The sequence below is a fragment of the Parapedobacter composti genome (assembly GCF_900112315.1).
GTDB classification, from domain to species: domain Bacteria; phylum Bacteroidota; class Bacteroidia; order Sphingobacteriales; family Sphingobacteriaceae; genus Parapedobacter; species Parapedobacter composti.
In genome coordinates this window covers 1-57,671 of the sequence record NZ_FOLL01000002.1, presented here as the reverse complement: position 1 = coordinate 57,671, position 57,671 = coordinate 1, and the positions used below count along the sequence as shown (strand labels likewise).

Genomic DNA, 57,671 nt, shown 5'->3' with positions numbered 1-57,671 from the left:
GCGACCTGTTTCGCCATTTCACGCCATGCCGATTCCCGTTCGGAACGCATGATGGTGTTGGCACTTTGTTCCAACGCGGCAATCATGAGGTTGTATTCCCTGATCAGGCTGCCGATTTCATCGTGCCGTTTCCAGAAAATCGGCTCGTTTTGCTGGCCTATGGTTGTTTTGGCAAGACTGCGTTGTACCAGTGCTAAAGGAGCGGTAATTTTGTTGGCGACAAAGACGGCGAATAACCCGAGAACCAGAATGACCAAGGCATATATATTAACCAAGGTGTTGAGCAATAATCCGACATTTTGATCGAACTCCTTTTGATAGCCGTAATAGGGCAGACTGAGAAAGGCAACGGGTTCATAGGTGTCGTTCCGGATAGGGGCGTATGCGACAATGTAATTGAGATCTCCTATCTGCTCATGCTGGATAAACTCTGACCGCTGGTAGTGAGCCATGTGCAACCAAGCTTCTGGGTGCATATAACGGGATACCAGCTTGAGGTCGTAGATGCGGGGCTGCGTGGAGAACGTCAGTTGTCCATTCGTGCGGTATAGGTTAAGATCGGAGGCAATGGATTCGGCCAGTGTATTAAGCGGGCCGTCCATGGCAATTCCGCCACTTGTACTGGCTTCTTTCAGTATCCTTGATTCCAACCGGCCGGCAATATCGATGGCATCTTTCAGAACCCCGTTTTCTTGCTGCTTTTTGAACTGGCTGCTGATGCTGAAGAAGGTGATGATGCCGGTAATAATCAAGGTGAATACAACCGCGGCAACCATAAACGTTTGGATACGCGTGCTGTATAATACTTTGTTGGTGAGAATCAGAAAACTCCAGCGAAGGTTCCTAAAACTAAAGCCATTGCTGTTCAATGTCAATACGAGCCACCGGCAAACGAATGCCAGAATGGCAAAAAGCAGAAATACCAGGAACAGGAACGATAATGCCGCCAGTTGCATCCAGTTGCTTTGCTGTGGTCGGCTGACTACAATCAGCGTTCTGCTGTTCGGCCGGTAAATCATGTGTTCAAAACCGCCTTCATTGCCCAGTGATATATGTTTGCGCTGTTGGGAAGGGTAGGACTCCGCGGAAAGCGGATATACATAGTCGCCGTATTGGCTTACCAGCTTATTATCCTGGTAAAACGCGTAAGCATGCTGGGTGATGAGCTCGGTCTGCTGCTGGCCGATACGGCTGTCAGCCAAAATATCCGGATAAAGGGATAACTGGCTGAACGATCGGTTTTTCAGTTCAATGAGCAGGATGCCGAGCGGATCGCCCTCATCGTCGGTGACCGGAAGCTGGGCAAAGTATTCAAAACTGCCGAAGCGGCTGCTGCCACGGTAGAAATTTTCGGATACTTTTATGGCGCCGGCAATAACCTTGTCGCGGTAAGCCAGGCGTTTGCCTGCTGGGCTGCCCCCCAGCGGCATCCAGTTGGTGTCGTATGCATCGGCAGTGAACTCATATTTTGACAAATGCCCGCTGAGGTAAGTCCGCTTGAGGTGCTCATGGAGCAATTCCCGGCTCTTTTTACCGCCTCTGCTAAAATATTCAATAAGCAGCGGATCATTGGGGATCTCCTTTTCCAAGTCGTAGAATAATGCGATGGCATTGGCATCATCAATGGCTTCTAATCTTGAAATTGCCAGTTTTTGTTCTTCTTCTTTTTTATGGCGCTGATATTGACTATGTTTAATCGCCGTGATTGCGGCCAGCAGCAACAGGGTAGAGATGAAAATGGGAAGCTCAATCCGGCCTTCGCGTTTGCTGTACCACGTGCGTAGGCCGATGAGTATGACGATTAGGATAAAGGAGAATGAAAAATCGGGTAAATTGAATCCGCCGAAATAGGCGTGCACCGCGGCAGCAATTCCCGCAACGATAATCTGGACGAAAAGTAGCTGGCGGATGTCCGGTATGAGCTTGTGGGCCAGCGCAACCAGCAGATCGATGAGCAGAAGCAATGCCATGATGCTGAGGCATAATGCGAATATCCCCATCCAGCTATAGGCATTCAGGTTAAGGATATTGGTTACATCGAAATTGATGTCGGAATTGGTGATAAGCCCTTTAAAAATGTCAGCAATGCCATAGCTTACGAGGTAAATCAGCAGGGCGAACAAGGCGATTAACGCCACACGGCCGGCTTTGGTGTAACCCCATGAGGGGAGCGTTAATCGGTCTTTAAATATGTGGATGTACCCGATAGACCAGGTAAACGCACAGATATTGAACAGAAAGCCGCCCAAATGAGGAAACAGGAAACTGGAAGCAAAGTTCCGGGGGTCGAAAATTCCATAGTAAAAATGGGAAGAAAGCAATCCATAATGCAGATCCAGTATCCGTATAGCCATTAACGAGCACGTGAACAGCAAGATGGACAACCAAACTCGCCCGCGTTTGGCCAGCCATACGCACATGATATGGAGCAGCAATACCGTTGAAATGCCGGCGAGCACCCACATGGCCAGTCCCAATTTCGAAAAAAAGAAGTCAGGTTCGCCGTTCCGTAACTTGATGGAGAACAAGTATTCTCCGGTTATACTTCGGATGGGGTATACCAGGGGGTCGTCATAATTGGCGATTTCCAGGTTGTTCGTGGTGGTCAGCCGCTTGGAAAACCTGTTCTGCAGGTGTGTGTTATTCTTCTCGAATTCGGTTTTTATCGGAATTAAGAACAAGACCGAAAAATTGCCAGCCGACTTTTTGATCGATTCATACCAACCGTTTCCGGTTTTGATGATATCCACCCCGTCACTGATGCCGGCATCGGTTTCCGGCACGAACCTATCGGTACCCCAGAAGATCAATTCGTTGTTGGCATAAACGAACGGATAGATATCATGCTTTTTTACAAAGTAGTCGATGACGTCCTCGGCAAGCCCGGGGTTGCCGGCAATTGACCTGAAGGCGTTGAAGTGACTGGTGTCTTGGATAAAGTTATTGACGACCTGTTCTTGCGCATGGAGGTTACGCTGTATATTCCGACCGTCAAGAAGCAGGATTTCTTCGTCGTTGAACGTGAGGCTGATGGTAATTGCCGTCCCTATAAAACATAGGGTCAATACCAATAGTAAAAGCCTTATCTTAACAACGGTACTCACATCTGCCTGTTAAACCCATGTAAATATAAAAAAATATCCATGATACGGCTACGCGTCGGCGTAGATGAATATCATGGATAAGGCACTCCGCGGGATAGCGGACTATCAATGGGGTTCTTCCTGCTTGAAGATCTTAGCGGTGAAGTACTCACGGTTCATCCGGGCGATGTTGGTCAGCTTAATGCCTACGGGGCATTCTGCTTCGCAGGCCCCGGTGTTGGTGCAACTGCCAAAGCCCTCGGCATCCATTTGCGCGACCATCGCTTGGGCACGGCTGTAGCGCTCGGTCTGGCCCTGGGGTAATAACGCGTATTGCGAAATCTTGGCCGATACGAACAGCATGGCGGATGCATTCTTACAGGCGGCCACGCAAGCCCCGCAGGCAATACAGGTCGCTGATTCAAATGCTTCGTCGGCTACCTTTTTGGGGATTGGAATAGCATTTGCATCGGGTACGCCACCGGTATTGACATTGATGTATCCGCCGGCCTGTTGTATACGATCAAAAGCGGAACGGTCTACGGCCAAATCCTTGATAACCGGGAAAGCAGCGGATCGCCAAGGTTCAATGACAATGGTTTGCCCATCGTGGAAGCTGCGCATGTGCAGTTGACAGGTTGTGGTACCTTGTTTGGGACCATGCGGCCTACCGTTGATGTGAAGCGAGCACATTCCGCAAATGCCTTCCCGGCAATCGTGATCAAAGTGGATGGGATCTTCTCCCTTACGTACCAATTCTTCATTCACGACGTCCAGCATCTCCAGGAAAGACATGTCGGGCGAAATATTAGTGGCTTGATAGGTTACAAATTTTCCCCGTGTTTTATCATTTTTTTGACGCCATACTTTCAGCGTCAGGTTCATGTTTCCACTCATATTACAATGCGTTATGCTTAGGTCCCCGGCGTTTAAGCACTATGCGATGGGCATAAGGCTCAACCTGAGGCCTAAAGCCAATTACTTATAGCTTCGTTGCGTTAATTTCACGTTCTCAAATTCCAAAGGCTCTTTATGCAGCACTTCAGGTTGGCTTTCGCCCCGGTATTCCCAAGCCGCTACATACTTGAAATTCTCGTCGTCCCGTTTGGCTTCACCTTCTTCGGTTTGGCTTTCTTCCCGGAAGTGTCCTCCGCAGGATTCGCGGCGGTTAAGGGCATCGTCTACCATGAGTTCGCCCAGCTCCAGAAAATCAGCCACGCGGCCGGCTTTTTCGAGCGATTGGTTCATTTCTTCATTTTCGCCCAACACGGTTACATCACTCCAAAATTCACGGCGGAGTTCCTGTATCTGCCCCTTGGCCTTTATCAATCCGGCCTCGTTGCGCGCCATCCCGCAGTATTCCCACATGATGTGGCCAAGTTTTTTATGGATGTCATCCACCGTTTTGGACCCTTTGAGCGAGAGCAGCCGCTGTACGTTGTCTTCCACCGTTTTACGCGTCTTCTCAAATTCAGGATGGTTCCTGTCGACCGGATCAAACCCAAGTCCAGCAAGATAGTCGCCAATAGTATAGGGAATCACGAAATAGCCGTCGGCAAGTCCTTGCATTAAAGCTGACGCACCCAGACGATTGGCACCGTGGTCGGAAAAGTTGCATTCACCCAGTGCATATAACCCGGGGACGGTGGTCATTAAATTATAATCTACCCAAAGGCCGCCCATGGTGTAATGGACAGCAGGATAAATCCGCATGGGCTGCTTGTATGGGTTTTCATCCGTAATTTGGTAATACATGTCAAACAGGTTGCCGTATTTGGCCCTTACCGTATCTTCGCCCAGGCGTTTGATGGCATCTTCAAAATCAAGATATACCGCTATGCCCGAGGCACCCACGCCCCGGCCTTCGTCCACCACTTCTTTGGCATTCCGCGAAGCTACGTCGCGTGGCACCAAATTGCCGAATGATGGATATTTGCGCTCCAGGTAATAATCACGGTCTTCTTCTTTGAGGTCTGATATTTTGATTTCGCCTTTACGCAGCTTCTGTGCCAATTCTACCGTCTTGGGTACCCACACCCGTCCGTCGTTACGCAGCGATTCGGACATCAGCGTGAGTTTTGACTGGTGGTCGCCCGTTACCGGAATGCACGTTGGGTGAATCTGCGTATAGCAGGGGTTGGCAAAGAAGGCGCCGCGTTTATGTGCGCGCCATGCCGCCGTAACGTTGCAGCCCATAGCATTGGTGGAAAGGTAAAACACGTTGCCATATCCACCGGTGCAAAGCAGCACTGCATGGCCTTCGTGGGCTTCAATGGCGCCGGTTACCATGTTGCGGGTGATAATGCCGCGTGCATGACCGTCGATAGTTACCAGATCAAGCATTTCATGGCGGTTGTACATCTTAACCGTACCCTTATTGATTTGGCGGTTCAATGCCGAATAGGCGCCAAGCAGCAGTTGCTGGCCCGTTTGGCCCCGTGCATAGAACGTCCGCGACACTTGGGCACCACCGAAAGAACGGTTGTCCAGCAAACCCCCGTATTCGCGCGCAAAGGGAACGCCCTGGGCCACGCATTGGTCAATGATGTTTACGGATACTTCGGCCAACCGGTATACGTTGGCTTCACGAGCACGGTAGTCACCGCCTTTAATGGTATCGTAAAACAAGCGGAATACACTGTCACCGTCGTTCTGGTAATTTTTTGCGGCGTTAATCCCGCCCTGGGCGGCAATGGAGTGGGCGCGTCTTGGGCTGTCTTGATAGCAGAACGCTTTCACGTTATAGCCCAGTTCGGCCAGCGAAGCGGCAGCAGACGATCCCGCCAAACCGGTGCCCACTACAATAATGGTATATTTACGTTTATTGGCCGGATTGACCAATTTGAGGTTAAACTTATGTTTCGACCATTTTTCGGCCAACGGCCCAGCTGGTACTTTTGAATCTAACATCATCTGATATTTTTATATCAATATGCCGCTCGGTAAGCGGCAAGGTAAATTAGCTTAGTTGGAGAAATAAAAATACAACGGCATAATGGCAAACCCTATTGGAATGGCCACCCCGAATACCCAGATGCCGAGAAACCGGATTATCGGAGCATACTTTCTGTGATCGAAACCCAGCGTTTGGAAAGCACTTTTAAAGCCGTGGATAAGGTGAAACGACAACGCGGCCATGGCAATCACATAGAATAATACAAGGTACCAGCTTTTGAAGGTGAACTGTACCTGTTTGTATAAATCCTTGGTCTTCAGTATTTCGATGTCATTGTCGACGTACTTTACATAATCCGAATATTCCGCAGCCAGTAATTCCGTTACCGTCGTTTGCTGTGTGGCCAAATCGGTCCGATACTCCACATACGGCACGCCGTCGTTATGGTATTTCCACCAGAAATTGCTCATGTGGGTTACGATAAAGACAAGCAATACCGTTCCCAGGATACCCATGTTGCGCGAACTCCATGCGCTGTTGGCGGAACCCCGGAAAACCGCATACCCCACAGGACGCGCTTTCCGGTTTTGGATGGCCAGCACCAGTGCGTAAACGGCATGTACAACAATTGACGTATAGAGCAGATAAGAAACAATCCTGATAGGCGTGAAATGCGTCATGAAGTGGGCATAGTCGTTGAAGGCTTTGCCCTGATCATTGTAAAACAACTGGAGGTTGCCAATCAGGTGAACCACCAAAAAGGTACATAAAAACAACCCGGTTAAACTCATAATCAGCTTCTTCCCTAATGAAGAAGAAAGCAGATGTTGCGATTTACTCATTCTCCTCGATTAATTTAAATTTCGGTAAGCAAATCTACCAATAGATTTAATATCGGGGAAAACAAACAAGGAAAATCGGTAATTTAGAACAGTTCTAAAACGAAACGCCATGCCGTATGGCATGGCGCTCTTAAGACCTTAGGGGTGGATGATTAAAACAACCGGTATCCTATTCCGATAGTCCACAGATTCACCTTTTGTGGAGCGCTGTCATTTTTGCTCAGTTCGCTCAACCCATGTTCGTAACGCAGGTCTGCACGGAAATTACTGATGTCAACGCCGAGGCCGCCGGTTACCGCCCAAGCCTGATTTTTATATTCGCTGAACTGGGTTACTTGTTGCAGCGATTGGCCGATGTTTTTATCGACCACAAATGAAACTACGGGGCCTGCATGGATACGAAGGCCGGCCAGGCCTAAGCCAACCCGGGTGCCCAACAGCAAAGGCAGATCCAATGAAGTAAAAGTTACTTTGCCTTCCTCATCTCTATCTACCAGCTTGGCTTCCGAGCTTTTTCCGGTAATGTAAAGCTCGGGCTGAAAATGAACGCCTGCGCCACCGATACGTGCCCAGATACCGGCTTGGTAACCGGTGCGGGTGCTCGCATCAAGCCAGCCGCCATCCTCGGAACGCAGGGTGGAGAAGTTGAGGCCGCCTTTAACACCGAGCTGGATGCTTGGCAGTAATTGTGCGCTCGCCCCGAAAACGGTAGACGCGATAAGGAAAGTAAGGATAAAATACTTTTTCATAACGTTTAATTTTACTTTTTTCTTTTAATATAAGGTATGCCGAAACCTTCCGCAAAATTCAAGCCGAAATTGAAATACAACATTACGTTTGCCGTCGCTTCGGAAATTCCTACTTTTGTCTAAACGATTAAACGATGTCAGCGATAAAATTAACCCCAAGTGAATGGGAAATATTGAAAGAGAAGTTCCGGCGGAAATACAATCACCTTTCGGACGATGACTTGGCTTTTGAAGCTGGAAAAGAAGACGAACTGGTTAGCCGGCTCGCCAAACGCGTAAAGCGTAACCGCGATTATATCCTGTTTACCCTGAAAAAAGGGCTGGCAGATTTGGAAAGCAACAGACTTTAATACCGTATGGATTCCATCTCGTGGGCCGATTTCGAAAGGGTGGAGTTACGCGTGGGTACCGTTATTGCGGTCGAGGATTTCCCCAAGGCACGGAAACCCGCTTACAAGCTGCAGATTGATTTTGGCGATGCTATCGGTGTACGCCGCAGCAGTGCTCAACTCACCAAGCATTACGATAAGGCCAGCTTAGTTGGGAAACAGGTTATTGCAGTGGTTAACTTTCCAAAGAAACAGATCGCCGATTTCATGTCGGAATGCTTGGTTACAGGATTTGCTGACGAAAACGGCGATATCGTACTCAGCACCGTGGAGCGTAAAGTACCGAACGGGGCCCGGTTGGTTTAATGGCAGACCGGTTGGTTTAATGGCAGATAGGCATGAAATACGTCAACTTTGAGGATACGGGAGACACCATTTCGGATGAATTTTTCATGAAGGAAGCGCTCAAAGAAGCCCATAAGGCATTAGCGGGGGATGAAGTACCCATCGGTGCTGTTATCGTGCATGGCGGACGGATTATAGGGCGGGGGCATAACCTGACGGAGCGGCTTAATGATGTAACGGCACATGCAGAAATGCAGGCGTTTACGGCAGCAGCAAATTATATCGGCGGCAAATATTTGGTCGGATGCACATTATACGTAACCGTTGAGCCGTGCGTCATGTGCGCAGGTGCAGCTTATTGGACGCAGATCTCGCGCATCGTTTTCGGTGCAAAGGATCCGAAAAGGGGGTTCTCCTTATTCGGCAGCGGACTGTTGCATCCGAAGACAACGGTTATCAACGGTATTCTGGGAGAAGAATGCGCAGCGCTTGTCACGTCATTTTTCCGTAATAAACGTACCGAATGATCAGGGGGCGCCAAACAAATTCCTGATATAACCGTTATGTTACGGCAGTACCACTGCTTCAGGGGTGGCTGAGTAACCAAAGTGATATTGCAGGTGTGGGCAACTTTAGTTAAGTTTGTCCAATACAACGCTAATTGTTAATTATTAATTTAAATAATACATATTATGGCTTTTGAACTACCGGCGTTACCTTACGCCACAGACGCATTGGAACCGCATATCGACAAAGAGACGATGGAAATCCACCATGGTAAACACCATCAGGCTTATGTAGATAACCTGAACAAAGCCATTGCAGGCACAGACGCGGAAAATCTGAGCATCGAGGAGATTTGCCGGAACATTTCCAAATATCCGGCGGCTGTGCGGAATAATGGCGGAGGGCATTACAATCACTCATTGTTTTGGACCATCCTATCTGCAAACGGTGGTGGAGCACCTTCAGGCGATTTGGCTGCTGCCATCGACGAGACTTTCGGGTCATTTGATGAATTGAAGAAGAAGCTGCAGGAAGCCGGGGCTACCCGCTTTGGATCAGGCTGGGCTTGGCTGGTAGTGGACGAATCCGGTAAATTGCAAGTAACCTCAACACCCAATCAAGACAATCCGTTGTTCGATATTGCTGAAGTACAAGGTACACCGATATTGGGTATCGACGTGTGGGAGCATGCCTACTACCTGAACTACCAGAATAAACGTCCGGCTTATCTTGAAGCTATTTTCAATGTCATTGACTGGAATGCGGTAGCGAAGCGGTATGCTGACGCTAAGTAAAAATTGATAATCAGACAAAAAACGGCGGTCGTACATCAGTATGGCCGCCGTTTTTGTCAAAAAAAGTACGGTACCGATGAAAGCAGTCGTTTTAGCAGGGGTTAAACAACCGTTAGCCGTAAAGGAAGTGCCGCTTCCGGAGTTGGGCGCGGGCGATGCCTTGGTTCGTGTCCATGCTGCGGCGTTTAACCGCCGTGATTGGTGGATACAACAGGGGCTATACGCGGGTTTGAAGTTTCCCATCATACTGGGGTCCGATGGTGCGGGGATTGTCGAGCAGGTGGGCGACCAAGCTGATCGGCATTGGTTAGGCAAGGAGGTGATCATCAATCCATCTATCGCCTGGGGTGACAACGAGGCGTTCCAGCAACGGACGTTCAACATTTTGGGGCTGCCACAGGACGGCACCTTTGCCCAGTATGTGCGGATCCCGGCGGTAAACCTCCATGAAAAGCCGGCGTATCTTTCGTTTGAAGAGGCTGCGGCACTGCCTCTGGGCGGTGTAACGGCTTACCGCGCACTTTTCGGTAGGGCCGCTTTACAAGCCGGCGAAAAAGTGCTGATTACCGGTGCCGGAGGCGGGGTAGCCACTTTTGCCCTGCAATGGGCCGTCCATGCCGGTGCTTCGGTATATGTCACTTCCAGTACGCAGGCGAAGGTAGAACGGGCTATGAACCTGGGCGCAACGGGAGGGGTGCTGTATACCGGCCCCCAATGGAGGGAAGAACTGCAGGAGCAGGCTGGCGGCTTTGATGTTATCTTGGACAGTGCCCTCGGAGCGGCGTTTGAAGAATATCTGGAACTGGCCAACCCGGGGGGAAGGATCGTGTTTTTCGGCGGCACGGCCGGCGATATCCCCCCGCTGAACGGCCGCAAGATTTTCTGGAAGCAGCTTTCCGTGTTGGGCACCACGATGGGATCACCAAAGGATTTTGCGAACATGCTGATGTTTGCCGATCAGCATCGTATCCGTCCGGTGATAGACAGTGTTTCGCCACTGGCAGCGGCAGACCGGGTCTTAGGTAAGATGGAAACGTCTTCCCAATTCGGAAAAATGGTGCTGAGCATAATCCCTTAATTGATGATGAATGGTGTTTGCATATGCATAAAAACCTGATGGTCATAAGTGCATTATTGAGTGCCGTGCTGTTGAACGGGGCCTGCTGGCACGATATGGATGCACGCGTTGGAACGCAGGCGCTTCCCGGCGGTGAGCCGAGGGACGGGATAGACACGGCGACATTCGCCGGCGGATGCTTCTGGTGTACGGAAGCACAGTTCCAACAGCTTGAAGGTGTGGATACCGTCATTTCCGGTTACATTGGGGGTACGGTAGCCAACCCCACCTATAAACAGGTAACCAAGGGGAATACCGGACATGCCGAGGCGGTAAATGTGATTTACCGGCCCAGCGTGATTACGTACGATGAACTGTTGGAAGCCTTCTTCATGGCTCATGATCCCACGCAGCTCAACCGGCAAGGCAATGACATAGGCACTCAGTACCGTTCGGCTATTTTCTACCGAGACGAGGAAGAACAGAAAAAGGCCGCATACTATATTAAACGGTTAACGGAAGAACGGGTTTATGAGCGCCCGGTCGTAACCACACTGGAACCGTATACCACATTCTATGTTGCCGAAGATTACCATCAGAATTATTTTAACCTGAATCCCGAACAGGCCTATTGCCAATATGTGATTGTTCCAAAACTGGAAAAATTCAAAAAGGTGTTCAAAGAACGGCTAAAGCGATAATCTCAGGGCTTAGCGTTTGAAAAAGATAAAGTCGGTAACCAAGGGCTCCAGCCCATGTTGTCTGAAAAGGAGTGCGATCTGCCCGCGGTGATAAGTAGAATGATTGACGATATGGAACAGGATGTCGCCCACCGTATTCGAGAAAGCCGAGCCCGTGCTGGTGGTGTACGCGATATTCGCGGTTAGGTCGTGCGTGTCAAGGACGGCCAGTGTCTGTTCATGGTTAAGCCGGTCGGTGGCAGCCAGCTCGTGAAACGGCCTGTTTGCCCATACCTGTTGTTTGTTGGGCTGCTGCCGGCTGATTCTGCCATTCCAGATCTGGTGAGCATTAAGGATGTGGCTGAACAGCGATAACGATTTTGGGTCGATGGCCGGTTGCTGGCGTTCAAACGCTTCAGCCAGCTGCTGGTTGCAACGGAAATTATAGGCAAATAATTCTTTCAGTAGATTTTGTTGTGTTGTCATCATACTTCACGCGTTATTCTGTTTTTTGATGAAGGACGCAATAAAAATAACAAATCATGGCTAATAACATATAAGGGATTTTTGCAGTTGCGGGGCCGTGCAGGTTTTGGTAGCTTTGTAACATCACACAAAATGAATGAATCATGTTAAAAGGTTTTTTTAATGTGCCCGAGCCGGTAAACGAACCGGTATTGTCATACGCCGTAGGCAGCAATGAGCGCGGGCTGTTGCGTCAGGCGCTTGAATCAGCGCTTTCGGAGGAGGTCGACATACCGATGTATATCGGCGGAAAGGCCGTTCGGACGGATCATCGGGTAGCAATACGCCCGCCGCATCGGCATAAGCATATTCTGGGGTACTATCACTACGGGGATAAGAGCCACGTGGAAGCAGCTATCGCTGCCGCGCTTTCCGCCAAGGCGGCTTGGGAAAGCCTGCCGTGGGAACACCGCGCGGCCATATTTCTGAAAGCAGCTGACTTGATTGCCGGCCCTTATCGGTACAAATTAAATGCAGCCACCATGCTCGGGCAATCCAAGAATGTTTTCCAAGCGGAGATCGACTCGGCTTGTGAGATTGTCGATTTCCTCCGGTTTAACGTCAAATACATGACAGAGATATATGCGCAGCAACCGCCTATATCGCCGCGCGGCAGTTGGAACCGGGTAGAGCAACGGCCGTTAGAAGGATTTGTATTTGCGCTTACACCGTTTAACTTCACGGCTATCGCCGGGAACCTTCCCACTTCGGCAGCGATGATGGGAAACGTGGTGGTCTGGAAACCGGCGAACACGCAGGTTTATTCCGCTCATGTATTGATGGAGGTTTTCCGCGAAGCCGGGGTGCCTGACGGCGTGATTAATTTAATTTACGTAGACGGCCCCGAGGCAGGTGATGTGATATTCAAGCATCCTGATTTCGCAGGGATCCACTTCACCGGGTCGACAGGCGTGTTCCAGCAGATTTGGAAAACCATCGGCGAAAACATCCACCGTTATCGATCATATCCCCGTATCGTGGGCGAAACCGGCGGAAAGGATTTTATCCTGGTGCACCCCTCGGCGGATGTCAAGGCGGCGGCTACGGCAATCGTGCGGGGGGCATTTGAATACCAGGGGCAGAAATGCTCCGCCGCGTCGCGCGTGTATGTCCCCGCGTCGCTTTGGCCCGAACTGAAGGAGTTGATCGTAGAAGACGTGCGTTCGTTCAAGATCGGTCCGGTTGATGATTTCAGCAACTTCATCAACGCCGTAATCGACGAAAAATCATTTGATAAACTGGCCCGTTACATCGATGCCGCGAAACAGGATCCGGATGTCGAAATCCTTGTCGGCGGTACGTATGACAAAACCGAGGGATACTATATCCACCCTACGGTTATCCTGACCGGTCGGCCAGACTATGTGACCATGTGCGAGGAATTGTTCGGTCCGGTACTGACGATTTACGTATACGAGGACGAGCAATGGGAAGAAACACTGGGAGTAATCGATAAGACGTCGGTCTATGCGCTCACTGGAGCCATCATCGCACAGGACCGCTATGCCATCAGCCAGGCAACCCATGCGTTGCGCAATGCTGCCGGTAATTTTTACATCAATGATAAATGCACCGGAGCGGTCGTGGGTCAGCAACCTTTCGGTGGGGCCCGGGGTTCGGGTACGAACGATAAAGCGGGTTCCATGATAAACCTGCTGCGTTGGGTGTCGCCGCGGACCATAAAGGAAACGTTTGATCCGCCGAAGGATTACCGCTATCCATTTTTAGAACAGGATTAACGGCTATAACAGCCTCGTTAACATAAAAAAAGGAAAGGGCATCCCACCAGCGGATGCCCTTTCTTTATGGAGATAGACAGGCAAAAATTACGCGTATGCAAATACTTCTTTGCCCAGGTCTTCGCTTTTGGTAACGTTGATGTCCAAATTGACGATCTGGCCTGTCGCGATATCAATCACAACCCCATGCACAGCGAGATCATCGCGTTCTTTCCATGCATTCTGTATGATGGAGGTGGTGCAGAGGTTGAATACCTGCTCGGCCACATTCAGTTCCACCAAGCGATTCACTTTTTTCTCTTCATCCTCAATGGCATCGATTTCCTCACTGTGGAACCGGTATACGTCTTTAATGTGGCACAGCCAGTTGTCGATGATCCCGAATTGCTTGCGGCTGAGGGAAGCTGCGACACCGCCGCATCCATAGTGGCCGGCTACGATGACGTGCTTTACTTTCAAGACGTTAACGGCATAGTCCAGCACGCTGAGCATGTTCATGTCCGAATGTACGCACATGTTAGCGATATTGCGGTGTACAAACACCTCGCCCGGCAATGTGTTGGTGATTTGGTTGGCCGGTACGCGGCTGTCGGCGCAGCCGATCCATAAAATCTCCGGGCTTTGTCCTTTGGCAAGTTGCTGGTACCTGCCGGAGGTATCTTCGGCAACCAATTTCATCCATTGTTTGTTTCCTTCGAGTATTTTCTCAAATCCTGCTTTCAGCACCGGATTTTCTAATTGTTTCGTGTACATAAGCTATCAGTTTATTTTTTAGTTTATTTTTCTATGGTTTCAGATGTTGTTTGTTTAATCGTTTTTTTTTTCAATGCATCGTTCTTTAATATGCTTTGTGTAAAGCGTTTGATGTTTGGTACGTTTTTTTTGTTAACGATGCCTACCAATTCAATACTTTTACCTTTGGTCACCGCATTTTGTTCAAAATCCTTGATCACCTCAATGACATCTTTATCAATAAAGCGGCTATGCGAGCCGTCAATAACGATTTCGTTGATACGCTTCGGCAAGCCGTAGAGTGCTTTCTGTATTGCTGCTTTATTAAGGAACGTTACTTCTTCCGCTAAGGTAAACGTTATTTTGGCTCCATCCTCATTTTCATCGATGTCATATTCAAAGGCATTGGTAAGATTGTTCTTGAGGATGTAAAACATCGCAACCAATAGCCCGACTCCAACACCGGTGAGTAAGTCAGTGAAGACCACCGCAAGAATCGTCACGATGAAGGGAATGAATTGATCGAGTCCCTTATGCCACATCCCTTTGAACGATGCCGGATTGGCCAATTTATAACCGGTGTGCAGCAAGATGGCTGCCAAACAGGCGAGGGGGATGAGGTTGATGATTTGCGGAATGGTTACCACCGCCAGCAGCAGCCAGATGCCATGTAGGATGGCGCTCTGCCGTGTACGGCCTCCGGCATTGACATTGGCTGATGACCGCACGATGACCGAGGTCATCGGGATACCGCCCAATAAGCCGCTTGTGGTATTACCGATGCCCTGCGCAAAAAGCTCGCGGTTTGTTGGGGACACCCGCTTGAATGGGTCGATCTTGTCGACGGCCTCAAGACTCAGCAGTGTTTCCAGACTGGCGATAATCGCAATGGTAAAAGCCGCGATCCAGACATCCTGGTTTAAAATCTGGGTGAAGTCCGGAAAGGTAAACAGCCCCAAAAACTCGCCGAAAGATTGTACGACGGGGATCACCACCAGGTGGTCAGCGTTCAAGGCCAGCGAAGTGCCTTCAAAGGCACGGCTCAAGCCAACGGCTAAAATGACCACTACCAGCGGTGCGGGAATTAGTTTCAGTTTCTTGAACTTTGGCCAAAGGATCAGTATCGCCAAGGAAATGAGACAGATAATTGTAGCTCCGTAATTGATTGCACCCAGTGCATTCTGCAGTGCAGAAAATGTATTCTCCTGGTTTTGTTGCAAAAAGCTTTCCTCGCCGAAATAGGCCGCATCGTAACCGACCGCGTGCGGAAGCTGCTTGAGTATGATAATAATACCAATGGCCGCCAACATTCCGATAATCACCGATGAAGGGAAGTAGTTACCGATCATGCCGGCCTTGATGATGCCCAAGACCACCTGAACGACACCGGCCAGTACAACAGCCATCAAAAACGTTTCGTAGGCTCCAAGGTCTTGTATGGCGCCCAACACAATAACGGTTAACCCCGCAGCCGGGCCGCTGACACTCAACTGAGAGCCACTAAACGAAGCTACGACGATTCCTCCTATAATTCCTGTTAACAGGCCGGCGAATAGCGGAGCCCCAGAAGCCATCGCAATCCCTAAACATAACGGCAAGGCTACCAGGAAAACCACGATACTTGCCGGTAAATCATATTTCAAATCCCGCTTTGATAACTTCAAAAACGCAGATGCACGTGTACCAAACATACTTAATTAAATGTTATAAACTGTTTGTCTTGATAAGTTGATCTATACCGCAGACACGCCCACCGTGGCCGCGATATCCAACCCGATTGGGTATTTGCATTAAACCAACCAAATAAAAATGTAAAATCAATAATCATCGAAAACGGCAGCCATTGGCAGCACATTAACGTGTATGATTAACCGTTCGGAGGGGGGGTAGGGACGGCCGGATAAAAAGCTTGGGGATGCCGCGCTTCGTCCGGGATAAAGGTAGGTTCAACAGCGAAATCCGTTGGCGGCTGGAAGTTAAAATAAGCAAGAGACTTTGAATAGTCTTTCGCGAAAACATCCTTCATTTGGTCTGTTGAACCGGACTTTCCATTGTTGTTTTCAATCTCGAGTTGCAAAACCACTTGTAACAATGCCTCGCGGTCAAAACCCGGGGTAAAAATAGGCGCAGTGGAAATCAGCATCTTCGCAAAGAAGATGGCAAAGAATAGCTTTGCATATATTTCCCTTTTTATCTTAGTAGACATCCTGCACCGTATTTGGTCTATCGCAAATTTATGGAAAAAATAGATAAAATGGTAAAGTGTGCGATAAAAAGTTACAATTCGGCTCAATAATATAATATATTATTAACAAATTGACAATTAAATGATTTGTCAGACGAATGTCGGCGCTGATAAGACGATATGCAGAAATATTGATACAAAATGAAGAGGTAAATTAGATTTTTTATCACTTGTTTTGTGCAATTTTAGCTATTAACTGCAGAATAAACCAACATATAAATAATGGAAAAATCACGAAAAATCAGAAGTACGCTTTTTGTATTGTGCGCAATCTGCTTGTTGAGCCGGCCCGTTTCGGCGCAGCACACCCAAGAGTGGCAGCCTGTAGGGGATAAAATTAAATCACCGTGGGTAGCCCAGTTGAACCCGGATAGCCCGCTTCCGGAATATCCGCGTCCGCACCTGGTGCGTGGGGGATGGCAAAACCTGAACGGCCTATGGGATTATGCGATCGTGCCGGGCAAACTCGGAAACGCACCGGCACAGTATGAAGGGCAACTGCTGGTGCCGTTTGCGGTGGAATCCGCGCTTTCCGGCGTTGGGCGCACCGTAGGCAAGGATAGCACGCTGTGGTACCGCAGAACTATCCATATCGATAAAGCGTTACGCAAGCAGCGCGTGCTGCTGCATTTCGGGGCAGTCGACTGGCAGTGCGAAGTTTATGTAAACGGCAAGCGTGTAGGTGCTCACGAAGGAGGATTCGATCCCTTTTCCTTCGACATCACGCCCTACCTTACTAAAGGCGCCAAGCAGGAAATTACCGTCGGGGTGTGGGATCCAACCAACGAAGGCCCTCAACCCAACGGCAAACAGGTAGTTAACCCGCATGGAATCTGGTATACGCCCGTAACCGGTATCTGGCAGACCGTATGGCTGGAAGGGGTGCCCGAAACGCACATCGTGTCTACCAAACATACGCCCAACATTGATGAAGGTACGTTGTCGGTAACTGCCGCCGTAGCGGGAACGAAAGATGGCGATCAGATTCGCATTTCTGCCTGGAAGGGAACGGAAAAAGTAGCCGAAGAAACTGTGGCGGCAGGAGCGGACGCTTCCCTGAAAATCAGCAACCCGGAGTTATGGTCGCCGTCGAACCCATTTCGTTATGGCTTGAAAATAGCCGTACTGCGAAAAGGCAAAACCATTGACGAAGTATCGTCTTATTTCGCTATGCGCAAGATAACCATGGCAAAAGACAGCAAGGGAATCCAGCGGATGTTGCTAAATAATGAATTTGTTTTCCAATACGGGCCGCTCGACCAAGGTTGGTGGCCTGACGGGTTATACACCGCTCCTACGGATGAAGCGTTGCGTTTTGATGTCGAAAAAACCAAGGAGATGGGTTTCAATATGATCCGTAAACACATCAAGGTGGAGCCAGCAAGGTGGTATTACTACTGCGATAGCATTGGCGTTTTGGTATGGCAGGATATGCCCAGCGGCGATCTGGGAGGTAACCACTGGGACATGCGGCCGGGCATCACCTCGGGCAGGAAGCATGACAAGGACCGTTCGGCAGCATCAGAGGCGATATTCCGCAAGGAGTGGAAAGCCATCATGGATGCCTTGCACAACTTTCCCAGCATTGTGGTGTGGGTGCCTTTTAACGAAGCATGGGGACAATTCAAAACCGAGGAAATCACCGAGTGGACCATGGCTTATGACCCATCGCGGCTGGTGAATAGTGCCAGTGGCGGTAATTTCTTCAACACTGGGCATATTCTCGATATACACAACTATCCAGATGCGGTGATGCCCAGGCCAGAGTTGTTCGGTGACAAACAAGTGTTGGCACTCGGCGAATTCGGTGGGTTAGGTCTACCCGTCGAAGGGCACACCTGGCAGAATAAAGATAACTGGGGATACCAAAGCTTCAAGAATGTTGACGAGTTAAAACGGCGCTATCAGGGCATGGTAGACGATTTGGCCCGGCTGATACCGCTCGGCCTTTCGGCCGCGGTATACACCCAAACCACCGACGTGGAGGTAGAAACCAATGGCTTGATGACGTACGACCGCGCCGTGATTAAAATACCCGAAACCGAACTCAGCCGCTGGCATCAAAAACTCTACGATATCCGAGTAGATTGAAATAGATTGATATAACGCTGTCTCCTATGTTCGCGCCAACAGACATAGGAGACAGCTTCTGAAGGCAAAGCGCTGCTTCGGAAGTCACCGCTGCTGGGCAATGTATTCGCTCGGCGACATACCGAATTGCTTTTGGAAGTTCCGTCCAAAATGCGTCTGCGAGCTGTAGCCGACCATGTCAGACACTTCATAAATTTTGTAGTGCCCTTCACTAAGCAGTTGGGCGGCTTTTTTCAACCGTGCTATGTGGATGATGTCATTAGGCGTGAGATTCGATATCGCTTTGATTTTGCGATAGAGCGTTGGCCGGCTCATGTGCATTTTTTCCGCAAGATGTTCCACGTCAAAGCTGGCATCGGACAAATGCTCCAGGATAATTTCATTTAGGGCGCCCAGGAAATGTTCGTCTGCCTTGGTATAGGCCATGGTCTTGATATGGGCCAGCGGTGAGTTGGCGAAGTATTGACGGACCTTAATCCGATTGGAAAGCAGGCTGTTTATCTGCGCATACAGGTGCTCCGGTGAAAACGGCTTTTCGATATACGCATCGGCCCCCTGTTCAAGACCTTTAATTTTGGATTGAAGCGTGTTTTTGGCGGTCAACAAGATGATGGGGATATGACTATATTCCACATCCGATTTGATGAGCTGGCACAGTTTATATCCATCGATACCGGGCATCATCACATCGCTTACCACCAGTTGCACCGGGTTGGCAGCAAGCACGTCCATGGCCTGTAGACCGTCCCCCGCCTTTAGCACGTGGTAATCATCGGCAAGGTCTTCAGCAATAAACTCAAGGATTTCCTCATGGTCATCCACGACCAGTATGACCGGTTTTTCAGATTTTGACAATTCCTGTTCCATATTGGGTTTTATTTCGGTGTTGTTTTAGCGGCAACTTTAATACGAACACATTCATCCCGTCTTCAGGGGTTGCCAGATAGAGTTCCCCGTTGTGCAGTTGTGCAAGCGAACGAGCCAAAGCCAGCCCCAAGCCGGCTCCCTGCTGATGGTTGGTGGCTTTGAGCCGGACAAAGGTTTCGAAAACCTTGTCGCGCATATCCCAGGGAATCAGGTAGCCGTCGTTCCTGATCGAAATGGTGAACTGGGAGTCTGACGACGATAATTCGTGCAGCGTAATATGGATAATCCGTTCAGCATACTTTAATCCATTGGTCAATAAATTACCAATAATTTGTGTTACGGCTTCTTTATCTACATATGCGATGCAGGGCGTATCGGGCAACGTGAGTTTAAGCCGGATGTTTTTCTGTGCAGCCGCCAATTTGAAACCCATGTGGTTTTCCCGGAGGAGCTCATGGATGTCGATGGCTGAGAAATTCAGTTGGTATCCGGTAACTTCCGTTTTCCGGAAATCCAATAGCCTATCGATCAGCTCAATCAGCCGTTCGGTATTGCGCTCCATGGTTTGCAGGTGCCGTTTTACGGTAGGCAGTTCTTCGGCTTTTTTCATCACTTTTTCCAGCGGAGCTTTGATGAGCGTAAGTGGCGTCCGGATCTCGTGGGTTACATTGGTGAAGAAATCGATTTTGGCCCGGTACAACTCTTCTTCTTTGCGGTGGCGCATCAGTTCCAGTTTTCGCCGGTTTCGTTCCCTGATCCGGCGGTGGTAGCTTCTGATGATATACCAGATAAGGGCGGTTATTAACACGATATATAAGACGTAAGCCGGGAAGCTCGCCCAAAACGGCGGCATGATGGTGATGCGCAGTTGTCTTTCTTTGCCCTTGAAACCGCCTTGGCTGTCTGCTACATTTACCCTAAACAGGTAGTCGCCGGGAGGAAGCTCAGTAAAATAGGCTTTCCGGTTGGTACGGATATGCGTCCACTCTTTGTCCAACCCTTCCATCTTATACGAGTATTCTGTCATACCCGGTGAAACGAAGCTGAGCGCAGCAAAGTCGATACTGAACGAAGACTGGTTGTACTGGAGTTCTATATGATCAGTAAATGTAATGGATTGGGTAAGGGGAGAGCCCGGACTGTTGATTTCCAGTTCCCGATTATACACCTGCAGCCCCGTTATGTAAACGGGCGGCTGATAGGTCTGCTCCCGGTAGTTGGCGGGGTTAAACCGGATCATCCCTTTTACACTGCCGAAGTACAGCGTACCGTCCGGTGCTTTATAAGCAGAATTGTAATTGAACTGATCGCTCAACAAGCCATTCGCTTTGGTAAATACCCGAATCGCTTCTGTTGTCCTATTAAGTTGCACAAGGCCTTTGGAAGTCGTTACCCAAAGGTTGCCGACATCGTCTTCGAGCATGGCCAGTATCAGGTTGCCTGGAAATCCCTGAGCGATCCCATATCGCCGGAATGTGCTATCGCGAGGGTTCAGCCTGCATAAGCCGCCTTCCGTGGCTACCCAGACAGTGGCATGGCTGTCTTCATATATCCGGTTCACACGATTGCTGGCGAGGCTCGCGGGAACCGCTGGATCGTGGATGAATTTACCGTGTTTTCCGGTCTTTGGATTCGAATAATACAGTCCGTCGCGCCAAGTACCCGCCCATATCGTGCCATCGCTGTCTTCAAAAAGTGCCGTGTAAAAGATATAGTTTGGGAATTCCGGAACACGGGTAAAACGTTTATCGGCAGCGGCGTACTGGTACAATCCCCGCCCCGTTGCCAAAAGTATCCGCCCCTCTCTCGTGCGATACATGGTAAAAATAAAATTATTGCGCAATGCCCCTTCTTTGTTTTCCGCCCGGTAGTGTTTGATGACCTTTCCGGTTGGGATGTCCAACAGGTCAAGGCCATGATCGAATGTGCCGACCCACAGCGTATCACCGGTAGCCAATAACCCATGGATGTTGGCGTAGGCCAGACTACCGTGTTTACCGTCCGGTTGGAAATTGGTTATCCGGCCGGTGGCAGTTTCCAGCTTGGTTAATCCCTCATCCTCCGTGCCGATCCAGATATTCCCCATGTTATCCCCGCAAATTTCCCTAACGGCATTCCCGGCAATGGCCTGACCTTCTGTTAAAGGGAAGAATTTTTCAAAGAATGTGTTGTCTTCGGCGTAGTAATTGATGCCCCCGAAATAAGTGCCTGCCCAGATGGCCCCTTCCCGATCTTTGCAAAGCGTATATACCGCATTGTCAGACAGTGCCCAGGGGTCAGCACGCTGTTTCCTTATCGCGGTGTGCTGTCCGGTACCTTGGTCATAGATAAAAATTCCCTGTTCGGTGGCAAACCAGTATTCATTTTCACCGTTTTGGAGAATGTCCCTTACAAAAATATCTGTTCCTGTCTCATCGTGAGGTAGCAGATCCGTATATGTCCGTCCAGCAATATCAACTAACTTTACGCCTTGTTTGGTCGTTCCGACAAGAATGAATTGCTTATTAACACAATATACACGTTCGATCCACCGTGACGTCACGGGTGGAGAGTGGTCGTACAACGAATAAGTGTTCAGGATGCCTTGGGCAGGGCGGTAATGAATCAAATCGCCCTGGGAAGTGCCTATCCAGATATCTCCCGTTTCAGCGATGCCAAATGAACTGACTGCTGATCTAGGGAGGTCAGACACTTGTGCGAGGCTGTCAATACCGGGGATGTAGCCGTATAAAGTAAGGTTGTCAATAATCCAGATATTACCTGAAAAGTCGCCTTGTATGCCTAGAATTTCGTTAGTAACGGTAGGGTGAAATAAGGAGAATGTTTCGGTCACCGGATTAAATAGATAAACCCCTTGATCGGTACCCACCCAAATAATCCCAGTCTGGTCTACGAACAATGCACGGATAAAGTTACTGCCCAATCCGTTGGGATTGTTGGGATCGTGCTGGAAAACTTTGAAAGAATACCCATCAAATCGGTTAAGTCCATCTTTAGTGCCGAACCACATAAACCCCATCCGGTCTTGTGCACTGCATAACACACCATTGTTTGACAAGCCATCTTCCACCTGATAATGCGAGAAATAATAAGGCTGACCGTGCACATAGCCACATGACACGAATAGGCACAACAGGTATATCAACACGTTCAGTCTCATAAGGCCCCTTTGGTCACGTCAAAGATAAACGTAAAATTCGAATTGCGTAGCAGACGATATAAGTGGCCAGCGTTGTCCCCACATGCCATTGGCTATCAGGCTTCCTGTGTCATAATCTTAAGACAAAATAACGAAAAATTGAGACAAAGTGTATCGCTGTGTTTATCGGCGATTATGTTTCTTTGTGCCATGGGGACTTTACACTATCCCCATGCCAGTTAGTAAACCTCTTCAGCATGAGTATGGAATCAGGAAGTGATTAAAAATCAATGCATTTTTGAAACACTGGAATCGATTGCATAAGGTTTTTGTGAATAAATTAATATTTGGCAAGGCACAAGATGAATAGCAAGACTGAGATCACGATGAAAGATATTGCCGAAGCGTTAGGGCTTTCGCGTTCAACGGTCAGCCGGGCATTGCAGGGGCATCCGCATATCAGCGCCGACACGAAGGCGCAGGTCATGGATGAAGCAAAGCGGCTGGGCTATCAGTATAATGCTATGGCTGCCAGTCTTCGGAAGAAAAAATCGAATACCATCGGTTTAATTGTGCCCCGGATTTCGAGGTATTACCAGTCGGCCGTGATTACAGCCATCCAAAACAGGTTGCATGAAAACCGGTATAACCTGATGATTTGCCAATCTAATGAATCACCGGAAATCGAAAAGGAATTGGTTGACGCCTTATTTGCTTCGCGGGTTGAAGGGCTTATCGTTTCCACCACACTTTATACGACCGACTTTTCTGTATTCGACATCTTCGCTCGCAGCGGACGGCCTTTGGTGTTTTTTGACCGCACGCCCAAAAGCTATCCGGCCCATAAAATCCAGGGCGACGACTACAAAGGCGGATATCTTGCTGCAGACCATCTGCTGCGGCAGGGGTGCCGCAACATCGCCTATATCGGCGGTGCCACTACCTGCTCCATATATAGGGAACGTTATGACGGATACCGCGATGCCTTGGCAAACTATGGGATAGTACCTGATGAGGAAATGGTCTTCTTTCACGACCTCACGCCGGAAAATGCAGTAAAAACCTTCGACGGAATATTGCGGATGAAAAAAGAGCTGGATGCCATCTTTGCCGGGAATGATACCATTGCATTGGCCTTGGTCACACACGCAAAGAAACTGGGGATGAGATTGCCCGACGAACTGAAGATAGTGGGCTATTCAAATGATCCACTCACGGACGTAGTGAATCCTTCAATTACGTCTGTTGAACAGCATCCGTATGAGGTGGGAGAGCAGTCTGCATCGCTCATGCTGGGGTTGATCGGAGGGACGATTAAGCCCGGTAAGAATTACATTTCAGTGACGATTCCGGTAGAACTGGTTGAACGGGAATCAAGCCAGAAAATGGCGGATACCGTCATAATATAATAGTTGGGAAAATGAACACTCCAATAAACCATACGTTGCAATCGATTCCAAGTAGTTCGGAGAACTTGCTTAGTAAAAAGATAGCTAAGCAGCTTTTAAATCACTTGTTGACCACTCTCGGCATTGCTTGGTGTTTGATTATAAGTCCTTCGGTTTCAACTGCCGATGAAGGCTATCGGTTATGGCTGAAGTACGATAGGATAACCGATGCAGCCCGTATGGACGCTTACCAGCGACGGATAGAAGCATTTCGCATATGGGGAAGCTCGCCAACTCTTGCCGTGGCCGAAACAGAGCTAAAACGTGGGTTGGAAGGCTTATTGGGCCGGGCGGTATCTGCTGGGAACAGCACTGGAATCGATTCCAATATGGTTATCGTAGGTACGTTGGCTGATCTTCCCCAAAGGTATACACATCAAATTCCCCGGTACGCATTTTCGCACCTGGGACCCGAGGGATATACGATACGTGAAGTAACCGTGGGCGGACGTTCATCAATAGCAATCATCGCCAATGAAGACATCGGCATATTATACGGTGTTTTCCATTTTTTACGCCTGTTGCAAATGCACGTTGAGCTTGATGGGATAGACGTGAGCGATGCGCCAAAAGTGCAATGGCGGATGCTGAACCATTGGGATAACCTTAACGGTACTGTGGAGCGGGGATATGCCGGACTATCCATTTGGGACTGGGAAACGCTGCCGCAGACGATACAACAGCGGTATGTCGATTATGCGCGTGCGAACGCATCGGTAGGTATAAATGGCGTGGCGCTTAATAACGTGAACGCATCTCCTGAAATACTACGTGAAGAATACCTTTCCAAAGTAGCCGCATTGGCTGCGGTCTTCCGGCCGTACGGCATACGGGTCTTTTTGTCGGTAAACTTTGCTTCCCCGAAAGTACTGGGTGGTCTGGACACAGCGGATCCTTCGGATGAACGGGTCAGGGCATGGTGGCAGGCCAAGACCGAAGCGATTTATCGGCTTATTCCTGATTTCGGCGGGTTTCTGGTAAAAGCCAATTCGGAGGGACAGCCGGGTCCACAGGATTATGGACGGACGCATGCAGAAGGTGCAAATATGCTAGCACGGGCCTTGGATGCCCACGGCGGTACATTAATCTGGCGTGCTTTTGTTTACGAAGCTAAGGGGAGTGACCGGGTCATGGATGCCTATGATGAGTTTGCACGGTTTGATGGCCAGTTTTTACCCAATGTTTTTGTGCAAACGAAAAACGGTCCCTTAGATTTCCAGCCTCGTGAACCGTTTGCTCCCTTGTTTGGCGCGATGCCCAACACGCCCCAAATGCTGGAATTTCAGATAACACAGGAGTATCTTGGATTTAGCACCCATTTGGTATACCTGGCCACGCTTTATAAAGAAGTGCTGGAATCCGACACCTATGTGGGGGGTAAAGGGGCTACCGTAGCAAAGATAATTGATGGCAGCCAGCAAGGACAAAGGATGACCGGGGTGGCAGGTGTTGCCAACATCGGGAATGTTGGCAATTGGACCTACCATCCTTTTGGACAAGCCAACTGGTACGCTTACGGGCGACTGGCCTGGGATCACGCACTTACCGCCACGGAGATTGCGCAAGAGTGGATCCGAATGACATTGACAACGGATGAAGTCGCCGTTAACACCATTACGGAAATGATGGTATCGTCATACGAGCATCTGGTGAATTACCAAACCCCGTTAGGATTAAACGTATTGAGCAGTGTAGGGCATCACTACGGTCCGCAACCTTGGCGGAGGGCCGGCTTCCACCGTGCGGATACCGCCGGGATCGGGTTCGATCGCACGGGCACGGGCAGCAATGCCGTCGTTCAGTATTCATCGGTTTTGCAGGACTCGTTCGGTAATGTAGCCAATTGTCCGGATAAATTCCTCCTTTGGTTTCACCGGTTGCCGTGGGATTACGAGATGGCTTCGGGGCGGACACTTTGGGAAGAGCTCTGCTTCCGTTACCACGATGGGGTGGCGGGTGTGCGGCAGCTACAGGAAGCTTGGAAAACAGTACGGCATGCGGTCTGCCCTGAAACGTTTCAACGGGTTAATAGATTGCTGGCTGTCCAGGAAGATGAGGCGGTATGGTGGAGAGACGCCTGTCTGTGGTATTTTGCCACGGTCGCTCAAAAAGACGTGCCTCCGCAGTATGAAAAGCCGCGATACACAGCGCAGGAAATTAAAAAGCGAGAAATGGAATCAAAGGATATGAAACATTTCAGTACATCGCTACAGCTGCCTTAGTGATTGCAATTGACGCGATACCGATTTTTAAACACCCAATTAATAAACAATTATGATAAAAATTATGAACAAACTGCTTTTGTTACGGCTCTGCCTGTTTCTGGGTACCATGGGGATGGCTACCTGCTGCGGTGTGGTCATAGCTTCTGACGCTACGGCGGGAAACCGGGTGCAGGGCGCCTCGCATGGCGAAAGGCTAACTTCCGTGCAAGACACAGAAGTTCGGGGTACTGTAACAGACACCACCGGCAATCCGTTGCCGGGAGTGTCCGTGGTTATCAAGGGCCGCACTGTCGGTACGGCCACGGACGTAAATGGAAAGTATATTTTGGACGTGCCGGATGATGCCATCTTGGTATTTACTATGGTCGGATTCCAGACACAGGAAATCGCAGTCAATGGCAAGTCCGTCATTGATGTGGTATTGGAAGGAGCCGAAGGGCATTTGGACGAAGCTGTCGTTGTGGCGTTCGGTACGCAAAAAAAACAATCCGTCATCGGCTCAATCACCACCATTAATCCAAGCGAACTGAAAGTGCCTTCCAGCAACCTTACCACGGCGCTCGCGGGTCGGCTTGCCGGCGTAATTGCATTCCAAAGAAGTGGCGAACCTGGGCAAGACAATGCCAACTTCTTTGTGAGGGGAATCACCACGTTTGGGGCAAATCAGAATCCGCTGATATTGATTGACGGCATCGAGTTGACTACCACTGACTTGGCCCGGCTCCCGCCGGACGATATTGCAAGTTTTTCGGTCATGAAGGATGCCACCGCCACGGCCCTTTACGGATCCCGGGCAGCCAATGGTGTGATACTGGTGACGACCAAGGAAGGCAGGGAAGGCAAGGCACGTGTACAATTCCGGGTGGAGCAATCGCTGTCTGCACCGACGCGCAATGTAGAGCTTGCTGACCCGGTCACCTACATGAAATTGCACAATGAAGCGATACTGACACGTGACCCCGTTGGAGAGCTCCTGTATTCGGATGAGAAAATAGACAATACCGTGCCGGGTTCGGGGTCGCTGATTTTCCCGGCGACGGATTGGCGTAGCGAGCTCTTCAAGGATTACACCTCCAACCAACGCGCAAACCTCAGTGTGTCTGGCGGCGGCTCGGTGGCAAAATATTACGTGTCCGGAAACTTGACGCAAGACAACGGTATACTGAAAGTGGATGGAAGAAATAATTTCAATAACAATATTAGCCTGACCACCTATAACCTCCGCTCCAATGTAAACATCAATCTCACGAAGTCGACGGAATTGATCGTGCGGTTGAGTGGTAGTTTTGACGATTACACTGGCCCATTGGATGGAGGCACGGCTATATATAGGAAGGCCATGCGATCAAACCCTGTATTGTTTCCGGCCACCTATCCGGTAGATGAAGATCACCGGTTTGTGAATCACATCATGTTCGGGAACTTTGGCGAGGGTAACTACCTGAATCCGTATGCCGATCTGGTAAGGGGATACCGGAATTATGCACGATCCAATGTGGTGGCACAGTTTGAAATCAAGCAGGATCTATCATTCTTGTTGGAAGGGCTTGCCATACGGTCGATGACCAATACCACGCGCTATTCGTTCTTTGACGTGAGGCGCCAGTATGCACCATTTTATTACCAATTGGGTTCACATGACAGACGAAATAATACCTATCAGGTAAACATCATTAATCCGGATGGAGGTACGGATTACCTGACTTATGAGCCGGGTGAAAAAACCATTCAGTCACAATTCTACATCGAGACGGCAGCCAGTTACAACAGGCAGTTTGGGAAACATGGCGTGAGTGGTATGTTAGTGAATATTCTGCGAAATCATCTTACGGCGAATGCAGCGACATTACAAGGGTCGCTGCCATTCCGCAACTTTGGTCTCTCCGGACGGGCTACTTATGCCTATGACAGCCGCTATTTCCTCGAACTTAATTTCGGTTACAATGGTACCGAGCGATTTTACAAAGATCACCGCTATGGTTTCTTCCCCGCCGGAGGTGTGGCTTGGAGCATATCCAATGAGAAATTTTTCGAGCCTTATCGTGATGTAATCTCCAACCTGAGGTTGAGGGCAACATATGGGATTGTGGGCAATGACAACATCGGTTCTGGTCGCTTCCTCTACCTGTCGGAGGTCAATATGAACGACCCGAACTACGGCGCTGTATTTGGGATGGACAACACATATTCAAGAAACGGTATCTCAGTGTCGCGCTATTCTGATGAAAATATCACGTGGGAAATGGCTAAAAAGACCAATTTTGCCTTGGAACTGGGGCTCTTCAACCGAATGCAGCTGACAGCCGAGTATTATACCGAGCTCAGAGAAAATATCTTACAGACGCGTGTGGCCACACCTGCGTCCATGGGCCTTGCTGCGCAACCTGCGGCCAACATCGGTAAGGCCAAGGGCCGTGGCATAGACCTTGCCTTGGAATACAACCATGCCATGAGCAATGGCGCTTGGCTGCAAGGCAGAGGCAATTTCACCTATTCCACGGGTAAGTACCTCGTGTATGAGGAGTATGATTACGTCAATGAGCCCTGGATGTCCCGGGTGGGCCACTCCATTAACCAACAATGGGGGTATATTGCCGAAAGCTTGTTTATCGATGATTACGAGGTGGCTAATTCTCCGAGACAGAATTTCGGACAGTATATGGCCGGAGACATTAAATACCGTGATATCAACGGAGATGGACAGATCACCACGCTGGACCAAGTACCCCTCGGATACCCCACCGTGCCCGAAATTATCTATGGCATGGGCTTTTCAGCAGGCTTCAAGAATTTTGATATCTCTGCGTTTTTTCAAGGGTTGGCCAGGGAGTCATTCTGGATAGATCCGCGAGCCACCGCACCGTTTATCAACGTCCGGTACCAATCGGAAATTGACAATGGACAATTGGCAGGCGTCAACCTGCAAAATCAATTGCTTAAAGCCTACGCTGAGAGCCATTGGTCTGAAGACAACCGCGACATCTATGCGATGTGGCCCCGCCTGAGTCCCGTATATTATACCAATAATGGGCAAAACAGCACTTGGTTCATGCGAGATGGCACCTTCTTGCGGCTCAAACAGGTGGAGTTGGGGTATTCGTTGCCCAAGCGACTGATTGATCGGGTTAATATGACGAGCTTACGGATATATCTCACAGGCACAAACTTGCTTACTTGGAGCCGGTTTAAGCTGTGGGACGTGGAAATGGCCGGCAATGGCTTGGGTTACCCCGTGCAGCGTGTGTTTAATTTGGGTATCAATGCATCATTCTAAAGAGAGAAAACATGAAAAATATCAGTATACGTTTTTGGGCTTTTTTCACGGCATGTTCGGTATCCTGCCAGTCGTATCTGGACATTGTGCCAGATGATATACCAACCATTGAGAACGCGTTTACTATGCGTGTCAGTGCAGAGCGATTCCTGTTTACCTGCTACTCATACATGCCCTTGCATAGCAGCCTAACGGGTAATCCAGGCTTCACTGCAGGTGATGAGTTTTGGCTGCATAACAACTACACAACCCCAGGGTGGGAGATCGCCCGTGGTGGACAGAACGTCGTGAACCCCTACCTTAATTTTTGGCAGGGCACCGAAGGAGCCAAAGATCTTTATCAGGGTATCCGGGACTGCAATATTTTCCTGGAAAACGTGGGCAATGTGCCTGACCTTCCAGAATTTGAACGCAACAGATGGATAGCCGAGGTGAAATTTTTGAAAGCCTATTATCACTTCTGGCTGGTGCAAATGTACGGCCCGATCCCCATCAAACGGGAAAATCTTCCTGTTTTCGCTGGTATCGATGAAGTAAAAGTAAAAAGGGATCCGGTGGATGAATGTTTCGCCTACATTGTCCAGTTGTTAGACGAAGCGTCACTGCCCAATCACCTGCCTGATCGCATACAGGACGAGGCGTCTGAGCTCGGGCGCATCACCCGGCTCATTGCACTTTCTTTCAAAGCGCAGGTGCTCGCCACGGCTGCCAGTCCGTTTTTCAATGGCAATGCAGACTACAATAATTTTGTAGACCATGATGGCGTGCAGTTGTTCAATCCCACCTTTGATCCACAGAAATGGGTGCTGGCCGAGACAGCATGCCGTGATGCCATAGCGCTTGCCGAAACTACGGGTAGGCGCCTGTATTACTATAACCAAAGTGCGTTGCAGTATGACATCCCCGACTCTTTGCGTATACAGATGAACATTCGCAATGCCGTGACCCAAAGATGGAACGACGAAATCATTTGGGGCAACACCAATAGCCGTGCCGTAGCGATTCAATCACAAGCCCATGCCCGCGGCCTTGACCCGGCGATGGTGGCCAGTGCCCGCGCTGCCGGCAACCTAGCAGTGCCCCTCAAAATCGTTGAAACATTTTACACCCACAATGGCGTTCCCATTAATGAAGACCATACATGGAACTACGCAAACCGATATACGCTACGTTCCGGTGGTTCAGCCGATCGGTACTATATCCGGGAAGGCTACACTACAGCCGCGCTCAACTTTGATAGGGAGCCACGATTTTACGCGAGCTTGGGGTTTGACGGCGGAATATGGTATGGGCAGGGTCGATACACGCGCGACCAAGCTTTCTTCTATGTCCAGGCGAAGCAGGGACAACCGTCATCCACAAAATCCAATGCGACACATAACGTGACAGGTTATTGGCCGAAAAAGTTGGTGTACTATACCAATGAGGTTACTACCATTACTAATTATAGCCAGACAAACTATGCATGGCCCGTAATCCGCTTAGCGGATTTGTATCTGCTATATGCGGAGGTGCTCAACGAAGTGCACGGGGCCATCCCTGAGTGCTATTACTGGCTGGACTTGGTGAGAGAGCGTGCCGGGTTGGATGGTGTGGTGGAATCATGGGCCAACTTCTCGACCCATCCAGATAAGCCGTTATCACAAGAAGGGCTCCGCGATATCATACGGAGGGAGCGTCTAATCGAACTGGCCTTTGAGGGCATACGTTACTGGGATTTGCGTAGGTGGAAAATGGCCGTTACTGAATTTAACCAGCCCATCACTGGCTGGGACATTAGCCAGCGTACCACCGAGGGATATTATCGGGTAAACCATATTTTCAATCGGCAGTTCTCGCATCGCGATTATTTGTGGCCCATCCGCGAAAACGAATTGCTGGCCAATAAAAACACCGTGCAGAATCCGGGCTGGTAACGGACCAGCTTTTTCTTGACCTAAAAAAAGAAATGAAGATGAAGAAAATAACCTACATGACCCTTATCTGTGGCCTGCTTTTGGCCGCCATGGGTTGTACAGAGGATCAGGGATATATCCGGTTGGATGATGACAGTGCGCCATCACCAATCACCGATATACGGGTAGAGCCCACACCCGGAGGGGCAAGGATTTTTTATGCAATACCTCCCGAGCCGAGCTTTCGCTACGTACGGGCTGATTATGCTATCCGTGAAGGTGTATGGCGCGAGACCCGGTCGTCGAGTTATGTGAATTTCGTGGAAGTGGTGGGGTTCCCCTCCACTGATGAATACGAAGTGACACTATATGCGGTAAGTAGTGGCGAGAAAGCGTCCGAGCCGGTCAAGGTTAAAATCAATCCACTGACTCCACCACTGCTGGAAGTTTATGGGACAATGACGTTTCAGGAAACGTTCGGAGGGGTAACCGTTGCCTTTGAGAATTCCGGTGAAGCGAGCATGGCTGTAGCCATATTGACCACTGATGAAAATGGCGAATGGTATGAAATAGATACTTACTACAACCAATCGCGGAATGGCCGCTTTACCGTTCGCGGCTTTGCGGCCGAAGAGCGCGTTTTTGGTGCTGTAGCACGTGATCGCTTCGGTAGTCTTTCCGACACGGCCAAGGCAACGGTGACACCGATTTTCGAAGAGGAAATCCCTAAGGGTAATTTTAGGGTGTACCCCCTGGCGTCCGATACAGAGGGGGGACATGGCGGTGCCCAAAATACGATTGACAAGGCCATAGATGGGCGAATAGCCCCCAATGGAGGAGTAGCCGTGCATCACACGGCTCCGGGTACCGGCATGCCGCAGCACTTCACCTTCGACATGGGTACCAGAGCCACGCTGAGTAGGTACAAGCTTTGGCACAGGGGGCCAGGCGCTAGCTGGGCATACCAGTTGGGTGCTCCAAGGGTATGGGAAATCTATGGAAGCAACAACCCCACCGATGATTGGAGTAGCTGGATACTGCTGGGCACGTTCGAGGCGCAAAAGCCGTCGGGCGAACCCGTGGGTACCAACACGGCCGAAGATAATCGTTATGCCACCGAAATCGGAGAAGACTACGACTTCCCCGACGGTAATCCGCCTGTACGGTATATCCGCTTTAGGACCATCGAAACTTGGGGATTCGTCGACTATATGTATCTCGGTGAGATTAGCCTTTGGGGTAGGGTAGAACAATAAACGCATTCAATAGAAATATCATGAAAATCATCAATATTCGATTTAATGCCCTAAATGTGGCCGCGACAGCATTGCTTGTAATGATAGTGTCTGCCTGCGGTAAAATGGACGAAACCTTCCGTGAGTTTGTCAAAGGCGGGCGTATCATCTATGCCCCCACACCGGGCGACTCGCTCAAAGTGCATCCTGGGAAAAACCGACTCCAGCTTTCCTGGCCCGCAGCGCCAGATCCCAAGGTCTCAGAAGCCCACATCTATTGGAATGGCAGACAAGATTCGTTGGTAGCTAACATCAAAAACCCGCCAAACGACACGGTGAAAATCGTGATCGACAACCTTCAAGAGGGCACTTACTTGTTTGAAATCTATATATACGACGAATTGGGCAACCGATCCGTTAAGACCGATTTTATTGCCAACACCTATGGTGACCAATACCAGCAAACCCTGCTGGTGAGGCCGGTGGATGAAGCGCTATACGAAGGAGACAGCGTAATGGCGGTTTGGGGAGGCAACCCCAGTGCACAAGCCTATTATTCGGAAATCAGTTATCAGGATGTCAATGGTAATGACCGTTTGGTAAGGGCCTACGCCGATGCGGATAGGAGTGTCCTCAAGGAGTTTGAATTTACGGAATTTATCCAATATCGTACGGTATACCTACCCAGTCCATTGGCCATTGATACGTTTTATACCGACTGGTATACACAACGGGTAAAAGGCCCGCCAATTGAACTAGAAAAAACCGGTTGGATTGCTACAGCCTCAAGTCAGGATGCCGCCGGCAACCGATTAGCGTCCAACGCTATTGATGGTAACCCCAGCACAATATGGGTGAATCAGTTGGGCGCTACTCCACCGTTCACCTATCCACATACCATCACTGTGGATATGGGTGTGCTGCATGAAAATATAGAAGGGTTTGTCATCATCACCCGTGTGGGCAATTCTGCGGCGCGGCCAAAGACCGTGGAGTTGTTGACCAGCGAAGATGGTGAAGATTGGCAGCCCCACGGTGAATTTGATTTGGAAAATAACGGGGAAAAGCAATTCATCACGATTCCTACAGCTGTGAAGGCCCGATATTTTAGGATTATCGGGAAAAGCGCCCAAAGTAGCAGCGAAAATAATATCGCTTTGGCAGAAGTAGGGTTATACACTCGGTAGAAAAAATCAAGAATCATGAAATTAGAAAAAGCGCACTTCCGTATTTTAATGGGGATATGTATCGTATTGATACTCGCTTGTAAAACTGAAGGGCCATCCGAGGCCATGCCACCCCCCTCCGAGGAAGAGACTCCCATTGATGATAATACGTTTACCAACCCGCTCCTCCCGCGTGGCGCGGATCCCTGGATAACACAAAAGGACGGAACGTATTACTATACGTATACCCACGGGAGTCGTTTGGTGCTTTATGTGATCAAAAAAGTAAGTGAGTTGGCCAACGCAACTCCCATCAATATATTTGTCCCGCCACCGGGAGAAACCTATTCCCAAAATATCTGGGCTCCCGAATTACATGAGATAGATGGCAAATGGTATATGTATTTTGCGGCTGATGGAAATGGAACCAGCCATAGGATGTATGTGATTGAAAACAAATCAGGAAGCCCGTTAAGAGGGGCTTGGGAACTTAAAGGGCGGGTGGCTGACCCGACGGACGAATGGGCGATTGACGGAACGGTAATGAAATATAACGATCAGCTTTACATGTTATGGTCTGGGGGAACAGGCGGGAACCAGAAGATTTTTATAGCTAAAATGAGTAATCCTTGGACAATTGAGGGCGAGCGTGTGCAAATAAGCACACCGATATATAGCTGGGAGAAGCAGCGGGCTCCGAGCGGCATTAATGAAGGGCCTCAACCTCTTTTTAATCCGCAAGGAGAGTTGTTTGTCATTTTTTCTGCAAGTCTCTTTTCGTCCGACCATTATTGTTTGGGCTGGCTTAGACTTAAAAATGGAGGCGATCCGATGGATCCTTCGCATTGGACCAAACATCCCCAGCCGGTGTTTTCCATGCGTGCGGAAAACGGAGCCTATGGCCCAGGTCACAATGGATTCTTTAAATCACCGGATGGCACGGAAGATTGGATCATATACCATGCACGTAACCTGCCCGATGGTGGAAGCACCAACTATCGTAATCCGCGTATCCAGAAGTTTACGTGGAATCCAGACGGTACGCCGAATTTTGGTGTGCCGGTGAAAATCGGTGAACGAATAAAAAAGCCTTCTGGGGAATGAGATTCTTGCCGCGGATCGTGACATTTTTTTTGCTTCTGCCGTCTTACGCGTGGACGCAAACAATGCATAACAAGCGCTATAACGTGTTGTTGATATGCGTTGACGACTTAATGCCTGAATTGGGCTGTTACGGTAACAGCATCGTGAAGTCGCCTTATATCGATAGCTTGGCCGCCCGGTCTGCTGTATTTACGAAACATTATGTGACGGTACCCACCTGCGGGGCTTCCCGTTACAGCCTGCTACGTAGCACGCTGCCGCGTACGAAGGCAGCGTTGGGCAATGAAGCTGCGAAAATATTGTCGGATCCGGAAACGGCGATAGGAAATGAGCCGGAAACGTTTATTGAGCAGTACCGTAGAAACGGTTACCATACCGTTGGTATCGGGAAAATCAGCCACTCGCCTGATGGATATCGGTATCCATATGCCGGTCCTAAGAGCGACCAGCGGGAACTGCCCCGGAGTTGGGATGAAGTGTCGTTTAATCCGGGTAAGTGGGGGCACGGTTGGAATGCGTTTTTTGCATACGCAGATGGCGAAAGCCGGATTACTATGCAGGGAGAAGTGCCGCCTTATGAGGCTGCCGATGTGCCTGATGAAGGGTATCCCGATGGCCTGACGGCTGCATTGGCCGTTGATAAACTGAAGATGCTTGCCCGACAAGAAAAGCCTTTCTTTATGGGAGTAGGCTTTTTCAAACCTCATTTACCCTTTAATGCACCTCAGCAATATTGGGATTTATATGACGCTGGCCATTTGCCTCTTACTGCTGTTCCCAATATTCCAGCGAATATAAACTTGGCTAGCTTGCACAACAGTGCCGAATTTAATCAGTACCGGCTGGGCGAGGAAAGCGCGGCGCTTGACCAACCTCTTTCAGACGGGTACGCGCGAAAGTTGATACACGGCTACTATGCTTGCATCAGTTATGTAGATGCTCAGGTGGGCAAGGTTCTGCAGGCGCTGGAGGAAACGGGTTTAGCTGACCGGACCGTCGTGGTCTTGTGGAGCGATCATGGTTGGCATTTAGGAGATTACCGGGTTTGGGGAAAGCATACGTTGTTTGACCGGGCACTCCGAAGCGTGCTGATGATTAAGACACCGGCTATGAGCCGGTGCAAGGTTGTTAATCGGATAACGAGTACCATCGACATTGGGCCCACGCTGCTCGAACTGTGTGATCTGCCCCCGTTATCGCAGGCCGACGGCAGGAGCTTGATCCCCTTACTGAACGATGTACAAGACAAAGCCTGGGCTGACGTGGCCTATAGTTATTATAATCACGGAATTAGCATGGTGACCCCTCAGTTCCGGCTTACCCGGTATTTCCGTAAGGAACAACCAGTTATAGAGTTATATGATCATGCGACTGATCCGCTGGAAACCCGGAACATAGCGGAGCGCTCTCCGGATATTATCCGCCAACTAACGCCGCTTTGGGAACGGGGAAATACCGGTGTATATGCTAAGTAAGCTATTAAACCATAGACAAAATGTTAAACTTTACAAATCACATCAGCAAATCAATAGTTACGGCAGGCTTTTTACTTGCATTAGTAGCCATGGCAAACGCACAGGTTTTCCTTTCGGATGCCGGGACCAATCATCGCAACAGGTTTCCGTTGGTTGATGTGCGGGAGGCTACGGCCATTTACTACGATACGGCAGATTTTACTGCGGTCAAAACCAGTGCCCGCCTTTTTGCTGAGGATGTGGAACGTGTGTCGGGAATGTCAGTCGCTGTTGGTCCGGTAACAGGGAAAATGGCTAAAAATATGGTGTTGGTGGGTAGTTTGGGGCAAAACGGCTTGATTGACCGGTTGGTTGAAGAAAAGAAAATGACGGTTGACTCCATCGTGGGAGCGTGGGAACGGTATACCATTCAATTGGTAATCAATCCATTCCCAGGTGTGTCCAAGGCGTTAGTGGTGGCCGGGAGCGACCGCAGGGGGACGGCTTACGGACTATTTTCCATATCGGAGGCGATAGGTGTTTCGCCCTGGTATTGGTGGGCAGATGTTCCGGTAAAGAAAAGGGATCGCCTCTATCTCGATGTCAAACCTTTTACAGCTCCTGCGCCAACAGTTAAATACCGTGGTATTTTTATCAATGATGAGGATTGGGGCCTGCTGCCATGGGCCAAGCATACGTTTGACCCCGAACGGAAAGACATCGGCCCGAAAACGTACGCTAAAGTGTTCGAACTGCTGCTCAGGCTGAAGGCCAATTATTTATGTCCGGCAATGCACGAAGCAAGCGGGGCTTTTAACAAATATCCTGAGAATAAGCTCGTCGCCGATTCGTTCGGGATTGTTATGGGATCCGTGCACCCGGAACCCCTATTGTTCAACAACGCCAGCGAATGGGATAAAAAGACGATGGGCGAATGGAATTACATGACTAATAAGGAAGGTATTTTACGGGTGCTGGACAAACGGGTAAAGGAAAATGCGCCGTATGAGAACGTATATACGCTGGCGCTGCGTGGGTTGCATGACCGGGCCATGACGGGCAACTACACGCTGGAACAACGCGTTAAACTGGTGGGCCAAGCGTTGAAAGACCAACGGACTATCCTCCAAAAGTATATTGATAAACCAATTGAAGAAATTCCGCAGGCGTTTACTCCATATAAAGAGGTGCTGGATCTGTACCTTGCCGGACTGGAATTGCCGGACGACGTGATTTTGGTATGGCCGGATGATAATTACGGCTACATGAAACAATTGAGCAACGAGAAAGAACGGAAACGCTCCGGCGGTTCGGGGGTATACTACCATGCCTCATACCTGGGGATACCGCACGATTACCTCTGGCTTTCTTCCACACCACCGGCATTGATGTACGAGGAGCTGCATAAAGCATACCGTACAGGAGCCGACCGGCTTTGGCTGCTGAATGCCGGCGACATCAAGTCGTGCGAATTCCCGGTTACCCTGTTTCTGGCCATGGCCTATGACCTCACGCAGTTCAATTTTGATAATGTTCCTGACTTCCAGGCCCACTGGTGGAGTGCGATGTATGGCCAGCACTATTTTGACGAGTTCAGGGAGATAAGCCGTGAATATCACCGTCTTGCTTTTGCCCGCAAGCCGGAGTTCATGGGGTGGGGCTATCAGTGGAATACATTCAAACAAGGCAGGGAAAGGCCCACAGATACGGATTTTTCGTTTGTCAACTACGGCGAAGCCGAAAAAAGAATTGCTGATTATCACCGTATCGGGAAAAAAGCTGAGCGCTTATTGAACGAGGTCTCGCCGGAAGAAAGGCCGTCGTTTTTCCAGTTGGTCTATTATCCGGTCAAAGGGGCTGAACTGATGAACAAAAAGTGGCTTACCGCGCAGCAACAACGGTTATTTTTAGCCCAAGGCCGGTCGGAAGCCAATTTGCTGAAGGATAAAGTAAAGCACTACTATGATACGTTGTATACTATTTCTTACGAATACAACGATTTGTTGGAAAGCAAGTGGAAGCGGATAATGTCGCTGAAACAAGGCGTGGTAGCCTCTTATTTTGAGTTGCCCAAGCTGGATTCTCTGAAGGTTCCTGTACAACCCGCCATGGCATTGTTTGTGGAGGGACAGGAGCCATTGAAAGGTGTCAGCAGTTATCATCATTTGCCCGCATTTTCAAAGTTTTTCTCCAATAAAAAATACGTTGTTGATGTGTTCAATACCGGTGGCGGTTCCTTTGACTGGCAATTGGAGGTATCAGCCGATTGGATAACGGTAAGCAAGGCACAGGGCACAGTGGTTTATGGCGACAGGGTAGCGGTGGGTGTTGATTGGGAGCGCGTGCCGGTCGGCGAAAAGGTATCCGGATATATCCGGTTTACCAGCGGCGATATAACCGAACACGTATTGGTGTCGGTCTTTAATCCCGAATTACCAGCCATAACGGATGTACGTGGACACTTTGTTGAAGACAATGGTGTTATTGCAATTCCAGGGGCTGATTTTCATCGCAAACGCGAAACGGAAGATATCAAGATGTACTTGATCGATAACCTGGGGGTAGAGGACAGATGCGTGATGATAGGTGATCCGGTCGCTAAGGTACGTAATCCGCGGGATGATCAATCGCCGGGCGTAGCGTATGATTTTTATACCTTTCACCACGGTCCGGTTGATGTATACACTTATGTATTGCCTGTTTTTCCGCTGAACTCCGATCGTGACTTCGGCTTTCATGAACAGCATACCTCCCAAACCCGGTATGCGGTATGCATCGACGACGGACCGGTAGCACTGCCATCGTCCTCCGCACCGGAATATACACAGACTTGGGCGGATAATGTGCTCCGTAATGCCGCCGTAAATAAATCGACGCTCTATATTGACAAGCCCGGTAAGCATACGCTTCACATCAAGTGCGGCGATCCGGGCATGGTCATACAGAAGATTGTGCTTGATTTCGGCGGGCTGAAAAAATCCTATTTAGGGCCTTCCATGACGAAGGTAGAATAATCTTGGAATAGAAGTTGTTAAATGGATTTAAATGATGGCCGATCAGGTTAAATACTGGCTTTGGTGGATATTAACGGTGCTGGCCGCTGGAATTTCCACCAATCTTCATGGACAGGCCACTAAAAGGCCCAATTTTATTCTGTTCATCACCGATGATATCGGGTGGGGAGACATCGCATGTTATGGGAATCCGACGGTTAAAACACCTAATATTGACAGCTTGGCTAACAAGGGACTATTGTTTGAAAATGCCTATTTGACAGCAAGTAGCTGCAGTCCAAGTCGCGCTAGTCTGATTACAGGGCGTTATCCGCATAATACCGGCGCACCGGAGCTGCATGATCCGCTTCCCCCTGGACAGGTAATGTTCCCGCAGTTGCTCAAAGAAGCTGGATATTATACCGTATTATCGGGAAAGAACCATATGGGCCCGCAAGTTAAGCAGGCTTTTAGCTTAATTTCGCCGGGGAAAGGGCCGGGAGGAGAGGAAGACTGGGTTTCAATCATAAAAACGAGGCCAAGGGACAAACCGTTTTTAGCTTGGTTTGCTTCTTATGACGCCCATCGGGATTGGCAGTTTGATGACAAAGGAACAGCGTACAGTCCCGATGCGGTGTTCGTACCACCAATGCTATATGACGGACCGGTTACTCGGAGCGATCTTGCCGGTTATTATCATGAAGTTTCACGTGTCGACTATTATTTAGGGGCACTTATGGAAGAGCTGGAAAGGCAACAGTTGTTAGACCATACTTACGTGATATTTATGAGTGACAACGGAAGCCCTTTTCCACGAAATAAGACCCGTTTATATGATAGTGGTATCAAGACTCCATTTATTGTCTATGGACCAGGGGTAGCAACCGGAAGAACCAAAGCATTGGTGAGCACCATTGATGTTGCACCAACATTGTTGGAGTTGGCAGGTATGGCGGTGGATGGCCGTATACAAGGGCAGAGCTTCCGCCCATTCTTGAAAAACGGCACGAAAAAGGGTTCCCGGGATTTTGTATTCGCTGAACATAATTGGCATGTTTTCCAGGCACACCAACGGATGGTTCGGTATAAGGATTGGGTTTATATCCGGAACGCCTTTCCCGAGAAGGCGGCGTATGCCGCTGAATCAACGCGCCATTATCCAGCGGGGAATGAACTCTGGGACGCGTATGATAACGGCCTGACACGAAAAGAACAGGAAGACATCTTCCGTGTACCTCGGCCACCTGAGGAGTTGTACCGCGTTACCGCAGACCCTCATCAGTTCCATAATGTTGTTAATACCAAAAGATACCGTAAAAAGCTGCGTTTTTTACGAAAAGTGATGGATCAATGGATTGACGAAACAGGAGATACTGTCCCAGAAAACCCAACTCCCGACCGCGACGATATCTATGGGAACCGGCTGCCTGGAGACTGGCAAAAAGGAGAAAAGCCCGGTGCGGCTAAACATGCGGAAAAAATAACAAAAAAAGGGCCCTTGAGGAAGCGCGATATTCGGGCAGCGGCTTATTAACTAACAGATAATACGGTTCCATCCGCTGAAACTCGTTAATTCGGGGCAGGGCTCCGTAGTCCGCCGGGAACATTGCCAGGCGTTGTATCAACCGGTATAAGACAAAATGGAGAAAGATTGAAACAAATTGCCATCGGCAATACGGTCATAATTTCGTTCTTTGCCTCGGATAAACAGACACTATTACAACCAGTTTAAAAGATCGGATATTGAAAATGCGATTCATACTTCTAATCAGTTTTTTGCCCGTATTTTTTTCGGAAGCCACTTTTTCAGTGCCAGGTTCTGGGACGGAAGAGGGTGCCCCTCAGCCTGCCGAGGCAAGTGTTTTCTTTGGCGACCCGTTTATCATGTTGTATGAGGGTACATATTATGCCTATGGCACCTCTGCAGCGGATGGAATCGCCGTGTTTATATCCGATGATCTGCTGAACTGGAAAGCCGTGCCCGGCAACCGACTGGCATTGCATAAAGACGATTCCTGGGGCGACCGTTGGTTCTGGGCTCCGGAGGTGTACTACATAAAGGGTAAATTCTACATGTACTATACGGCAAATGAACATATATGTGTAGCCGTTGGCGATAGCCCATTAGGTCCGTTCAGGCAAAAGGTGCAGGAACCGATGCTTAAAGGTGAAAAAAGTATTGACAATTCGCTGTTCATTGACGATGATGGTAAACCTTACCTGTTTTTCGATCGATTCAACGATGGGCTCAATATCTGGGTAGCTGAACTGGAGAATGACTTGATGACGATACGGACGACGACGATGAAAAAATGCATCAATGTTTCCCAAGAGTGGGAAAAGGTTTGGCCGAGGGTCAACGAAGGGCCATTTGTGCTGAAGCATGGCGATACGTACTATATGACCTATTCTGCCAATAGTTATGAGAGTCCGTTTTACGGGATTGGTTTCGCTACCGCGGCGCATCCGATGGGACCGTGGACGAAGTACGAAGGCAACCCCGTTTTCCAGAAACCAGGCGATTTGGTAGGAGTAGGGCATAGTGCCATGTTTACCGACAAGGAAGGAAACCTCCGTATCGTGTTCCATTCGCATCATAGCGAAACAAAAATACATCCCCGCATCATGCATATCGGCAGGGTTACGTTTGCCGAAAAAGAAGGCCAAACCGTTATGCAGATTGATAAGGATTATGTCACTCCGGTGAGAAGGTAACTCAGGTAGCTTACTGCACATGAAAAAGAAAGGCTGTCGTTTAATACTGATTTGCATGGTGGCTTTCCGATTCGTCATCGCCCAACAGGTTGAACGCAACGAAACGTTTTCCAAACACAGGGATATCCGCATAGAATGGGACTCCAGCACATTGCAGCAGCTTGCCCCAAGAGGCGGACGGCAATTAAACTACGCTGGATACCCACGGGTGAAGCGATTCCGCGACGGCACCGCTGTTGCGGTGTACGAAGCCGACGGTAACACGGAATTGATCTCGAGCGTTGACGCCGGAAAGACATGGAGTAACCCGGTTGTCACATTTCGCGGATATAGCCATACAGATGCCCATGGCAATGAAGTGAAGGTCAATATGGCTAACCCAGAAATCATCGAGCTTGAAAACGGCGACTGGGTAGCTGCCTGTAATTACCGTCCGCGCCGGGATGAAGTAGTTCCTTTTGCGATTGCCATTTCGCGAAGCAGAGATAGGGGAAAGACCTGGAGCGAACCGCAGGTGATCTACGAAGCCGAGCCCCGGTTCAAAGACGGCTGTTGGGAACCGGCTTTCTTGCAGTTGCCAGACGGCACGTTGCAGGTTTATTTTGCCAATGAAGCGCCGTATACCGCTTCGGATGAACAGGAAATATCGATGTTGGCGTCCGCTGATAACGGTCAATCATGGGATACTGAACCCCAAACCGTCAGTTTCCGGGCGGGCCGACGCGATGGAATGCCTGTGCCGCTATTGATAGACGGTGAAATCCTTGTCGCCATTGAGGACAATAAGGAGGGGCAGTTCCAACCTTACATCGTACGCACAGGCATCAGCGACAATTGGAAAGCACCCGTGACGGCTGACTCACCCATGCGGGAGTACGCGCTGAAGGACGCGTTGCCGGACAGCGTTTACGCCGGAGCGCCGTATTTAGCGCGTCTCACTACCGGCGAGGTGCTGCTATCGTATCAAACGACGAAGGGGCGTGGCACCGACTGGGAAAAATCAACGATGGAGGTAGCAATCGGGGATAAGACGGGACGTAATTTTCAATATATCTCACAGCCGTTTCCCGTTCCGACGGATCGGGAGGCGAAGTGGAACGCGATAACCGTATGGGACGATACAACCGTAGTAGCCACTTCGGCAACCAACTTCGACGGCGGGCGGATTGGTGCATGGATGATTTTCGGACGTATAGTTTCTGGTATGCCGGCTGCGATAAATCAGACTGATAGATAAGGCCATCAAGCCGGTGATGACCAATAAAAAGTAGTAAGCAATGATGTTACATGTATTATTTTCTCAGGTGTTTATAGTCCTGCTGACCATTGCGGGCTGCGGAAGACTACCAAAGGACCAGCATCCCAATGATCAGCAACCACCCGCGACTGGGGCGAGTACCTATACTAACCCTGTTTTCGAGCCCATCCTTGCTGATCCTACTGTGATCCGGGATCCGCAAACCGGGCATTTTTATGCTTACGGCACGCAAGACGATTGGGGCGATGGGCAGGGCAGCCGGTTGATACCCATTTTGGGGTCGACAGATTTGGTAGACTGGCAGGTGGTGGGGGAGGCGCTTTCCAGCAAACCCGCATGGAAAAACAACGGCGGACTCTGGGCGCCTGACGTAAACGAAGTAGATGGTAAGTATTATCTCTATTATGCGTATTCTACTTGGGGTGACCCCAATCCGGGAATTGGCGTGGCCGTAGCGGAGAAACCCACCGGACCTTTTGTAGACCATGGCAAGTTGTTCACGAGCGAGGAAGTGGGGGTGCCCAATTCCATCGACGCTTTCTTTTTCGAGGAGGAAGGAGAGAAATACCTGTTTTGGGGAAGTTTCAGCGATTTGCCTGCACAAGGTACCTATGCCGTGAGGCTGGCGGATGATGGGCTTTCCGTGCCTGACTTGTCGCAGAAGATAAAGATCGCGGCTGGGGATTACGAAGCGGTGATGATTCATAAACGAGACGGATATTATTATTTTTTCGGCTCCAAAGGCAGCTGCTGCGATGGTGCCAACAGTCAGTATCACGTATTGGTAGCCCGGTCAAACAACTTGATGGGACCATATCTCGACAAAGAAGGTCATGCGATTACCGAGCGCGGTAAGGGGACGTTGTTTCTCAAAGGAAATGAAAAAATAGCAGGCCCCGGACACAATGCGCAGCTGATTGCCGATGATGAAGGAACGGACTGGTTTATCTATCACGGTATCGACCGTTCCAAGGGTAAAGTGTCAAGCGGTGCCAGCCGGCGCATGCTGATGCTCGATAAAGTACATTGGAATGATGGCTGGCCCGAGATTGCGGGTGGGGTACCCAGTATGACGCCTCAGGAAGCGCCGCGGTTCGGGCAGCGGCAAACTGTTTTCTGAAAAATCATAAGCTTAGGGCTTGTAAAGTTCGTTTTGGATTCGGAACTTGCACGTACTAACATGCTAAAAGGATTAACCAATTAAAAAAACAATGATGAAAAGGAGAACGTTTATCCATCTGTTAAACACGGGAGCGGCGGTAAGCTTGATCGCCAAACCATCCCTTGCAGGATGGCTTCAGTCCGCACCCCAAGCCAAGCGCTGGCAGGAAGAACTCGGCTATCACACCATACAGTCCGTCACGTTCGGTGATGTGCGTCTGCAATACCCGCGTCTGGTAGGCAAGAATGCGCGGCTGGACATACACGGGTATGGTATCCGGAATGAATTCTGCATGATTACCACAGACCAAGGCGCAAAGGGCTGGGCATCACTGCGGGGCGGCCGTGGTCATGCGCACCGTCTTGTACCGGAACTAGTTGGCAAAAAGCTATCAGCGGTATTCCAGGTCTCCATCGGCATTACTGATGACAAGTACCTTCCGTTCGATATGGCGTTGCACGACCTGGCAGGGGTGGTATTGAATAAACCGGTATATGCCTTATTGGGTAGAGACAAGCCGTATATCACCAAGTATTACAGCGGTATGATTTATTTTGACGATCTGGAGCCGGCGCACGCGCCAGGTGGTATCGATAAAATCCTCAACGAATGCCGGTATGATTATGATTTGGGGTATCGGCAGTTTAAATTGAAAATCGGAAGAGGAAATCGCTGGATGTCGCAAACAGCGGGGCTGGCCCGTGATATTGAAGTGACCAAGCAGGTTGCGGCGGCATTTCCAGACTGCGAAATCTTGGTAGATGGCAATAACGGCTTTACGGTAAACGAGTTTATTGCTTATCTTAAAGGGGTGCAGGATATTCCGCTGTTTTGGATTGAGGAACCGTTCCACGAAACTGTCGAAGACTACCGGAAGCTGCGCGACTGGATGAATAAGGCAAATGTCAAAAGCCTACTGGCCGATGGAGAGGCTGATCCAGACCCCGCGTTGCTGGACGAACTGATGGAACTGAAACTGATGGATGTGCACCTCACGGATATCGAGGGACTTGGATTTACCAACTGGCGGAAGCTCATGCCGAAGCTGATTCGATACGACGTACAGGCCTCACCGCATGCCTGGGGATCGTTGCTTAAGTCATATTATACCGCCCATCTGGCAGGGGGGCTGGGCAATACAGTTACCATAGAAGGGGTCACAAGCACATCGGACGACGTAGATCTTAGCAAATACCGCATAGCAGATGGGAAATTGATTCCACCGGATGCACCGGGGTTTGGAATGGCGTTATTGGCGTAGTTGCTGGGCGCCTGCGAATATGATGGTAACGATTATTAATAAATGGGGAATTCGCGATTTTGGATGTCGGCTGCTGCTTACTTGGTTGCCGCTGGCCCTTTGTCCGTCTGATGTGGAAGGTTCGGACGTTGGCCTGGTTAAGAAGCACCCCAACGTGCTGCTGATTCTTGTGGATGACCTGCGCCCCGCTATTGGTGCATACGGCGATCCGGTTGCCCTGACGCCGCATATCGATCAATTGGCGGCGCGGGCTATCCGCTTCGACAGGGCGTATTCGAACCAGGCGGTTTGCGCGCCTTCCCGATATAACTTGATGCTGGGCAGCCGATCCACATCAACGGGTATCTATGATTTCGGAAGAGATTTCCGCGATTATTATCCGGACGCCGTGACACTCCCGCAATATTTTAAGCAACACGGCTACCACACCGAATCGATGGGAAAAGTGTTCCACATCGGTCACAATACGTATGATGACACCGCTTCATGGAGCGTGCCCCATCATAAGGATTTAGTTATCGAATATGTTGATCCGGCCAGCAAAGCGGCGGGAACTACCCGTGAGGAAGCCTTGTTCTCCAATATGGAATGGGGTTATTCGCGGTCGCTGCCGCGGGGCTTGGCCTGGGAATCGCCGGACGTTGCCGATGATGCCTACGCTGATGGACGCATAGCGAATCGGGCAGTTGAACGGCTCAGGGCGTTAAAGTCACAGTCTGAAGGCGCCTTTTTCCTCGCTGTAGGGTTCGCGCGCCCGCACCTGCCGTTTTCGGTGCCTAAAAAATACTGGGATATGTATGATGAAAATACACTTCCCCTGCCTCAGCACGTTGCCCGGCCGGAGGGCGCTCCCCCTTATGCCGTTAAATACGGCGATGAGATCGATCAGTATGCGCCCGTCCCCGCAAAGGTGACCGAGGAGCCATTCCCGGATAGCCTGGCGCGAAAACTGATACATGGTTACTACGCGGGCGTCAGCTATGTGGATGCCCAGATTGGCAAGGTGCTGGACGAACTGGCTGCGCTCGGTCTCGATGAAAACACGATCGTGGTGCTTTGGGGCGATCACGGCTACCTGCTGGGCGAAATGGGAATGTGGACCAAACATGTCAATTATGAATTGGCCAATCATATCCCCCTGGTCATCTCGGCTCCGGGCGTCACCCGGGCGGGCTCGCATACCGATCAGCTGACGGAAACGGTCGATATCTACCCGACATTGGTGGAACTCGCCGGACTGCCAGCACCGGATGTCGGGCAGCCGATCGATGGAATCAGCATGGTGCCTGTGCTCAACGATCCCGAAAGTCAGATCCGGGATCATGTTTACCATTGCTTTCCCAGGGGCGGTTACCTTGGAAGGGCAATCCGCACCGATCGTTATCGCATGGTAGCGTGGAAAAAAATTGGCGACCCGGCGGCTTCGCCTGAGTACGAGCTGTACGACTATCGGGATAATCATCTCGAGCTGAAGAATATTGCTGGCCAGCACCCGGAAATCGTTGCAAAACTCTGCGCCATATTGGCCCGGCACCCGGGAGCTACGCCTCCCCGACCACAGCGTCCGCGCAGGGACTAATTTTGATATTTCGCTATCCGAATCTTATATTTGTAGTGATGACCGTGAAGCAAATCGAGATAATTGGAGAGGCGTGCAACGCATTAACCGACAAACTAAAAGCTGAGCATCCCGAAGTTCCGTGGAGCCCAATCAGAGGATTCCGGAATATTTCGGTACACGAATACTTTGGTGTAAATTTCCATTTGGTATGGGAAATTGCCAAATATGATTTGCCAAATCTTGAAGAGCAAATTAAATCTATTGTAAGTAGTCTCGACTAACCTCAAATCGATGAATCATATACATACCGCTCAATATAACTTCTGCACATTATTTATTGGCTTGTTTGTCGCCTGCCTGACAGGTCCAGCGACAGCACAGGAAACGTACCGGGTCAAAGAGAATATCCATTACCGGTCTGGCGTTTCCGATGATACTTACATTCATGAACGGTGCGTATTGGATATTTACTATCCCGAAGATGCAACAGGCTTCCCAACGGTGGTCTGGTTCCATGGCGGCGGGCTCACGGGGGGCGAAAAATTTATTCCCAACGAGCTGAAGGAAAAAGGGATTGCTGTCGTGGCGGTCAATTACCGGCTGAGCCCGAAAGTGAAAAACCCTGTGTATATTGACGATGCTGCGGCTGCAATCGCGTGGGTATTCAAGCAAATCGCAGATTATGGGGGCGACCCCGGTAAAATTTTTATTTCCGGCCATTCCGCAGGCGGGTACCTCGCTGCAATGGTGGGCTTGGACAAGTCGTGGCTGCAACGGTACGGCGTGGATGCCGACAAACTTGCGGGGATTATCGACTTCAGCGGACACGCTGTTACCCATATGACCGTCCGCGCGGAGCGGGGCATAAAAGAGACCCAGCCCATCGTAGATGAATATGCGCCGTTGTTTCATGTGCGCAGCGATGCGCCGCCGCTGGTGCTGGTATCGGGAGACCGCGAGCTGGAGCTATTGGGCAGGTATGAAGAAACCGCATATTTTTACCGCATGATGAAAGTGGCCGGCCATCAACAGGTATACCTCTATGAGCTGGATGGTTTTGATCATGGTGCCATGGCCGCACCTGGATTTCATATCCTGCTCCGCCATGTAAACGAATTAACCAAGAAATAAAGAAAGATGAGATTAACACTTGTCGCAGCCGTTTTGTGCTGCACGATGCCGTATCACTGCGATGCCCAAAAAACCTCTTCACCGTTCAACAACCCGCTCGAAGTGGCATTTGGCGATCCGTATGTTATCTATGATGATGCGACAGCCCGTTACTATATGTACGGCACCGGCGGCGCCCGCCATGGCTTTGCGGCGTATTCTTCTGCCGACCTGGTAAATTGGCAGAATGAGGGGCAGGTTTATCATGCCGGAAACGAAAATGGCTGGAGCGATTCCACCGCTGCCTGGGGTGGGGCTTATTGGGCACCTGAAGTATATAGGCATAACGGTAAATTTTACCTGTTTTACAGCGCACAGTGGAAAGATAACCCAAACAAGGAACTGGAAAATTTCCGTATTGGCGTTGCTGTGGCGGACAAGCCCACAGGGCCTTTTGTCGATCTGCAAAGCCGTCCGGTTTTCGATCCCGGCTATCCCATTATCGATGCTAACGTTTATTTTGCAGAAGATGGCCGGGTGTTTCTGTATTACTCCCGTTGCTGTTATAAACATCCAGTGGAGAGTGAGGTGGCCGACTGGGCAAAACAGAAAGGATGGTTTGACGAGATTGAGGAAAGCTGGGTGTACGGCGTGGAACTGAAACCCGATTTTTCAGGTGTCATAGGCGAGCCGGTGCTGCTATTGCGCCCGCCCGTAACGATGGACGATACCCAGGCGGAATGGGAAAGCCGGTCGGTAACCAGCCGGGAGGTCAACCGCCGGTGGACAGAAGGGTCATTCACGTTCAAGCATGGCGATACATATTACATGATGTACTCGGCAAATCATTTTGCCGGAGAAAACTATGCGGTGGGTTATGCAACGGCTAAACACCCCCTCGGCCCATATACCAAAGCGTCCAATAATCCGGTGCTGGAGAAGAATACCGGAAGGGGCGGAGAGGTGACCGGTACGGGCCATAACAGCGTGGTGTTCCTTCCGGACGGCCGTATGCTGTGCGTGTACCATGGCCGTACCAAAAAGACGGGCGATGACCGGGTAGTGTTCATCGACGAGATGCAAATAGACAGCAATGGAATATTAACGGTGCTGGGGCCTACGACAGGTCGTTAAGTATCGGTATCTTTGTGGTGATAAACGCAGTTCGTATGTCTTCACTTTTCAGTCCCTTGGCCATAAAAAGCGTTACCTTAAAAAACCGGATCGTGGTGTCGCCCATGTGCCAGTATTCTTCGGTGGATGGGTTCGCGAACGACTGGCATCTGGTGCACCTGGGAAGCCGGGCGGTAGGTGGAGCGTCCATGATCATCGCAGAAGCTACAGCGGTTTCGCCGGAAGGCCGGATTTCGCCGGATGATTTGGGCATCTGGAAGGATGAACACATCGAAAAGCTGGGGCAAATTACGGCATTCATCAGGGAACAGCAATGCATTCCGGGTATCCAACTGGCTCATGCAGGTAGGAAAGCAAGTACAGCCGCACCTTGGAAGGGAAGGGGCAAGGTAGCCGAAAACGACGGCGGATGGGTGCCGGTAGCACCGTCGGCATTGGCTTTCGCCGATAATTACCCGATGCCGACGGCACTGGACGCGAACGGTATCCGCAAAATAGTCTCCGATTTCACCGCCGCCGCCGAGCGGGCGCTAAGGGCGGGCTTTGAGGTCGTTGAAATCCATGCGGCACACGGGTATCTGCTACACCAGTTTCTTTCTCCGTTGAGCAATAAACGTGCGGATGTTTACGGTGGCAGCTTTGAGAACCGAATCCGCCTGCTATTGGAAGTCGTGGAGGGCGTGAAAACCACATGGCCAGACGAATTGCCACTGTTTGTGCGCATTTCGGCGACTGACTGGGCCGAAGGAGGGTGGGATGCCGATGACTCCGTACGTTTGGCCGGTATTTTGAAAAGTGCAGGCGTGGATTTGATTGACGTATCGACCGGTGGATTAGCAAGCCACCAGCGGATCCCGGTGAAGCCTGCCTATCAATTGCCGTTTGCGTCAAGAATAAAAAGGGAAACAGGTATATTGACGTCCGCGGTCGGCCTGATTACTGACGCGATACAGGCCGAGGCAATCGTGGCCAAAGGCGATGCCGATGTGGTGATGATGGCCAGGGAACTGTTGCGCAACCCCTATTTCCCGCTGAAAGCGGCGTCGGAACTGAATGATGACACGGCCTGGCCCGTCCAGTATGACCGGGCGAAACCATCATACCCAAAATGATTCTGCTATTTGCAATTCCACCAGGAAGTGTGTAGCTTTCCGCCACTTTTATAATACGCTTTATGGGAGATCAGGCCAAGTTTATCGAAAAAATATCGGCTTCCTATAACCCCAAGGGGGCTTTTATTTTCCTGGGGGCAGGGCTATTGGACGGCGAGGTGGTGGCTGCGGCCAGGGTTAACCTTCCGCTGAAAATGATGAACCGTCACGGCTTGATTGCCGGCGCTACAGGCACGGGGAAAACCCGTACGCTTCAGCTTATTGCTGAGCAACTATCCGATGCGGGAGTGCCGGTATTTATGCTCGATGTCAAAGGCGATCTTTCGGGACTGCACCAACCGGGAGAACCTAATCCGGCACTGGTAGAAAGGGGGGAAGCGCTTGAATGGCCGTTTGCCCCCGCGGGATTTCCCGTGGAGCTGTTCTCCCTGTCTGGAAAGGTGGGGAATCCCATGCGGCTTACCATCGAAGATTTCGGCCCCGTTTTGCTGGGGCGTATATTGCAGTTGAATGATACTCAAACCGGCGTATTGGCAGCGGTATTTAAATATGCCGAAGATACGAAGTTGCCGTTGGTAGATTTTGAGGATTTGAAGAAACTGCTTATGTACCTCACCGATGGCCCGGGAGCTAAAGAAATCAAGGACAGCTACGGGCGGATTAGCGGTGCTACGTCCGGTACCATCCTCCGTAAACTGGTCGCGCTGGAACAGCAGGGCGTGTCCGGTGTTTTCGGGGAAAAGGAGTTTGATATCAACGATTTGTTCGGCAGGGTCGACGGCAAAGGTATTATCAGCTTGCTGAATATTTCCGATATACAGGACCAGCCGGTACTGTTTTCCACGTTTTTGCTGAGCTTGCTGGCGCAGTTGTTCAAGAACCTGCCAGAGGTTGGCGATCAGGATAAACCCAAGCTGGTGTTTTTCTTTGACGAAGCACATTTGCTGTTCAAAGATGCGCCTAAGGCGTTTCTGACCCAGGTGGATCAGATAGTGCGGCTAATCCGATCGAAAGGCATAGGCGTTTTCTTTTGTACACAGGCGCCAACAGATGTTCCCGAGAGTGTGTTAGGGCAGTTGGGTAACCGGGTGCAGCATGCATTGCGAGCATTTACGCCAAATGATGCCGAAGCGCTGCGCAAAACGGTTAAAACCTATCCGCGCTCTGAATTTTATGAAATCGACCGGGTGCTGACAACCTTGGGCACCGGGCAGGCGCTTATTACTGTGCTTAATGAAAAGGGAATTCCCACGGAAGTGGTAGCCACACACCTTATACCGCCACGCGCTATAATGGGACCTGTGGACATGCAAACATACCAACAACTGGTTAGGGCATCGCCTTTCCATGATAAATACCATGAAGCGGTTGAACGGCGGAGCGCTGCGGAAATACTGGAAGAGAAGCTGCAAATACATGCCGCTGAAATGGCCCGGGAGGCGGCGGTTAAGGAAAGGCCGAAAAGCCGATCCGGTGGGCGCGTCCGCCAGACCCCGTTGGAAGCGGCACAGAAGGCGGCCACGACCACCCTGGCACGGGAGGGTACCAAATTGCTGGCCCGGCTTGCCAACGGTTTATTGACGGCCATGTTCCGTAAAAGACGTTAACGGGAGCCGTTAATTAAGGATTCGGTATAATACAATATAAATGACACCAGTAAATAAATTAGTGATGAGTAAACCCACCTTGTTGATTCTTGCGGCCGGAATGGCCAGCCGTTACGGAAGTATGAAACAAATCGATGCTTTTGGTCCCAATGGCGAAACGATTATCGATTATTCCATCTATGACGCTATCCGTGCGGGATTCGGAAAAGTAAGCTTCATCATCCGTGAAGAATTTGCAGACAGGTTCAAGGAAATTTTTGAACCCAAATTGGCAGGAAAAATCCAGACGGATTATGTGTACCAAAGCTATGATCTGACCCCTTTCGGCATTGACAGGCAAATCGAGCGCTCCAAGCCCTGGGGTACGGCCCATGCGGTATTGTCTGCGCGCAACCAAATCAACGAACCATTCTGCGTGATTAATGCCGACGATTTCTACGGCTTCGAAGCCTTTCAGAAAATGGCCAAGTTCCTCACGGAAGAGGTCACGGATAACCGCTTTTCGTTGATGGGCTACCAAATCGATAAAACATTATCGGCGTACGGTTCGGTATCACGTGGGGTATGTAAGGTAGACGAACAAGGCAATATGACCGAGATCAACGAACGGACGAAAGTATATTTCAAAGAAGTGGAGGGGCAGAAGCGTATCTTCTTCGAGGAGGACGGTGTGGAAACCGAACTGTCCAGTGATAGCCGGGTATCCATGAATTTCTGGGGATTCACGCCGGCGGTGTTTGGTGTAAGTGAGACATTATTCAAGGAATTTGTCCCCGCGAATGCCGATAATCCCAAATCTGAGTTCTTAATTCCGGCTGTGGCCGATACCTTGATTAAGCAGGGAAAAGCGACCTTCAAGGTTATTCCCACCTCGCAGAAATGGTTTGGTGTAACCTATCCGGAAGACAAGCCTATTGTGCAGGAGAATATTGCTCAACTGGTGGAAGAAGGTACCTATCCGGAAAAGCTATTTTAAATAGGAACGTAAAAACAGAAAAAGGGACCGCGCCTGACTTTCCGTCTTTCGATCTTTCCGGTGATTAAATGGGGGTATCGGTTCGGTTCTGACAGTGTGCAGCTTTTAGACGTTGGATTGGCAGGTCGTTTCCCATAAAAAGGAACGACCTGTTTATTTTGGACGGGATACTGGCTGCCTTTTTCCGAACATTTGGACCTTCCTTATTCAGATTTTTTTGTATAGCCCCCCTAAGACCACACGCATGACCAGCTCCTTTCATTGCCATGACCGTTTTATACTCGACATTCAGCCAGATAAGCTTGCTCGTTAGTTAGAGCTTACTTACCTGCCGTACAAAAGTTTGACTGCAAAAATCTAATTAGCTTCAAAACACAGATAGATGAGTTAAAATAAGGTTGAAAATGATTAAAATATAGGTACTTAATTGTGAAGCAATCTTTTATCTTTAAAGGGTAGTAATCCAATCTATGGCGACTAACAAAATACTAAGCAATGAAGAGCGTAACGATACCGCTAATCATTAGTGCAGTTGTTGCATTCTGTAATAATTTGAATGCACAGCAAGATCAGGGATCGGGTAAAATTGTAATCAGTGCAGTCTTGTACAGAATATCCGATCCGGAATATCGTGAACTCTTTACTAAATTCACGTACTATATTAAAGATAGTTTAGTACTTCGAAAAGAGGACCCAAATGATACAACATTGAATGCTGTTAGTTATGAAGCTAACGAACATTCTGTTCTAAAGCTGGAGTCCAGAATCGTTACACCAATATATCTGATTGATCTAAAGACTACACAAGTATATACCTATTCATCCGACTCTATTAAGATTGATAAAAGATCAGATTTAGAGACCTTTATGGACGACATCGCATTCAAAGCGGGAATAGTTCTTCGTAAGTATTCCATTAGCAATATCGATACAACGTCTACAATAAGGAAGAACATAGCAAATGTATCATGTTTTGTCGGAAAAGCTGAGTTCAATGGACTTCCTTTTGAATTTGCTTACACGAAAGAAAAACTTCCTGTAACGTCTCCATTAAATGCGTATGTTCCTGGCTTACCATATCAGGTATTGTGGGTTTCTATGCCGGAAGATCATGGTTCGGACATAGTATCTGAACTGATCTTTGAAGAAATTAGTAACGATTTGCCCCATTTCGTAGAAAACTATTTAAATAGTTATTAGTCTAACTACTTTGGCTTCGTAAACAATTCATCAAGCTCAAGGAGTACCGGGCTCAATTGCAGTTTCACTATCGGGAACTTAGGAAGTCTCAACGAATAACCAACGAATAAAAACTGAGGCCGTCTTCTACATTTGTCCGAGACAAAAATAGGAGACGGCCTCTTTTTTACAGTGTCAGAAGGAAAAAACTATTTCTTGTCGTTGTCCTTCACTTCTTCGTATTCGACGTCGGTTACATCATCATCACCGGCGGCATCGCCTGCTGCCTGGCCCGTGTCACCTCCGGCTTGGCCGCCTGCCGCCGCGTCCTGAGAAGCTTTGTACATCTCTTCCGAAGCCGCATTCCAAGCGTTTTGCAGTTCAGCTTGGGCGGCATCGATAGCCGCGAAATCTTTAGCCGTATAGGCGTCTTTCAATTTCTTCAAGCCATCTTCAATGGGCGCCTTTTTATCTGCACTCAGCTTGTCGCCGTATTCCTTCAGTTGCTTCTCTGTTGAGAAAACCAAGGCGTCAGCGGCATTCAGTTTTTCCACCTCTTCGCGGGCCTTACGGTCCGCCTCAGCGTTCGCCTCCGCTTCCTGCTTCATTTTCTTGATTTCATCTTCGGTTAAGCCGGAAGATGCCTCGATACGGATTTTCTGCTCCTTGCCGGTAGCCTTGTCTTTGGCAGACACATGCAGGATTCCGTTGGCATCAATATCGAACGTTACTTCAATTTGCGGTACACCCCGCGGAGCGGGTGGGATGCCATCCAGGTGGAAGCGGCCAATGGTACGGTTTTGCGCAGCCATCGGACGTTCTCCTTGCAGGATGTGGATTTCCACCGAGGGTTGATTGTCTGAAGCCGTAGAGAACACCTCCGATTTCTTGGTCGGGATGGTCGTATTCGCTTCGATCAGCTTGGTCATTACACCGCCCATGGTTTCGATACCCAGTGACAACGGGGTCACATCCAGCAATAGTACATCCTTTACTTCTCCGGTAAGTACGCCCCCCTGAATAGCGGCACCCAATGCGACCACCTCATCCGGGTTTACACCCTTTGAAGGCTCTTTGCCAAAGAATTTCTTTACGGCCTCTTGAATAGCCGGAATACGTGTGGAGCCACCTACCAGAATGATTTCATCGATGTCAGCAGCCGAGTAGCCCGCATTTCTCAACGCCGATTTGCAAGGCTCAATGGTACGTTTAATCAGGTCGTCTGCCAATTGCTCGAATTTGGCGCGGCTCAACGTGCGTACCAAGTGCTTTGGTCCGGTTTGATCTGCCGTGATATAAGGCAGGTTGATCTCAGTGGATGAAGCACTCGAAAGCTCGATTTTCGCTTTCTCGGCAGCTTCCTTCAGCCGTTGCAGCGCCATCGGGTCTTTGCTCAAGTCAAAACCGTTGTTGTCGTTTTTGAACTCTTCGGTCAACCAGTCGATAATAACTTGGTCGAAGTCATCTCCCCCAAGGTGCGTATCACCATCGGTTGATTTCACCTCAAATACGCCATCGCCCAGTTCCAGTACAGACACGTCATGCGTACCGCCACCGCAGTCGAACACCACAATCTTCATGTCTCTGTTCGCCTTATCCAGTCCATAAGCTAATGCTGCGGCGGTAGGTTCGTTAATAATCCGTTTTACGCTCAGGCCAGCAATTTCACCAGCTTCCTTGGTCGCCTGGCGCTGTGCGTCATTGAAATAAGCAGGCACCGTGATTACGGCTTCTGTCACTTCCTGGCCAAGGAAGTCCTCAGCCGTTTTCTTCATTTTCTGCAAAATCATCGCAGAGATTTCCTGTGGTGTATATTTGCGGTCGTCAATCTCTACACGCGGCGTATTGTTTTCGCCTTTTACCACGGTGTACGGCACGCGATTCACCTCTTTCAAGGCTTCATCATATGTGGTACCCATAAACCTTTTGATGGAGTACACGGTCTTTTTCGGGTTGGTAATGGCTTGGCGTTTTGCAGGGTCGCCCACTTTGCGCTCGCCATTCTCCACGAATGCCACAATCGAAGGCGTGGTCCGCTTGCCCTCGTTGTTGGTGATGACTACCGGCTCGTTACCCTCCATCACGGCTACGCAAGAGTTGGTAGTTCCTAAGTCAATTCCAATAATTTTTGCCATATCGTTGTTTCCTTTTCTACGTTTGATAAATCAATGCTATCTCAACGTAACAAGCCGTGTGCCAATCGGCATTGATGGCGCCAATTACGGCAGGATGGCCTATAACACCAAACGAGGCCATGACGCCATCATGACATTGTGTCATCTTTGCTGTTCTCCGCGCAGCGCTCTACCTGTTCTTTACCTTTAGGTTACCTCAGGCTTATCGTTTGCTTAGTCCTCGCTTACACCTTCCTTACTGTTTCCTTACCCGGGCTTTACCTATTCCTTACCAATTCCTTACCAATTCCTTACCTATTATTTACCATTTCCCTACCACCGTGGTAGCGAAGGGGTAAGGAAAGGGTAGACAAAGCAAGGACAGCCCTATAGAAGGTGCTGGAAAAGCACGATCGATTCAGCAAAAAGCGGTATCAAATGTGTAAATTTAGCCCATGCATATCGAACAACTGCGCGACTATTGTCTTTCCAAACCCGGGGTGACGGAAAGTTGCCCCTTCGGTCCGGATACCTTGGTGTTTAAGGTGGCAGGAAAGATTTTCCTGCTTACGGGACTGGATAGCAGCCCCCTTTCCTTCAATGCAAAATGCGAGCCCGAATATGCCGTTGAGCTCCGTGAACGCTATCCCCATACCGTTGCCGGGGCATACCACATGAATAAGCGGCATTGGAATACTGTTACCTGCAACGGAGAATTGAGTGACCGGCAATTGCAGGCACTTATTGACCACAGCTATGACTTAGTGGTGGCGGGGCTACCCAGAAAAGAACGTGCCGCCCTTGGCTAATACCAAGCGGCCGGCAGCATATTTGACATTTGCCCGAATAATGGGGGCCGAAAAGGCCTCTGGCCACTGTTTAAGGATTTGCCGGCAGCATACAGGGGGCTGGTGCCTACTGTATGGGGCGCACGTGCGAATAGGTTACGCCGGAGTTTGTCTGTGTATGGTCGACGGACAGCCGGACGATTAGGGGCAGCAGCCCACCGGTCAACCGGTTGGTGCATCCCGGCCAACGGTTAGCTGGCCCCGGTATGGTCTGCGTCAG

43 protein-coding genes (1 of these 43 running past the window's edge) are annotated in these 57,671 nt (G+C 49.7%); 31 read left to right on the top strand and 12 right to left on the bottom strand.

Features of this window, described 5'->3' with window-relative positions; genetic code table 11:
• The 5 genes from BM030_RS03220 to BM030_RS03200 form a co-directional block, all read right to left on the bottom strand.
• A protein-coding gene (locus BM030_RS03220) for a sensor histidine kinase (RefSeq protein WP_139215796.1) crosses the window boundary here: on the bottom strand, positions 1 to 3,104 show its 5' portion. It extends 673 nt beyond the left edge of the window; 3,104 of the gene's 3,777 nt are visible here — the first part of the coding sequence; its start codon is at positions 3,102 to 3,104; its stop codon lies beyond the left edge, outside the window.
• A gap of 105 nt (positions 3,105 to 3,209) precedes the next feature.
• Positions 3,210 to 3,980 carry a succinate dehydrogenase/fumarate reductase iron-sulfur subunit gene (locus BM030_RS03215; RefSeq protein WP_211657521.1) on the bottom strand — a complete coding sequence of 257 codons (771 nt, stop codon included), beginning with the start codon at positions 3,978 to 3,980 and terminating at the stop codon, positions 3,210 to 3,212.
• An 81-nt stretch (positions 3,981 to 4,061) separates the two neighbouring features.
• On the bottom strand, positions 4,062 to 5,996 hold the full coding sequence (locus BM030_RS03210; protein WP_090971123.1) for a fumarate reductase/succinate dehydrogenase flavoprotein subunit: 1,935 nt from the start codon (positions 5,994 to 5,996) through the stop codon (positions 4,062 to 4,064).
• 51 nt (positions 5,997 to 6,047) lie between these two features.
• The gene (locus BM030_RS03205) at positions 6,048 to 6,821 is read right to left on the bottom strand and encodes a succinate dehydrogenase cytochrome b subunit (protein ID WP_090971121.1); all 774 of its coding nucleotides are present in this window, start codon (positions 6,819 to 6,821) and stop codon (positions 6,048 to 6,050) included.
• Between the two features lie 152 nt (positions 6,822 to 6,973).
• The gene (locus BM030_RS03200; RefSeq protein WP_090971119.1) at positions 6,974 to 7,570 is read right to left on the bottom strand and encodes a porin family protein; all 597 of its coding nucleotides are present in this window, start codon (positions 7,568 to 7,570) and stop codon (positions 6,974 to 6,976) included.
• A gap of 134 nt (positions 7,571 to 7,704) precedes the next feature.
• Between BM030_RS03200 and BM030_RS03195 the strand changes: the two genes are divergently transcribed.
• From BM030_RS03195 to msrA, 6 genes are all read left to right on the top strand, one after another.
• Positions 7,705 to 7,920 (top strand): CsbD family protein, encoded by a 216-nt coding sequence (locus BM030_RS03195; protein ID WP_090971117.1) that lies wholly within the window; start codon positions 7,705 to 7,707, stop codon positions 7,918 to 7,920.
• 6 nt (positions 7,921 to 7,926) lie between these two features.
• A complete protein-coding gene (locus tag BM030_RS03190) occupies positions 7,927 to 8,265 on the top strand; it encodes a tRNA-binding protein (protein WP_090971115.1) in 339 nt (112 codons plus the stop codon).
• 32 nt (positions 8,266 to 8,297) lie between these two features.
• On the top strand, positions 8,298 to 8,771 hold the full coding sequence (locus BM030_RS03185) for a nucleoside deaminase (protein ID WP_090971113.1): 474 nt from the start codon (positions 8,298 to 8,300) through the stop codon (positions 8,769 to 8,771).
• 165 nt (positions 8,772 to 8,936) lie between these two features.
• Positions 8,937 to 9,545, top strand: coding sequence for a superoxide dismutase (locus BM030_RS03180; RefSeq protein WP_090971111.1), 609 nt, complete (start codon positions 8,937 to 8,939; stop codon positions 9,543 to 9,545).
• Positions 9,546 to 9,621: 76 nt separating this feature from the next.
• A complete protein-coding gene (locus BM030_RS03175; RefSeq protein WP_090971662.1) occupies positions 9,622 to 10,623 on the top strand; it encodes a zinc-binding dehydrogenase in 1,002 nt (333 codons plus the stop codon).
• 38 nt (positions 10,624 to 10,661) lie between these two features.
• A complete protein-coding gene (gene msrA / locus BM030_RS03170) occupies positions 10,662 to 11,303 on the top strand; it encodes a peptide-methionine (S)-S-oxide reductase MsrA (RefSeq protein ID WP_170845617.1) in 642 nt (213 codons plus the stop codon).
• 9 nt (positions 11,304 to 11,312) lie between these two features.
• Here msrA and BM030_RS03165 read toward each other — a convergent pair whose 3' ends face one another.
• Entirely contained in the window at positions 11,313 to 11,771 is a 459-nt protein-coding gene (locus BM030_RS03165) for a DinB family protein (RefSeq protein ID WP_211657519.1), read from the bottom strand.
• A 140-nt stretch (positions 11,772 to 11,911) separates the two neighbouring features.
• Here BM030_RS03165 and pruA point away from each other — a divergent pair, with 140 nt between their 5' ends.
• Entirely contained in the window at positions 11,912 to 13,546 is a 1,635-nt protein-coding gene (gene pruA / locus BM030_RS03160; protein ID WP_090971109.1) for an L-glutamate gamma-semialdehyde dehydrogenase, read from the top strand.
• An 87-nt stretch (positions 13,547 to 13,633) separates the two neighbouring features.
• On the opposite strand, the gene BM030_RS03155 is transcribed toward pruA, so the two are convergent.
• The 3 genes from BM030_RS03155 to BM030_RS03145 all read right to left on the bottom strand — a co-directional run bounded on the left by BM030_RS03155 (position 13,634) and on the right by BM030_RS03145 (position 16,484).
• Positions 13,634 to 14,299, bottom strand: a complete 666-nt coding sequence (locus BM030_RS03155) for a carbonic anhydrase (protein WP_090971106.1) — start codon at positions 14,297 to 14,299, stop codon at positions 13,634 to 13,636.
• Positions 14,300 to 14,322: 23 nt separating this feature from the next.
• Positions 14,323 to 15,969 carry a SulP family inorganic anion transporter gene (locus BM030_RS03150; RefSeq protein WP_090971104.1) on the bottom strand — a complete coding sequence of 549 codons (1,647 nt, stop codon included), beginning with the start codon at positions 15,967 to 15,969 and terminating at the stop codon, positions 14,323 to 14,325.
• A 176-nt stretch (positions 15,970 to 16,145) separates the two neighbouring features.
• Positions 16,146 to 16,484: a hypothetical protein gene (locus BM030_RS03145; protein WP_090971102.1), complete on the bottom strand. Its 339-nt coding sequence runs from the start codon at positions 16,482 to 16,484 to the stop codon at positions 16,146 to 16,148.
• Positions 16,485 to 16,745: 261 nt separating this feature from the next.
• Here BM030_RS03145 and BM030_RS03140 point away from each other — a divergent pair, with 261 nt between their 5' ends.
• On the top strand, positions 16,746 to 18,614 hold the full coding sequence (locus BM030_RS03140) for a glycoside hydrolase family 2 protein (protein ID WP_090971100.1): 1,869 nt from the start codon (positions 16,746 to 16,748) through the stop codon (positions 18,612 to 18,614).
• Between the two features lie 84 nt (positions 18,615 to 18,698).
• Here BM030_RS03140 and BM030_RS03135 read toward each other — a convergent pair whose 3' ends face one another.
• Positions 18,699 to 19,481, bottom strand: coding sequence for a response regulator transcription factor (locus BM030_RS03135; RefSeq protein WP_090971098.1), 783 nt, complete (start codon positions 19,479 to 19,481; stop codon positions 18,699 to 18,701).
• On the bottom strand, positions 19,456 to 22,641 hold the full coding sequence (locus tag BM030_RS03130) for a ligand-binding sensor domain-containing protein (RefSeq protein WP_090971096.1): 3,186 nt from the start codon (positions 22,639 to 22,641) through the stop codon (positions 19,456 to 19,458). Before BM030_RS03130 ends, BM030_RS03135 begins: the two co-directional genes overlap by 26 nt.
• Before the next feature lie 341 nt (positions 22,642 to 22,982).
• Here BM030_RS03130 and BM030_RS03125 point away from each other — a divergent pair, with 341 nt between their 5' ends.
• From BM030_RS03125 to BM030_RS03015, 22 genes are all read left to right on the top strand, one after another.
• On the top strand, positions 22,983 to 24,029 hold the full coding sequence (locus BM030_RS03125; protein ID WP_090971094.1) for a LacI family DNA-binding transcriptional regulator: 1,047 nt from the start codon (positions 22,983 to 22,985) through the stop codon (positions 24,027 to 24,029).
• A gap of 11 nt (positions 24,030 to 24,040) precedes the next feature.
• Entirely contained in the window at positions 24,041 to 26,290 is a 2,250-nt protein-coding gene (locus tag BM030_RS03120; RefSeq protein ID WP_090971092.1) for an alpha-glucuronidase family glycosyl hydrolase, read from the top strand.
• Positions 26,291 to 26,354: 64 nt separating this feature from the next.
• Positions 26,355 to 29,567, top strand: a complete 3,213-nt coding sequence (locus BM030_RS03115) for a SusC/RagA family TonB-linked outer membrane protein (RefSeq protein WP_244518646.1) — start codon at positions 26,355 to 26,357, stop codon at positions 29,565 to 29,567.
• Between the two features lie 11 nt (positions 29,568 to 29,578).
• Positions 29,579 to 31,483, top strand: a complete 1,905-nt coding sequence (locus tag BM030_RS03110) for a RagB/SusD family nutrient uptake outer membrane protein (RefSeq protein WP_090971090.1) — start codon at positions 29,579 to 29,581, stop codon at positions 31,481 to 31,483.
• Between the two features lie 38 nt (positions 31,484 to 31,521).
• Entirely contained in the window at positions 31,522 to 32,718 is a 1,197-nt protein-coding gene (locus BM030_RS03105; protein WP_170845616.1) for a DUF5000 domain-containing lipoprotein, read from the top strand.
• 20 nt (positions 32,719 to 32,738) lie between these two features.
• Positions 32,739 to 33,884, top strand: coding sequence for a DUF4998 domain-containing protein (locus tag BM030_RS03100; protein ID WP_090971085.1), 1,146 nt, complete (start codon positions 32,739 to 32,741; stop codon positions 33,882 to 33,884).
• 15 nt (positions 33,885 to 33,899) lie between these two features.
• A complete protein-coding gene (locus tag BM030_RS03095; protein ID WP_211657518.1) occupies positions 33,900 to 34,967 on the top strand; it encodes a glycoside hydrolase family 43 protein in 1,068 nt (355 codons plus the stop codon).
• A 62-nt stretch (positions 34,968 to 35,029) separates the two neighbouring features.
• Positions 35,030 to 36,442: a sulfatase gene (locus BM030_RS03090; protein WP_211657517.1), complete on the top strand. Its 1,413-nt coding sequence runs from the start codon at positions 35,030 to 35,032 to the stop codon at positions 36,440 to 36,442.
• 20 nt (positions 36,443 to 36,462) lie between these two features.
• Entirely contained in the window at positions 36,463 to 39,435 is a 2,973-nt protein-coding gene (locus BM030_RS03085) for a glycosyl hydrolase 115 family protein (RefSeq protein WP_090971080.1), read from the top strand.
• 31 nt (positions 39,436 to 39,466) lie between these two features.
• A complete protein-coding gene (locus BM030_RS03080) occupies positions 39,467 to 40,948 on the top strand; it encodes a sulfatase family protein (RefSeq protein WP_244518643.1) in 1,482 nt (493 codons plus the stop codon).
• Between the two features lie 215 nt (positions 40,949 to 41,163).
• The gene (locus BM030_RS03075) at positions 41,164 to 42,129 is read left to right on the top strand and encodes a glycoside hydrolase family 43 protein (RefSeq protein ID WP_090971078.1); all 966 of its coding nucleotides are present in this window, start codon (positions 41,164 to 41,166) and stop codon (positions 42,127 to 42,129) included.
• A 55-nt stretch (positions 42,130 to 42,184) separates the two neighbouring features.
• Positions 42,185 to 43,366 (top strand): sialidase family protein, encoded by a 1,182-nt coding sequence (locus BM030_RS03070; RefSeq protein ID WP_211657516.1) that lies wholly within the window; start codon positions 42,185 to 42,187, stop codon positions 43,364 to 43,366.
• Between the two features lie 40 nt (positions 43,367 to 43,406).
• Complete coding sequence (locus tag BM030_RS03065; RefSeq protein ID WP_244518641.1) at positions 43,407 to 44,507, top strand: family 43 glycosylhydrolase; 1,101 nt, start codon at positions 43,407 to 43,409, stop codon at positions 44,505 to 44,507.
• A gap of 91 nt (positions 44,508 to 44,598) precedes the next feature.
• Entirely contained in the window at positions 44,599 to 45,810 is a 1,212-nt protein-coding gene (locus tag BM030_RS03060; RefSeq protein WP_211657515.1) for an enolase C-terminal domain-like protein, read from the top strand.
• Positions 45,811 to 45,829: 19 nt separating this feature from the next.
• The gene (locus tag BM030_RS03055; RefSeq protein WP_244518639.1) at positions 45,830 to 47,389 is read left to right on the top strand and encodes a sulfatase; all 1,560 of its coding nucleotides are present in this window, start codon (positions 45,830 to 45,832) and stop codon (positions 47,387 to 47,389) included.
• Positions 47,390 to 47,427: 38 nt separating this feature from the next.
• Positions 47,428 to 47,652, top strand: coding sequence for a HepT-like ribonuclease domain-containing protein (locus BM030_RS20435; RefSeq protein ID WP_090971070.1), 225 nt, complete (start codon positions 47,428 to 47,430; stop codon positions 47,650 to 47,652).
• A gap of 10 nt (positions 47,653 to 47,662) precedes the next feature.
• On the top strand, positions 47,663 to 48,502 hold the full coding sequence (locus BM030_RS03045; protein WP_090971068.1) for an alpha/beta hydrolase: 840 nt from the start codon (positions 47,663 to 47,665) through the stop codon (positions 48,500 to 48,502).
• 6 nt (positions 48,503 to 48,508) lie between these two features.
• Positions 48,509 to 49,615 carry a glycoside hydrolase family 43 protein gene (locus BM030_RS03040; RefSeq protein WP_090971066.1) on the top strand — a complete coding sequence of 369 codons (1,107 nt, stop codon included), beginning with the start codon at positions 48,509 to 48,511 and terminating at the stop codon, positions 49,613 to 49,615.
• 35 nt (positions 49,616 to 49,650) lie between these two features.
• Complete coding sequence (locus BM030_RS03035; protein ID WP_090971064.1) at positions 49,651 to 50,727, top strand: NADH:flavin oxidoreductase/NADH oxidase; 1,077 nt, start codon at positions 49,651 to 49,653, stop codon at positions 50,725 to 50,727.
• A 62-nt stretch (positions 50,728 to 50,789) separates the two neighbouring features.
• On the top strand, positions 50,790 to 52,334 hold the full coding sequence (locus BM030_RS03030; protein WP_090971062.1) for a helicase HerA-like domain-containing protein: 1,545 nt from the start codon (positions 50,790 to 50,792) through the stop codon (positions 52,332 to 52,334).
• Positions 52,335 to 52,398: 64 nt separating this feature from the next.
• Positions 52,399 to 53,310 (top strand): nucleotidyltransferase family protein, encoded by a 912-nt coding sequence (locus BM030_RS03025; protein ID WP_090971060.1) that lies wholly within the window; start codon positions 52,399 to 52,401, stop codon positions 53,308 to 53,310.
• 495 nt (positions 53,311 to 53,805) lie between these two features.
• Positions 53,806 to 54,510, top strand: coding sequence for a hypothetical protein (locus BM030_RS03015; protein WP_090971056.1), 705 nt, complete (start codon positions 53,806 to 53,808; stop codon positions 54,508 to 54,510).
• 188 nt (positions 54,511 to 54,698) lie between these two features.
• Here the strand turns inward: BM030_RS03015 and dnaK are convergent, their stop codons facing one another.
• Positions 54,699 to 56,624 carry a molecular chaperone DnaK gene (dnaK, locus tag BM030_RS03010; RefSeq protein WP_090971054.1) on the bottom strand — a complete coding sequence of 642 codons (1,926 nt, stop codon included), beginning with the start codon at positions 56,622 to 56,624 and terminating at the stop codon, positions 54,699 to 54,701.
• Between the two features lie 434 nt (positions 56,625 to 57,058).
• On the opposite strand from dnaK, the gene BM030_RS03005 reads away from it, so the two are divergent.
• Positions 57,059 to 57,412, top strand: coding sequence for an MmcQ/YjbR family DNA-binding protein (locus tag BM030_RS03005; protein ID WP_090971052.1), 354 nt, complete (start codon positions 57,059 to 57,061; stop codon positions 57,410 to 57,412).
• Positions 57,413 to 57,671 lie beyond the last annotated feature (259 nt).

Coding starts and splice junctions, on each gene's coding strand:
- BM030_RS03215 (WP_211657521.1), bottom strand. CDS start 3,980: ATGAGTGGAAACATGAACCTGACGCTGAAAGTATGGCGTCAAAAAAAT.
- BM030_RS03210 (WP_090971123.1), bottom strand. CDS start 5,996: ATGATGTTAGATTCAAAAGTACCAGCTGGGCCGTTGGCCGAAAAATGG.
- BM030_RS03205 (WP_090971121.1), bottom strand. CDS start 6,821: ATGAGTAAATCGCAACATCTGCTTTCTTCTTCATTAGGGAAGAAGCTG.
- BM030_RS03200 (WP_090971119.1), bottom strand. CDS start 7,570: ATGAAAAAGTATTTTATCCTTACTTTCCTTATCGCGTCTACCGTTTTC.
- BM030_RS03195 (WP_090971117.1), top strand. CDS start 7,705: ATGTCAGCGATAAAATTAACCCCAAGTGAATGGGAAATATTGAAAGAG.
- BM030_RS03190 (WP_090971115.1), top strand. CDS start 7,927: ATGGATTCCATCTCGTGGGCCGATTTCGAAAGGGTGGAGTTACGCGTG.
- BM030_RS03185 (WP_090971113.1), top strand. CDS start 8,298: ATGAAATACGTCAACTTTGAGGATACGGGAGACACCATTTCGGATGAA.
- BM030_RS03180 (WP_090971111.1), top strand. CDS start 8,937: ATGGCTTTTGAACTACCGGCGTTACCTTACGCCACAGACGCATTGGAA.
- BM030_RS03175 (WP_090971662.1), top strand. CDS start 9,622: ATGAAAGCAGTCGTTTTAGCAGGGGTTAAACAACCGTTAGCCGTAAAG.
- msrA (WP_170845617.1), top strand. CDS start 10,662: ATGGTCATAAGTGCATTATTGAGTGCCGTGCTGTTGAACGGGGCCTGC.
- BM030_RS03165 (WP_211657519.1), bottom strand. CDS start 11,771: ATGATGACAACACAACAAAATCTACTGAAAGAATTATTTGCCTATAAT.
- pruA (WP_090971109.1), top strand. CDS start 11,912: ATGTTAAAAGGTTTTTTTAATGTGCCCGAGCCGGTAAACGAACCGGTA.
- BM030_RS03155 (WP_090971106.1), bottom strand. CDS start 14,299: ATGTACACGAAACAATTAGAAAATCCGGTGCTGAAAGCAGGATTTGAG.
- BM030_RS03150 (WP_090971104.1), bottom strand. CDS start 15,969: ATGTTTGGTACACGTGCATCTGCGTTTTTGAAGTTATCAAAGCGGGAT.
- BM030_RS03145 (WP_090971102.1), bottom strand. CDS start 16,484: ATGTCTACTAAGATAAAAAGGGAAATATATGCAAAGCTATTCTTTGCC.
- BM030_RS03140 (WP_090971100.1), top strand. CDS start 16,746: ATGGAAAAATCACGAAAAATCAGAAGTACGCTTTTTGTATTGTGCGCA.
- BM030_RS03135 (WP_090971098.1), bottom strand. CDS start 19,481: ATGGAACAGGAATTGTCAAAATCTGAAAAACCGGTCATACTGGTCGTG.
- BM030_RS03130 (WP_090971096.1), bottom strand. CDS start 22,641: ATGAGACTGAACGTGTTGATATACCTGTTGTGCCTATTCGTGTCATGT.
- BM030_RS03125 (WP_090971094.1), top strand. CDS start 22,983: ATGAATAGCAAGACTGAGATCACGATGAAAGATATTGCCGAAGCGTTA.
- BM030_RS03120 (WP_090971092.1), top strand. CDS start 24,041: ATGAACACTCCAATAAACCATACGTTGCAATCGATTCCAAGTAGTTCG.
- BM030_RS03115 (WP_244518646.1), top strand. CDS start 26,355: ATGAACAAACTGCTTTTGTTACGGCTCTGCCTGTTTCTGGGTACCATG.
- BM030_RS03110 (WP_090971090.1), top strand. CDS start 29,579: ATGAAAAATATCAGTATACGTTTTTGGGCTTTTTTCACGGCATGTTCG.
- BM030_RS03105 (WP_170845616.1), top strand. CDS start 31,522: ATGAAGAAAATAACCTACATGACCCTTATCTGTGGCCTGCTTTTGGCC.
- BM030_RS03100 (WP_090971085.1), top strand. CDS start 32,739: ATGAAAATCATCAATATTCGATTTAATGCCCTAAATGTGGCCGCGACA.
- BM030_RS03095 (WP_211657518.1), top strand. CDS start 33,900: ATGAAATTAGAAAAAGCGCACTTCCGTATTTTAATGGGGATATGTATC.
- BM030_RS03090 (WP_211657517.1), top strand. CDS start 35,030: ATGCATAACAAGCGCTATAACGTGTTGTTGATATGCGTTGACGACTTA.
- BM030_RS03085 (WP_090971080.1), top strand. CDS start 36,463: ATGTTAAACTTTACAAATCACATCAGCAAATCAATAGTTACGGCAGGC.
- BM030_RS03080 (WP_244518643.1), top strand. CDS start 39,467: ATGATGGCCGATCAGGTTAAATACTGGCTTTGGTGGATATTAACGGTG.
- BM030_RS03075 (WP_090971078.1), top strand. CDS start 41,164: ATGCGATTCATACTTCTAATCAGTTTTTTGCCCGTATTTTTTTCGGAA.
- BM030_RS03070 (WP_211657516.1), top strand. CDS start 42,185: ATGGTGGCTTTCCGATTCGTCATCGCCCAACAGGTTGAACGCAACGAA.
- BM030_RS03065 (WP_244518641.1), top strand. CDS start 43,407: ATGATGTTACATGTATTATTTTCTCAGGTGTTTATAGTCCTGCTGACC.
- BM030_RS03060 (WP_211657515.1), top strand. CDS start 44,599: ATGATGAAAAGGAGAACGTTTATCCATCTGTTAAACACGGGAGCGGCG.
- BM030_RS03055 (WP_244518639.1), top strand. CDS start 45,830: ATGATGGTAACGATTATTAATAAATGGGGAATTCGCGATTTTGGATGT.
- BM030_RS20435 (WP_090971070.1), top strand. CDS start 47,428: ATGACCGTGAAGCAAATCGAGATAATTGGAGAGGCGTGCAACGCATTA.
- BM030_RS03045 (WP_090971068.1), top strand. CDS start 47,663: ATGAATCATATACATACCGCTCAATATAACTTCTGCACATTATTTATT.
- BM030_RS03040 (WP_090971066.1), top strand. CDS start 48,509: ATGAGATTAACACTTGTCGCAGCCGTTTTGTGCTGCACGATGCCGTAT.
- BM030_RS03035 (WP_090971064.1), top strand. CDS start 49,651: ATGTCTTCACTTTTCAGTCCCTTGGCCATAAAAAGCGTTACCTTAAAA.
- BM030_RS03030 (WP_090971062.1), top strand. CDS start 50,790: ATGGGAGATCAGGCCAAGTTTATCGAAAAAATATCGGCTTCCTATAAC.
- BM030_RS03025 (WP_090971060.1), top strand. CDS start 52,399: ATGAGTAAACCCACCTTGTTGATTCTTGCGGCCGGAATGGCCAGCCGT.
- BM030_RS03015 (WP_090971056.1), top strand. CDS start 53,806: ATGAAGAGCGTAACGATACCGCTAATCATTAGTGCAGTTGTTGCATTC.
- dnaK (WP_090971054.1), bottom strand. CDS start 56,624: ATGGCAAAAATTATTGGAATTGACTTAGGAACTACCAACTCTTGCGTA.
- BM030_RS03005 (WP_090971052.1), top strand. CDS start 57,059: ATGCATATCGAACAACTGCGCGACTATTGTCTTTCCAAACCCGGGGTG.